Origin of the sequence: Flavobacterium myungsuense, from assembly GCF_042677265.1 — a bacterium.
GTDB lineage: Bacteria > Bacteroidota > Bacteroidia > Flavobacteriales > Flavobacteriaceae > Flavobacterium > Flavobacterium myungsuense.
Map to the genome: position 1 here is coordinate 1 of NZ_JBHTIZ010000012.1, position 41,605 is coordinate 41,605.

30 protein-coding genes and 1 pseudogene are annotated in these 41,605 nt (G+C 32.0%); 16 read left to right on the forward strand and 15 right to left on the reverse strand.

Annotated features, from left to right (window positions below; translation table 11 throughout):
* Together ACFQ0S_RS05090 and ACFQ0S_RS05095 are read right to left on the reverse strand one after the other, a co-directional pair.
* Nucleotides 1-2,868 (reverse strand): annotated as a pseudogene (locus ACFQ0S_RS05090) (hypothetical protein); the annotation flags it as partial.
* Between the two features lie 21 nt (nucleotides 2,869-2,889).
* Nucleotides 2,890-3,492 (reverse strand): hypothetical protein, encoded by a 603-nt coding sequence (locus tag ACFQ0S_RS05095; RefSeq protein ID WP_379758458.1) that lies wholly within the window; start codon nucleotides 3,490-3,492, stop codon nucleotides 2,890-2,892.
* A gap of 639 nt (nucleotides 3,493-4,131) precedes the next feature.
* Here ACFQ0S_RS05095 and ACFQ0S_RS05100 point away from each other — a divergent pair.
* The 9 genes from ACFQ0S_RS05100 (at nucleotide 4,132) to ACFQ0S_RS05140 (ending at nucleotide 15,434) form a co-directional block, all read left to right on the forward strand.
* Nucleotides 4,132-4,611 carry a nucleoside deaminase gene (locus ACFQ0S_RS05100; protein WP_379758455.1) on the forward strand — a complete coding sequence of 160 codons (480 nt, stop codon included), beginning with the start codon at nucleotides 4,132-4,134 and terminating at the stop codon, nucleotides 4,609-4,611.
* A gap of 11 nt (nucleotides 4,612-4,622) precedes the next feature.
* Nucleotides 4,623-6,023, forward strand: a complete 1,401-nt coding sequence (locus tag ACFQ0S_RS05105; protein ID WP_379758452.1) for an FAD binding domain-containing protein — start codon at nucleotides 4,623-4,625, stop codon at nucleotides 6,021-6,023.
* Complete coding sequence (locus ACFQ0S_RS05110; protein WP_379758449.1) at nucleotides 6,020-8,272, forward strand: xanthine dehydrogenase molybdopterin binding subunit; 2,253 nt, start codon at nucleotides 6,020-6,022, stop codon at nucleotides 8,270-8,272. The genes ACFQ0S_RS05105 and ACFQ0S_RS05110 overlap by 4 nt, the downstream gene beginning before the upstream one ends.
* Before the next feature lie 144 nt (nucleotides 8,273-8,416).
* Complete coding sequence (locus ACFQ0S_RS05115; protein WP_379758446.1) at nucleotides 8,417-9,337, forward strand: XdhC family protein; 921 nt, start codon at nucleotides 8,417-8,419, stop codon at nucleotides 9,335-9,337.
* A 100-nt stretch (nucleotides 9,338-9,437) separates the two neighbouring features.
* Nucleotides 9,438-10,763, forward strand: coding sequence for an allantoinase AllB (allB, locus tag ACFQ0S_RS05120; protein WP_379758443.1), 1,326 nt, complete (start codon nucleotides 9,438-9,440; stop codon nucleotides 10,761-10,763).
* Nucleotides 10,745-11,764 carry an allantoicase gene (alc, locus tag ACFQ0S_RS05125; RefSeq protein WP_379758440.1) on the forward strand — a complete coding sequence of 340 codons (1,020 nt, stop codon included), beginning with the start codon at nucleotides 10,745-10,747 and terminating at the stop codon, nucleotides 11,762-11,764. Before allB ends, alc begins: the two co-directional genes overlap by 19 nt.
* 83 nt (nucleotides 11,765-11,847) lie before the next feature.
* The gene (locus ACFQ0S_RS05130; protein ID WP_379819057.1) at nucleotides 11,848-13,182 is read left to right on the forward strand and encodes a urate hydroxylase PuuD; all 1,335 of its coding nucleotides are present in this window, start codon (nucleotides 11,848-11,850) and stop codon (nucleotides 13,180-13,182) included.
* Nucleotides 13,183-13,188: 6 nt separating this feature from the next.
* Entirely contained in the window at nucleotides 13,189-14,037 is an 849-nt protein-coding gene (gene uraD, locus ACFQ0S_RS05135) for a 2-oxo-4-hydroxy-4-carboxy-5-ureidoimidazoline decarboxylase (protein WP_379758434.1), read from the forward strand.
* 62 nt (nucleotides 14,038-14,099) lie between these two features.
* Nucleotides 14,100-15,434 (forward strand): DUF6986 family protein, encoded by a 1,335-nt coding sequence (locus tag ACFQ0S_RS05140; RefSeq protein WP_379758432.1) that lies wholly within the window; start codon nucleotides 14,100-14,102, stop codon nucleotides 15,432-15,434.
* Between the two features lie 67 nt (nucleotides 15,435-15,501).
* Here the strand turns inward: ACFQ0S_RS05140 and ACFQ0S_RS05145 are convergent, their stop codons facing one another.
* From ACFQ0S_RS05145 to ACFQ0S_RS05155, 3 genes are read right to left on the reverse strand one after another with little or no spacing between them, the layout of a single operon-like run.
* The gene (locus ACFQ0S_RS05145) at nucleotides 15,502-16,266 is read right to left on the reverse strand and encodes a superoxide dismutase (protein WP_379758429.1); all 765 of its coding nucleotides are present in this window, start codon (nucleotides 16,264-16,266) and stop codon (nucleotides 15,502-15,504) included.
* A 7-nt stretch (nucleotides 16,267-16,273) separates the two neighbouring features.
* Nucleotides 16,274-16,543: an acyl-CoA-binding protein gene (locus tag ACFQ0S_RS05150; protein WP_379758426.1), complete on the reverse strand. Its 270-nt coding sequence runs from the start codon at nucleotides 16,541-16,543 to the stop codon at nucleotides 16,274-16,276.
* 2 nt (nucleotides 16,544-16,545) lie between these two features.
* A complete protein-coding gene (locus ACFQ0S_RS05155) occupies nucleotides 16,546-17,196 on the reverse strand; it encodes a phosphatidylserine decarboxylase family protein (protein WP_379758423.1) in 651 nt (216 codons plus the stop codon).
* A 404-nt stretch (nucleotides 17,197-17,600) separates the two neighbouring features.
* Between ACFQ0S_RS05155 and ACFQ0S_RS05160 the strand changes: the two genes are divergently transcribed.
* From ACFQ0S_RS05160 to ACFQ0S_RS05170, 3 genes are all read left to right on the forward strand, one after another.
* Nucleotides 17,601-20,552 carry a chemotaxis protein CheB gene (locus ACFQ0S_RS05160; protein ID WP_379758420.1) on the forward strand — a complete coding sequence of 984 codons (2,952 nt, stop codon included), beginning with the start codon at nucleotides 17,601-17,603 and terminating at the stop codon, nucleotides 20,550-20,552.
* A 39-nt stretch (nucleotides 20,553-20,591) separates the two neighbouring features.
* A complete protein-coding gene (locus ACFQ0S_RS05165) occupies nucleotides 20,592-23,063 on the forward strand; it encodes a PAS domain S-box protein (RefSeq protein ID WP_379758417.1) in 2,472 nt (823 codons plus the stop codon).
* 161 nt (nucleotides 23,064-23,224) lie between these two features.
* Nucleotides 23,225-24,964: an ATP-binding protein gene (locus tag ACFQ0S_RS05170; protein ID WP_379758414.1), complete on the forward strand. Its 1,740-nt coding sequence runs from the start codon at nucleotides 23,225-23,227 to the stop codon at nucleotides 24,962-24,964.
* A gap of 143 nt (nucleotides 24,965-25,107) precedes the next feature.
* Here the strand turns inward: ACFQ0S_RS05170 and ACFQ0S_RS05175 are convergent, their stop codons facing one another.
* The 4 genes from ACFQ0S_RS05175 to rsfS form a co-directional block, all read right to left on the reverse strand.
* A complete protein-coding gene (locus ACFQ0S_RS05175) occupies nucleotides 25,108-25,998 on the reverse strand; it encodes a phosphatidate cytidylyltransferase (protein WP_379758411.1) in 891 nt (296 codons plus the stop codon).
* Between the two features lies 1 nt (nucleotide 25,999).
* Entirely contained in the window at nucleotides 26,000-26,602 is a 603-nt protein-coding gene (locus ACFQ0S_RS05180) for a lactate utilization protein B/C (protein WP_379758408.1), read from the reverse strand.
* A gap of 107 nt (nucleotides 26,603-26,709) precedes the next feature.
* Nucleotides 26,710-28,641 carry an ATP-dependent zinc metalloprotease FtsH gene (gene ftsH / locus ACFQ0S_RS05185; RefSeq protein ID WP_379758405.1) on the reverse strand — a complete coding sequence of 644 codons (1,932 nt, stop codon included), beginning with the start codon at nucleotides 28,639-28,641 and terminating at the stop codon, nucleotides 26,710-26,712.
* Nucleotides 28,642-28,655: 14 nt separating this feature from the next.
* On the reverse strand, nucleotides 28,656-29,027 hold the full coding sequence (rsfS, locus tag ACFQ0S_RS05190; RefSeq protein ID WP_151108460.1) for a ribosome silencing factor: 372 nt from the start codon (nucleotides 29,025-29,027) through the stop codon (nucleotides 28,656-28,658).
* 95 nt (nucleotides 29,028-29,122) lie between these two features.
* Here rsfS and ACFQ0S_RS05195 point away from each other — a divergent pair, with 95 nt between their 5' ends.
* A complete protein-coding gene (locus ACFQ0S_RS05195) occupies nucleotides 29,123-29,851 on the forward strand; it encodes a biotin--[acetyl-CoA-carboxylase] ligase (protein WP_379758401.1) in 729 nt (242 codons plus the stop codon).
* 6 nt (nucleotides 29,852-29,857) lie between these two features.
* Here ACFQ0S_RS05195 and ACFQ0S_RS05200 read toward each other — a convergent pair whose 3' ends face one another.
* The 5 genes from ACFQ0S_RS05200 to pyrE all read right to left on the reverse strand — a co-directional run bounded on the left by ACFQ0S_RS05200 (nucleotide 29,858) and on the right by pyrE (nucleotide 36,219).
* Nucleotides 29,858-31,189 (reverse strand): TolC family protein, encoded by a 1,332-nt coding sequence (locus tag ACFQ0S_RS05200; RefSeq protein ID WP_379758398.1) that lies wholly within the window; start codon nucleotides 31,187-31,189, stop codon nucleotides 29,858-29,860.
* Between the two features lie 4 nt (nucleotides 31,190-31,193).
* Nucleotides 31,194-32,312, reverse strand: a complete 1,119-nt coding sequence (locus ACFQ0S_RS05205; RefSeq protein WP_379758395.1) for an HlyD family secretion protein — start codon at nucleotides 32,310-32,312, stop codon at nucleotides 31,194-31,196.
* A gap of 64 nt (nucleotides 32,313-32,376) precedes the next feature.
* Complete coding sequence (locus tag ACFQ0S_RS05210; RefSeq protein WP_379758392.1) at nucleotides 32,377-34,788, reverse strand: ABC transporter transmembrane domain-containing protein; 2,412 nt, start codon at nucleotides 34,786-34,788, stop codon at nucleotides 32,377-32,379.
* Nucleotides 34,789-35,015: 227 nt separating this feature from the next.
* Entirely contained in the window at nucleotides 35,016-35,408 is a 393-nt protein-coding gene (locus tag ACFQ0S_RS05215) for an SRPBCC family protein (RefSeq protein WP_379758390.1), read from the reverse strand.
* Nucleotides 35,409-35,571: 163 nt separating this feature from the next.
* Nucleotides 35,572-36,219, reverse strand: coding sequence for an orotate phosphoribosyltransferase (pyrE, locus tag ACFQ0S_RS05220; RefSeq protein WP_379758387.1), 648 nt, complete (start codon nucleotides 36,217-36,219; stop codon nucleotides 35,572-35,574).
* A 7-nt stretch (nucleotides 36,220-36,226) separates the two neighbouring features.
* Between pyrE and ACFQ0S_RS05225 the strand changes: the two genes are divergently transcribed.
* Nucleotides 36,227-36,826, forward strand: a complete 600-nt coding sequence (locus ACFQ0S_RS05225; protein ID WP_379758384.1) for an NUDIX hydrolase — start codon at nucleotides 36,227-36,229, stop codon at nucleotides 36,824-36,826.
* A 189-nt stretch (nucleotides 36,827-37,015) separates the two neighbouring features.
* On the opposite strand, the gene ACFQ0S_RS05230 is transcribed toward ACFQ0S_RS05225, so the two are convergent.
* Nucleotides 37,016-38,833 carry a glycoside hydrolase family 2 TIM barrel-domain containing protein gene (locus tag ACFQ0S_RS05230; protein WP_379758381.1) on the reverse strand — a complete coding sequence of 606 codons (1,818 nt, stop codon included), beginning with the start codon at nucleotides 38,831-38,833 and terminating at the stop codon, nucleotides 37,016-37,018.
* Between the two features lie 850 nt (nucleotides 38,834-39,683).
* On the opposite strand from ACFQ0S_RS05230, the gene ACFQ0S_RS05235 reads away from it, so the two are divergent.
* Together ACFQ0S_RS05235 and ACFQ0S_RS05240 are read left to right on the forward strand one after the other, a co-directional pair.
* Nucleotides 39,684-40,445, forward strand: a complete 762-nt coding sequence (locus ACFQ0S_RS05235) for an SDR family NAD(P)-dependent oxidoreductase (RefSeq protein WP_379758378.1) — start codon at nucleotides 39,684-39,686, stop codon at nucleotides 40,443-40,445.
* Nucleotides 40,446-40,606: 161 nt separating this feature from the next.
* Nucleotides 40,607-41,224: an SOUL family heme-binding protein gene (locus ACFQ0S_RS05240; RefSeq protein ID WP_379758375.1), complete on the forward strand. Its 618-nt coding sequence runs from the start codon at nucleotides 40,607-40,609 to the stop codon at nucleotides 41,222-41,224.
* The last annotated feature ends 381 nt before the right edge of the window (nucleotides 41,225-41,605 follow it).

Sequence of the window (41,605 nt, forward strand, 5' to 3'; positions counted from 1 at the left end):
TGTTCCTGAAGTTACCCAAGCGCAAGTTGCAGTATTAAAGGCTCTCGTTTCGTAACATGCTAAAGTAGTAGTTGGTTCAACAGGTTTTGTTCCTATAATATCCCAAGAACAAGTAATTGTGTTAAATGTAGCGGTTTCGTAACAAGCTAACGTTGGTTTTGGTACCGATGGACAAATTACAGTTATATATACAATAGCCGTATCACAATTTGACAAACTACCATTTTCACATATTTTGTAAGTAATAGTATAATTTCCGGATGGAGTTCCAGAAGGAACAGTTATTTGTCCATTAGTGGCATTAACAAAAGGAACTAGACCTCCATTAATAGGGTTCGCAGGATTAAGAATCGTTAAAGTAACTTGACTTGTACTTGTTTGATTTCCATTTAAAGTATCAGGCCCATTTCCGTTGTTATTAAATACATTACCTAAATTTAAATTTCCAGTTAAGCCATTTACACCACTAAAAGCATCATCATTAGCTACTATTTTTTTACATTTTGAGATCGTAAAAGGGAAACGACATTCACTATTTCCTGGAGGAATTGCATAATAATTTACTGTCGATCCATCTACTAATGGAAAAGGATTAGTTTCTGTATATTGAATAGATGACATGGTTACTGGATAACTATCATAAAAAAGAGATCCAGCTGGAAAGTTAGAAGCTATAGCTGATGGCGTTACTAGATTAGTTCCATTGCAATACGAAAAGTTTCTTACTAATGGTGCATTTTGACAGTTTGAAGCAACATAACTTGCTCCGTTAATTCCTATTGATAATGCTTGAGCAATTGGTTGTCCAAGGCAAGAACCATTTGCAGTATATCCTTGAATTAATTTAGTTCCAGTAAAAGCGATACGAGTTGTTGCACCTATACCTGAAGCTGTTCCTTCAACAAAAATGGTGGTTCCGCAGCTTACGTTGCTTAAAATTTGACAATCAAGAGTTGCTTTTATTTTGAAACTTAATTTAGCCAATAGCGTGTTAGGATTTGCTGGGTAAGGTAACCTGCCAAAATCCCAAACAATAGAACCTGTTGCTCCTAAAGTAGGATCAAAAGAAATAGTATTTGGTGTTGGAAGGGGAGAAAATAGAATCGTTCCTACCGCACTTCCAGCCACATAAGTTGCATTATAAGGTATAGGTACAATTATTTTGTAATTATCAATTGCTTCAGTCCCTAAGTTTTTTACGTCTACATTTAAAGCTATTTCTTGCCCTGGTAATGAAGTATATGGTTGCGAAGTTACAGGAACATTATTAATTGATTTAGCAGTTAATACTCCTTCCACTTCAGGTATATATGCATCTACTGCCATAGCAATAACAAAAATTGAATAAGTGTCACCATTATTAACTGCAGTTCCGTATTTAAATTTAGTGGCAGTTTGATTATGACCAATAACTAAATTCCCGCTATTAGGTACATTAAACATACTGATGTCAATACCTGTATTGTTTTGTAAATTTGGATTTCTAAAAGCACCACCTGTATTTATAGAAGAGTTAAAGAAATTGGTAGCAGAGTTTCCTGAGTGATTTAAACTTAAAAAACTAGCATCACTCTTTTTTTGAATTTGAAAATAATCACCTGTAAATGAAACGTCACCTTCACTAGCCATTAGTCCTAATTTTACTCCAACATCACCTGTTTGTACCGTGTTAAAACCAGCAACATCTAAATCAAAACCTGAAGCATTTCCAGCTTGCACATAGGCATAACCATCAAAAATTGTAACATCGCGGTATTTCATTTTAGCATTTTCATACACTACAATTATACCCCATCCCCCAGAATAACCAGTTCCACCAGGATTTCCTTCTAATAGAGCAATGTCTGCAGCAAAATATTCACCAATACCATTTTGTTTTACATATGTAGTAATTTCTTTATATGCGGTAAAAATATCATCATTCGTCCCTCCAGTTGGATAATAAATATCACTTGCATTTGCCGTAAACTGAGTATATGCGGATGAGTTAGGTCCTTTTAATGAAATAACTCTTTTATCATAATTTTTAGTCACTGTGGTAAACGCGGGAATTGTTCCTGAAACATTGACTAAAGCAAATGATGTGTTTTGAGTGTTTGCAGTACTCAAATTAGTTGCAGCACTTCTTATTAATTTATTGATTTTTATAGTAACGCTTCCATCAGTAATACTGAAAGGAGTTGTTAAAGTTGCTTCAGTATTAGCACCATTTACAGTAACGGGTACATTTATTTCTGCATCATCATTTACTTTTACAGTAACTCTGTTGGCAGCACTACTATTGTAAAAATTAAACACATAAGTTATACCATTACCAGTAAATGTATAAATTGGGTTTCTGTTTGAGTTACTTGGATTGTTTCTAGTTACAGACAAAGCATAATTTGTATTGGTAATATTATCATCATGCTCTAAAGTCAAATTAGTATTGATAGATTGTGTACCATTTGGAATTTGTTTAGTAGCAGTAAAAGTATTATTTGGAGATGATTTTCCTGTCCAATACAAACCTGCATAAACAATATTAGAACAACTTGGTACAGCACCATTCTCTGTAGATAAAGCTAACGTAGAAGACGATGAATTCCAAGTATTTGGATCATTATCAACATCTACATATTGCATGATTTGACCGTTGTTGTTTTGTGAGTTACTATACACAGGAATTGTTAAGTTGGTATTACCTAACATGGTAAAATCACCTTTTACATTGTATATAGTTTTACCCGTAGAAAATTGGGAAGTCCTTTGTTTAAATGGAACTGCAACTTGAGCATTTGTAGTAATTGTTGTTGCAAATAAGATACCAATTATTACAATTAGACACTGAAGTTTATTGTTTATCGATTTGAAGTATATATTTTTCATAATAATTTAATTTATCAATAATTATTGACTTTTGTCACCATTTTCGATAGTGTAGAATACTGTATATTTTTCATCATAGTTACGAATCATTTTAGATAGTATAGATTCGGTAATAATTACACTAGAATATATATGAACATATTTTAATTTTTTAAAACTTGAAAATACAGACAAATCAATAGTAGAATTTAACTCGTTCAGATTGTTGATTTTGATAGTTACAATTTCAATATTGTTTTTTAATAAATTTGAATTGTTTAATCTATTTAGGTTTTGAAACTCTACAAAGAAACTTTTTGGATTTTCACCTATGGTTTTCACCTCACTAGAGTTGAAATAAATAGAAGGTTGATTATCATAAAGTAATTTCTCCAAATTTGTTTTTTCAGGTTTACTTTTTCTAGCGGAGGAATTTTTATTTTTTAAAGCAGAAATATAAGTCTTAACCTCCATGATTTTTGGAGCATCTTCATCAATTTTTCTAGTTTGACCTGAAATAGTAACATTAAAAAATAGAGCTATTAACAATAGAATTAGTCGCTTCATAACTGAAATAAAGGGTTTTTCAAACAACTTATAAGTGTTCAAATGATTAATAAATTGGTTTGGGACATTTGTTTTCATAATATTAATATTTTAATTCTTATGTTTAATAATATTTTTCAAAAATTTACAATTTTCCTTAAGTTATTATTTAGCCAAATTACTCACAAAAATGATTTATAAATAATTTTGTCTACGAATTGCAATAAAATCAGTTCAAATGTTATATTCTATCCTTTTTACCTATTTTTTTAGCATTATAATATATTAATTTAAATATTTTTTAGTTAAATAAATTATTTGCTATTTTATAAGATACATGGCTTAAAGTTAAATTTAACACTTTTTGACATTTCAAATCTACTTTTAAAATTAATAACTGCCAAAAAAATAATCGATTAAGTACAAAAATAACAGATAAAGTGCTAAAAACATAACTTTTTATATGTAAAATATTACAAAAAAATAAGTTAATTATATATTATAACAACACAAGGTTTGAGAATTAGATTTAGTTTAAACATTTTATTTTGCCTAAATTAATATATTTAGCATTAAAATAGCTTTGAATTTATCAAAATGGATTACATTATATTACATGCTAAAGTAAAATTATAGAAGATTAAAGAATAAATAGAATTCATAACGAAATCATTCGTTTGTTAATTAAAAAATATATAATTTCAATATTTTCATTTATATTTACAAAAAAATATAAAAATGCGCTCAAATAAACAAAATGAATTTATGCAGGAAGCCATTCGGCTTTCTATTGATAATGTTGCATCTGGCAAAGGTGGTCCTTTTGGAGCAGTAATTGTTAAGGATGGTAAAATAATAGCTCGTGGAGCAAATGGAGTAACTTCAACTAATGACCCAACTGCGCATGCCGAGGTGGTTGCTATTAGAAATGCTTGTGCGGCATTAGGAACATTTCAATTGGATGGATGTGAAATCTACACGAGTTGCGAGCCTTGCCCGATGTGTCTTGGTGCTATTTATTGGGCAAGACCTGATAAAATGTACTTTGCAAATACTAAAAAAGATGCTGCTGATATTAATTTTGATGACCAATTTATTTATGAAGAATTAGAGCTACCTTATCTAAATAGAAAACTACAAACTGAACAGATAATGCGTGATGAGGCGCTTGAAGCCTTTAAACTGTGGTCAACAAGTATCGCAAAAATTGAATATTGATACCTTAATATATGATTGAATTCATTTTAAACAATCGGCTTATTCAAACCGATAATCCCGCAAGTACGACATTACTTGATTTTATTCGCTATGATGAAAATTTACGAGGTACTAAAATTGGTTGTCGTGAAGGCGACTGTGGTGCATGTACTATATTAATAGGTAGTATGCAAAATGGTAAGTTGAATTACATGAGTGCGACATCATGCTTAACACCATTGCCAAATGTGCATGGGAAACATGTGGTAACTGTAGAAGGCCTCAATTTAACCGATAGATTAAACCAAGCACAACAAGCAATGGTAGATTGCTCAGGAACACAGTGCGGTTTTTGTACTCCTGGTTTTATAAACTCCATGTGCGGTTATGCTTTAACTACTATAGAACCTAACTTAGAAAGTGCTATAAGTGCTATAGATGGAAATATTTGTCGTTGTACTGGATACAAATCTATAGAAAGAGCCTCTGCAATATTGACTGAAAAATTAATAGAAAAAGACAAAGAATATCCTTTAAATTGGTTAATAAATAACAATTTTATTCCTAGTTATTTTTCAAAAATTGAAGAACGATTAGCAGATTTAAAATCAGATTATACTTCAAATGACGGTGTCCCTATAGGAGGTGGTACTGATTTGTATGTTCAAAAACATGATGAATTGCATGACATGAATTTGAATTACCTTTTTGATAAAAAACATTTAAATGGAATCGACTTTGAAGGTAAAAGATGCGTGATAAAATCCGAAGTGACTGTTTCCGATTTAATAACCAATTCCACTTTATTAGAAGCCATTCCTAATTGGTATAATTATCTAAAACTGGTTTCCTCAACACCAATTAGAAACATAGGAACTATAGCTGGTAATTTAGCAAATGCATCGCCTATTGGTGATTTTACCATTATATTATTGGCAATGAAAGCGACAATAACTTTAACCAATAAAGCAAATGAAAACAGAAAGTTGCCTCTTAAAGATTTTTATTTAGGGTACAAAACACTTGATAAATCCAATGATGACATTATTTCTGAAATTTCATTTGAATTACCTTCAACTAATAGTCAATTTAATTTTGAAAAAGTTTGCAAGCGCCAATATCTCGATATTGCTAGTGTAAACACAGCTTGTACAATTGAAACAAATGGTGAGGATATTATCGACGCTGATTTTTCTATAGGAGGTGTTGGTCCAATACCTAGATATTTAGAAAAAACAAGTGCTTTTTTGATCCACAAAAAAATGGAACCAAGTAGTATTTTACAAGCTGAACAAATTTTACAAACCGAGTTAGCGCCTATTAGCGATGCAAGAGGAACAAGTGATTACAAACGATTGTTAGCAAGACAGTTGTTTTTTTCTCATTTTATAACACTTTTCCCAGAAACCATTAAAATGGAGGATTTGATATGATTAATATAGATGCTCACAATCACGTAAAAGGAAAGTCCATTTATTTGGATGATATTCAAGAATTAAAAGGAACATTATATGCCTTGCCGTTTGATGCTACGGTGGCTCATGCCAAAATAGTAAGTATCAATTTAGAATCTGCAATGAAGGCTCATGGAATAGAAACCATTCTTACTGCTAAGGATATTCCTGGAGAAAATCAAATAGGTGGAATTATTCCAGACGAACCTCTTTTTGCGGATGGTGAAGTTCATTTTAGAGGTCAAGTTATAGCTTTAATTATAGGAAAATCTGAACATCATTGCCGACAAGCTGCAAAGCTCATCAAAGTTGTTTATGAGGAATTACCCATTATTACTGATGCAAGAGAAGCACAAGCTCAAAACAAACTAATTATGCCGCCAAGGTCATTTACACTTGGAAATACTTCCGAGGTTTGGTCTACATGCGATTATGTTTTTGAAGGAAAAACGGAGGTAAACGGACAAGAGCATCTTTATATAGAAACTCAAGGCGCTTATGCTAGGCCTAAGGAAGACGGAAGTATTATTATTTCTTCCTCAACACAAGGACCAACTGCTGTTCAAAGAATGGTGGCTAGAGTACTTGGGATTCCTATGCATAAAATAGAAATTGATACCGTTCGTTTGGGTGGAGGATTTGGAGGAAAAGAAGATCAAGCTACACCTTGGGCAGTAATGGTTGCATTAGCTTCTCAACTGTTGCATAAACCAGTAAAAATGGCTATGCATCGTATGGATGACATGCGAATGACAGGAAAAAGACATCCTTATTCCGCCGATTTTAAAATTGGTCTAACCAAAGATTTAAAAATCATAGCTTACGAAGTAACTCATTATCAAAATGCTGGGGCTGCTGCCGATTTATCTCCAGCAGTAATGGAGCGTACTTTATTTCATTCAACAAATGCATACTATATTCCAAATGTTTTAGCAAAAGCCTACAGCTGTAAAACTAATTTACCTCCAAACACAGCCTTTCGTGGTTTTGGTGGACCACAAGGTAAATTCGTTATCGAAGCTGCAATTGTAAAAGCTGCTGAATCAATCGGAATTAGTCCTGCAGTGATTCAAAAAGCAAATTTAGTTGTAGATGGTAATGAATTATCTTATGGTCAAATTTTACAACAAACCGAAGCACATCATACTTGGGATGAGTGTATGAATAGCTTTCAATATAATATTCAAAAAGAAAGAGTTGAAACATTTAATGCTACTAATTCAAGATTTAAAAAAGGTCTTGCTGTACAGCCTATTTGTTTCGGAATATCATTTACAAACACCATGATGAATCATGCCCGTGCTTTAGTACACATATATCATGACGGAAGCGTTGTGGTAAGTACAGGCGCTGTTGAAATGGGGCAAGGAGTAAATACTAAATTGCTTCAAATTGCTACCGAAACTTTTGGAATTAAGCCTTCTAGTGTTCGAATAGAGTCTACAAATACTTTGAGAGTAGCAAACACCTCTCCAACTGCCGCTAGTGCTGGTGCCGATTTAAACGGAAAAGCCTTACAAATGGCATGTAATGCACTTTTAGACCGATTAAAAGCGGTCGCAAATCAAGATTTCGAAAATGCAACAATTGCAATAAATGATGAAGTTATTTATGCAAATGATGAAAAAACAGAGGTAACATGGCATCAATTAATTACCAAGGCTTTTACACAAAGAGTTGCATTGAGTGAGAATTCGCATTATGCGACACCAACCATTCATTATGATAAAACAAAAGAGAAAGGACATCCTTTTGCTTATCATGTATACGGGACTGCAATTATAGAGGTTACGTTAGATTGCTTGAAAGGGGTTTATAATTTTGATAGTGTAAATATTGTTCACGATTTTGGAAAGAGTATGAATGCAACTATCGATAATGGACAAATAGAAGGTGGATTAGTTCAAGGAATTGGTTGGATGACACTAGAAGAGATTATTTATAACAATCAAGGACGATTGGTTTCTAATGCTTTATCAACTTATAAAGTTCCAGATATCTACTCGGTTCCAAAGGAAATAAACATAAAACATTTAGATACTGCGGGTCACGAATTAGCGATTAATAAATCGAAAGCTGTTGGAGAGCCACCATTAATGTATGGTTTAGGAGCTTATTTCGCCATTAGAAATGCTGTTAAAGCATTTAATCCTAATGTTGATTTGGCTATAAATGCACCATATACACCTGAAAAGGTTTTGATAGACTTATATAGGACGGAGCGTTAAGACCCGAGGCTAAAAGCCGAATTGTGCGAAGCAAAAATGTCCAGTGGACATTTTTAGCGAACGGGCCAGAAGGAGCAGTGGCATCTCAGTAACGATAATTCCTGTATCCTATTGGTGCCATTATCAAAAAAAAGAACTTGAATTATGGTTTTAGATTTTTATGCCAAACTAAAAGAACAATTGCTTCATGAAGAAAGAGTAATTTTAATGGTAGTAATTGACAATGAAGGTAGTAGTCCGGGAAGAAAAGGGTTCAAAATGTTTGTAACTAAAAGTCAAATGTTCGGAACAATAGGAGGAGGAATAATGGAACATAAATTGGTTGAGTATGCTCAAAGGCTGCTGGAAAAACCTGTTTTTGATCCTTTTGTAAAAAAACAAATTCATGATAAATCAGCCATAAAAGATCAATCAGGAATGATATGCTCTGGGCAACAAACCATTGCTTTTTATGATTGTGGTAAAGCTTTTCTTTCAGTAATTGAGAAAATTTTAAATCAAAACAACAATTTTATTTTTTATACGAATAAAAATATTGAAACTAATGAAGTTGAAAATGCAGAATATTTTTTTAAAGAATCAACTCAATTAGTTCAAAAAGTATACATAATAGGAGGTGGGCATGTTGGTTTGGCTTTAAGTGAAGTGTTGTCTAAGCTTGATTTCGAAATTCATATTTTAGATCATAGAGATAATTTGAATACAATGAATGCGAATAGATTCGCTCATTTTCGAGAAATCATCGATTTTGAACAGATAGAGAAACACATTCCTAACGGAGACTCTATATATGTAGTGATTATGTCATTTGGTTACCGAACAGACGATATTATTTTAAGGCGATTAATCAATAAGAATTTCAAATACATAGGAATGTTGGGTAGTAAAGAAAAGATAGCTACATTGTTTGCAAATATGATGGCTGATAATTTTGATAAAGATAGACTTGCAAAAGTATGTGCTCCAATTGGTGTTGCTATTAAAAGTGAAACGGCTTATGAAATTGCCATTAGTGTAGCAGCTCAGATAATAAGTGTTAAAAATCGCAATTTGATGATCAATTAGATGTTGGTTTTTAACAATGTCGCAAACAATTATTCGGTTTTTAGTATAATTAAAGATACATTTGTGTTAGTATAAATAAGATTAAAATTGGTAATAAAAAGTGCAAGCAAGAAAAATATATAGCAATCGAGTTTGGATAGAAAACAAACTGCAACCAGCTACTGTAAGTTTAATAAACAATAGTATTACTGCTATTGATTTAAAAAAATTAAATGATACTGAGGACTTTGGTAATGCTGTAATTATGCCCGGAGTTATAGATGTTCATGTGCATATTAACGAGCCAGGACGAACAGAATGGGAAGGTTTTGAAACCGCCACTCAAGCAGCAGCTGCAGGAGGAACCACTACAATAATTGATATGCCTTTGAATGCAAGTCCTGTAACTACAACTTTACAAGCGTTTCAACAAAAATTAGATGCTTCAGTAGGAAAAATGAATGTTAATGTTGGTTTTTATGCTGGACTAATCCCAGGAAATATTCCACATTTAGAATCGCTATTGCAATCAGGAATATTAGGAATAAAATGCTTTTTAACACATTCTGGAATTGATGAATTTCCAAATGTTACTGAAAAAGATTTAGACGAAGCGATGCCAATAATTGCTAAATACAATATCCCATTATTAGCACACTGCGAATTATATGATAAAGAAGTTGATTCTGATTTTGAAAATCATCCAACTAGCTACCAACACTATTTAGCCAGCAGACCAAAAAAATGGGAAAATGATGCAATAGATTTAATGATTAGAATGTCTCGCAAACACAATTGCCCAGTTCATATTGTTCATGTTGCATCTGCAGAAGCATTATCTAATATTGAAGCGGCCAAAAAAGAAGGTTTACCCATTACAGCTGAAACATGTACACAATATATTTACTTTAATGCTGAAGAAATTCCCGATGCCAATTGCAAATACAAATGTGCACCACCTATAAGAGAAAAAGCAAATAATGACCAATTGAAAGAAGCTTTTGTTACTGGTGTTTTAGATTTTATAACCACAGATCATTCTCCAGCACCACCAACAATTAAAGAAATCGAAACTGGCAATTTAAAAAAGGCTTGGGGTGGCATAGCAGGAATTCAGTTTTTATTGAGTGGTTCATGGACAGCAATGAAAGATACAATGACATTAGAACAATTCATTCCGCTTGTTACTTCAAAACCGGCAAGTTTTATCAAAGCCAATACAAAAGGAACAATTGCTCTTGGAAAAGATGCTGATTTTGTAATTTGGAATCCTGAAGACACTTCACTTATTAGCGAATCAGATGTTTTATTTAGATATAAAATAAGTCCTTACATTTCACAAATACTAAATGGTGTTGTTTTAGAAACAATAGTAAACGGTGAAACTGTTTATAAAAATAAATCAATTACGAATAAAAATAAAGGAATATGGCTTTTGCAAAAGTAACAGAAATAATTAAAGAATCACCAGCATTTACTCAACTTACCGACTTAGCTGCCGAGCGATTAGGCGGTAAAGTGTTGTTTGCTACTGATGATTTTTTTGCTGAAAAAGAAAACTTAATTGCACCAACTCGCGGTGTTTTTATTACAGACAAATATACCGATAGAGGAAAATGGATGGATGGTTGGGAAAGCCGACGTAAAAGAACTCCTGGACACGATTGGGCAATTATTCAGTTGGCAACCTCTGGAAAAATTACAGGTTTTGATATTGATACTAATTTCTTTTTAGGCAATCATCCACCACACGCATCTATTGAAGCGATAAACATTACCAATGCTGACGGGATTACCAATTGGGAAAATTTAGAATGGAAGGAAATTTTACCAAAATCACATTTAGATGCGGGTTCTCAGAATTTCTACGAATGTAATAGTACTGAAATTTACACGCATTTACGTTTACATATATACCCAGATGGAGGTGTGGCTCGTTTAAGAGTATATGGAGAAGTATTTAAAAACTGGGATGCCGTTGCTGCCAATCAGGAGATTGATTTAGCGGCCGCAATAAATGGAGGTCAAGCCATTGCTTGCAACGATATGTTTTTTAGTGCAATGGGAAATTTAATCTTGCCAAATCGCGGAGCAAATATGGGTGATGGTTGGGAAACCAAAAGAAACCGAACTCCAAATAATAGAGATTGGGTTATTGTAAAACTGGCACATAAAGGAACTGTAGATAAAATTGTTGTAGACACTTGTCATTTCAAAGGGAATTACCCTGACAGTTGTTCTATTGAAGCTTGTGTTTCAGAAACTGATGATGTTGAAAATACTGCAAAATGGGAAATACTATTGCCACAACAAAAACTAAGTGCTGATACTATTCACGAGTTTGTATCTCAAATCAATCCATCAAACGCCATTACACACATACGATTAAACATTTTTCCCGATGGAGGAATTAGCCGATTACGAATCTTTGGTAAAATAAGTAAATAGTGATTATAAGTACATTTATACTAGTTGTTTTATATGTAGTTTATTTTGGTGTATTAATTACGCTGGGATATGTTTCCTATAAAATGCCTAAATTTAAAATTGGTAATTCTGAAGAAAATTCAGAGGAGACTTCAGAAATAAAAGTAACGAGTCAAAACTATATCTATACAGGTATTCTTTTAGCTATAATTGGAATTCTTGTAAATACCTATATAATAGTACAAGGGACACCTCTAGAAAGCCACATGATGGAATGGCTCAACATTGTCATTCGATTAATGCATATTACTTTTGGTATCGCTTGGATTGGAGCCTCTTTTTATTTTGTATTTCTTGAAAATGCATTAAATAGAACCGAAGACGTTAGAGATGAATTGGCTGGAAATCTTTGGGCAGTTCACGGTGGTGGATTTTATTATTTAGAAAAATACAAAATAGCTCCTAAATCTATTCCTAAACATTTGCATTGGTTTAAGTACGAAGCTTATTTTACATGGCTTTCAGGTTTTTGTTTGTTGTTTGTTGTTTATTATTTTAATGCATCTGCTTTAGTTATCGATAAAAATGTATTAGATATTTCTGCTACTCAAGCCATTTCAATTGGTATTGGATCATTCGTAGTATCTTGGATAATTTATGATTTCATGTGCAAATCCAGATTAACAAAAAATCAATTGGCTTTTTCAGTAATTGGTTTTTTAATTTTAATAGGTTTTGCTTGGTTTTATTGTCAAGTTTTTAGTTCGAGGGCAGCCTATATTCATTTTGGTGCTATGATTGGCAGTTTAATGGTTGCTAATGTTTTCTTTGTCATTATTCCAGCTCAGAAAGCGATGGTTCATGCTGCAAAAATGGGATTGCCTTTAGATCCTACTCTTGGTAAAAACGCATTAGCCCGTTCCTTACACAATAATTATTTTACTTTACCTGTATTATTTGTTATGGTAAGTAATCACTTTCCATCTACATTTGGATATGAATATCCTTGGCTCATCTTGGCAATTATTTCATTAGGCGCAGCAGGAGTAAAGCACTATTTAAATCTCAAAGAGAAAAAGCAACTCAACGTTTGGATATTGCCTGTTTCCATTTTGATTCTTCTGGCAGCAACTTTTATTTCAGCTCCAAGTACTAATCCTTACGAATGCAAAAAAGAAGTAAGTATCGTAGAAGTGCAAGAGATTATCCAAAAGCGATGTGTGCAATGCCATTCTTCTTCACCAACAGATGAAGTCTACAAAGTTGCTCCAAATGGCGTAATGTATGACACTCCAGAAGATATAGTGAAAAAGAAAGATTTAATCATGCAACGTGTGGTTATTACCAAAACGATGCCTCAGAACAATAAAACAAATATTACTGATGAAGAAAGAAATATTCTTCGTTGCTGGATTGAACAAGGCGCAAGCCTCAAATAAATAGTTATGACATTATCTCAATTTAATACTTTAGAGACTTCAATTGCAGCCAAACATCTGATGGATTGTTGTGGTTCGAACAAATGGGTTTCTAACATGATGACTCATTTTCCTTTTACTTCTGAAAAAGTCTTAGTAGATCTATCAGCAAAAATTTGGTATGACGAATGCGGAGAAACAGATTGGAGAGAATCATTTACACACCATCCAAAAATTGGTGATGTAAAAAGTTTAACCGAAAAATTTGCAGGTAAAGAACAAGCTGGAGTTGCAGTTGCAACGATTGAAACTATCGAAGCTTTGGCGGAAGCCAATACCGATTATGAAAATAAATTTGGATTTATCTTTATAGTTTGTGCTACAGGAAAATCGGCAAACGAAATGTTGCAAATTCTTTTAGATAGGCTAAATAATACTCTTCAAGAAGAGTTACACATTGCCATGGGCGAACAGCAAAAGATTTCCATTATTCGTTTCAAAAAATTATTAACCGATGGTGATTTTAGTTTTTTGAAAGTAAGCCAAATAACCACTCATGTTTTAGATACTGCTCTTGGTTTGCCAGGTAAAAACATTTCAATTAGGCTACAATCAAAAATAAATAATAGTTGGCAAACCATTTCGCAAGGAATTACAAATGCCGATGGTAGAATTCCAGATTTATTACCCCAAGAAAGAACTTTAAAACCAGATACTTATAAAATGGTTTTTGATACGGGTTCGTATTATGCCAATCAAAATCTAAAAACCTTTTATCCAGAAGTCGAGATACAATTCAGCACTTTTGATGAAACCCATTACCATGTTCCATTGCTAATTAATCCTTTTGGTTTCAATACCTATCGAGGTAGCTAAATTTTCAATTTCAATTACAATATCAATTACAATAAATATATAACTTATAATTCATAACTAAAATGACAATTCCTTCAATAAAAAAAGAACAATTGTTCCAAAGTTTAAGTCAAGCCAATACCACTTTTAACGAAATATATCCAGGGGATAGAAGCGACCGTCAACCTGTGCATACCTTATATGGTGGTGCCAATCTTTTTAAATCAGATGCGCCAATTCTTTTAGGAAATAGAGCATTAGAAATATTAGAAGCCTATGCGCCTAATCATGAAGTATTTGGAAAAGCTTTCGGTTTAACTGGTGGTAATGATTTTAGCAAACGCATTTATGATAAAGTAGTTGCTAAATTAAAATCAGAAGCCATTGAAGATTTCCGAATAGACTTTGAAGACGGTTACGGTAATCGAAGCAATGAAGAAGAAGATGCAACGGCAGTGACTACTGCCCATGAAGTTGCTAAAGGAATGAAAGAAAAAACACTTTCTCCATTTATAGGAATTAGGATTAAACCGTTTACCGAAGAGATGAAAGAAAGAGGTTTACGAACTTTAGATATTTTTATTAGTACTTTAGTAAAAGAAACAGGTGGCAAATTGCCTGATAATTTTGTGGTCATGTTGCCTAAAGTAACTATTCCTGAACAACCAGAAACGTTAGCTAATTTTTTTACCATTTTAGAAGATGAATTAGGCATAGCAAAAGGAGTTCTAAAAATGGAAATGATGGTAGAAACTACACAAGCCATTATGGACATAAACGGAATCAATCCATTATATCGTTTTATAAAAGCGGCTCAAGGGCGTTGCATTGCTATGCATTTTGGTACATACGATTATACGGCGAGTTGCAGTATTACGGCTAAATATCAAGAAATGGATCATCCTGTTTGCGATTTTGCCCATCATGTTACAAAAGTAGCTTTAGCACATACTGGAATTTGGTTAAGCGACGGGGCTACGAATACCATGCCTATTGGTCCACATCGCGGTGACTTAACACCTGAACAAGAGGAAGAAAACCGTCAAGTGGTGCATAGAGCTTGGAAAAAAGGATACGATCACATTCGTCATTCATTGTGGAACGGCTATTATCAAGGTTGGGATTTGAATCCTGCGCAGTTTCCTATGCGTTATGCTGCGGTGTATGCATTCTTTTTAGAAAGTTATGATGATGCTGTGGATCGTTTGAAAACTTTCGTAGAAAAAGCAGCTCGTGCAACTTTAATTGGAGATGTTTTTGACGATGCCGCTACCGGACAAGGATTATTGAATTATTTTCTGAGAGCTTTAAATAGTGGAGCAATTACTGAGGAAGAAGTTTTGGCTACTGGCTTGACTTTAGAAGAAATTAGAGGGCGTTCGTTTAAGAAAATATTAGAAAATAGAATAGCGAAATAAATTAAAGTTTATTCTTTTCTTAATGTCATAAAAAAACGCTACAGAATTTGTAGCGTTTTTTTATAAATCATTTTATAGCTTCTTCATATCGTTCACCAATTTTTTTCCAATTAATGACATTAAAAAAAGCATCGATATATTTTTTTCGTTTGTATTGATATCCTAAATAATAGGCATGTTCCCAAACATCTAATGCTAAAATTGGTGTTCCCTTAATTTCGGCATTTGGCATTAATGGATTGTCTTGATTTTGTGAGCTTGTGATTTGTAATTTCCCTGCTTTATCAGTAATCAACCACGCCCATCCTGATCCAAATTGTTTAGTTGCAACATCTTTAAACTGTGATTTAAAGACTTCAAAAGACCCAAAATCTCTAGTAATTGCTGATGCCAAAGTGTCTTTAGGTTGTGATGCTGCTTTTGGCGCCATACTTTCCCAAAAAACGGAATGGTTGTAATAACCACCAGCATTGTTTCTTAAATCATCATTGCTAGTGTCTAATCTTTTTAGAATTTCTTCAATAGTCAAATTTTCTGATTCTGTTCCAGCAATAGCTTTATTCAGATTATTGGTATACGTTAAATAGTGTTTCGAATAATGCATTTCCATCGTTAAAGCATCAATATTTGGTGCTAAAGCTTCATAAGAATATGGCAACTTAATCATTTCAAATGTGCCTTCATCTGCTTTTACATCATCAGGCATACCAACTGTTATTTTCTCCTCGGCAGATGGAAGAGGAACTTCAACTACTTCAGTTAATTTTTTATTGTTACAGGAAATAATCATAAGAGTACATACACTTATGAAAAAAAGTATTTTTTTATTCATGTTAGCTTTATTTTTTTACTAATGAATTAATTATTTCAATATAGGATTCCTTTGCTTCGTCAGCGCTAATATGACTAATTTGCATCCATGCATTAGTTTTGAAGGCGTCTCTAATATGAAAGGATGAGGTTTGGTTTAGTTCTAAATTTCCATAGGTAGCTTGTTTGTAAAAAGCATAAAGCCGCAATTGAACATCCTGTGGTAAAGACGCTTGAGTCATTTCATCAGCAATCGCAACCGCCTCTTCGAATCTAGTATTTAAATCTTTTAAGGTCATTATTATTTAATGGCAATAATAGTTTTTCCTCCTACTGCTTTTTCATTTAATTGCACATTAATTTTAGTTCCCAAAGGTAAAAATAAATCTACTCTCGAGCCAAATTTTATAAAACCAGCATCTGTTCCTTGAATCACTTGCATGCCTTCTTCGGCGTAATTAACGATACGTCTAGCCAATGCACCAGCAATTTGTCGATATAAAATTTCACCAAAAATTCTATTTTCTATAACAACGGTTGTTCTTTCGTTTTCAGTACTCGCCTTTGGATGCCAAGCTACTAAATATTTACCTGGGTGGTATTTACTAAATTTTACTTTTCCGTTAACAGCATATCGAGTGACATGAACATTTATTGGAGACATAAAGATGGAAACTTGTATGCGTTTATCTTTAAAATATTCGCTCTCAAAAACCTCTTCAATTACCACAACTTTTCCGTCTACTGGAGCAATAATATGATTATCGTTAATTGCAACGTCTCTTTTAGGATTTCTAAAAAACTGTAAAATCAGTATTAAAAATAACAATACAAGAACTTCAACCGCTTTTTTTAGCCAAAATAGTACAATGAAATGGTCTGCTAATAACAAAAGAGCAACAGTTGATGTAGTTGCAATTAATATGATTTTTCCGCCTTCTTTATGAAACATAATGAAAATATATGTGTTTATTTAGTTGTTAACCAGTTGATTGAATGTCTAAATGGCTTTTAGTATGTCTATTAGCATGAATATTTTGTTATTCTTTAACAAAAAATCCTCTTAAGTTATTAGAGGATTTATTTTCAATAATAATTTCTATATCATTAAATAGATTTACAAAAGTAATAAAAATTACGGATTATCGATACCCTTTTATCATAATCTAACCTAAATGAACTTTTCGTTTGTTGGTTTTTGCTAGTCCATAATAAGTTTTATAGTCTATAAATAAAGTATGAATTGCTATGCAAGTTTTAATTTTTTATTTACCTTTATAGGAGGAAAATTTTGCAATAATGAAAAATAAATAATTATTAAAAAATAATTTTTATACATAATTTGGTGTTAAAGATATGGCTAATAAAGAACGTAAAAGCTTTCCAATTGTTGGTATTGGTTCTTCTGCAGGTGGATTAGAAGCATTGGAGCTTTTTTTTAAAAATATGCCTAAAGACAATGGTATGGCTTTCATAGTCATTCAACATCTTGATCCAACTCGAGTTGGTCTTTTGCCAGAAATATTACAACGAATCACTAGCATGAATACCAGTGAAGCTATTGATGGAATTTTGTTAGAACCCAATTGTGTTTATGTTATTCCACCAAACAAAAGCATTACACTATTTCATGGTACATTACGTTTGTTTGACCCTATAGAATCTAGAGGTTTTCGTTTGCCTATTGATATCTTCTTTCGCTCTTTAGCAGACGATCTTCAAGACAAAAGCATTGGAATAATACTTTCAGGTATGGGCTCAGACGGCAGTATAGGGGCAAAAGCCATTAAGGAGAACAACGGTTTTGTATTAGTCCAAGATCCAAGTACTGCAAAATTTGAAGGGATGCCCCAAAGTGTTATAAATGCTGTTAAAGTAGATATTATAGCTCCTGTTGAGGATTTGCCATCAAAACTAATTTCAATAACAAAGTTTATTCCAAAAATAGATAAAAAATTAGAAATTGATAGTGTAGAAGCAAGCAATATCGACAAAATAATAGTGCTATTACGTCTAAAATCTGGAAATGATTTTTCTTATTATAAAAAAAATACTATATATAGACGTATTGAAAGAAGAAAATTTGTTCACCAAATAGATACTTTAGAAAACTACGTTCGCTTTTGTCAAGAAAATCCGAAAGAAGTAGAAATCCTTTTTAAAGAATTACTAATAGGGGTTACTCATTTTTTTCGTGATCCCGCAGTATGGGAAATGCTAAAAGAAAAAGTGCTGCCTGATTTGTTAAATGAATTGCCTGACGGAACAATACTACGGGCATGGGTCCCTAGTTGCTCAACAGGAGAAGAAGCCTATTCATTAGCCATCATTTTTAGTGAAATTATTAAAAATAGGTTTGAAAATAAAAAATTCAACCTACAAATTTTTGCAACTGATATTGATAGTGAAGCCATTGAAAAAGCACGAAAAGGTTTTTTCTCAAGTACTAATGTTGAAAGTATATCCAAAGAACGTCTCCAATCCTTTTTTACAGAAGTTGGGGGCAATTACCGCATTAACTCTTCTCTTCGAAAAATGGTTGTTTTTGCTGTTCAAAATATAACTAAAGATCCACCTTTTACAAAACTAAATATGGTGAGTTGTCGCAATTTGTTGATTTATTTAGAACCCGAAATGCAAAAAAAAATTATCTCATTATTTAGCTATAGTCTTAATACTAATGGTATTTTAGTACTTGGCAATGCAGAAACTCTAGGTAATTTTAACGATGTATTTGAAAATATAGACCCTAAATTAAAATTATACAAACGCACTAAACTACAATTTGCATCTAAACTTTCTAATTTTCCAAGTTACTTTTCAAATACAAATATAAATACTACAGAAGTTACTATGACAAAAACTAAAGTTACTGAAAACATACAAACACTTACTGACCAAATTATATTACAGCACTATTCACCCGCAAGTGTATTGGTAAATGATTCAGGAGATATCATATACATTACCGGACGAACAGGAAAATACTTGGAACCTCTTGCTGGTAAAGCAAACTGGAATATTCTTGCTATGGCGCGTGAAGGCTTACAACAAGAACTGTTAATTGCTTTTCGGAAAACCAATGATAATTTTAAACCCATAACCATAAAGGATATAAAATTAGAAAATGATGGGCTTCCTTTTTTTGCAAATATTACTGTACAGCGCATAGAAAGTCCAGAGGCTTTAAAAAACATGATTCTGGTTATTTTTAATGATGTAACCAATCTACATCAACAGGAGATTAAAAATGCAAAAATAAATAAAGTTGATTCTATTGGAGATTTAAAAGAATTGAAAATGGAGTTGAGTAAAAGTTTTGAAGAACTTAAAAACACAAAAGAACAAATGATAATCTCTCAAGAAGAACTTAAATCTGCCAATGAAGAATTGCAATCTACAAATGAGGAATTACAATCTACTAATGAAGAGCTCACTACTTCAAAGGAGGAGATGCAAAGTATGAACGAAGAGTTACAAACTGTAAATACAGAATTGCAAAGAAAAATAAGTGAGTTTACACAAGCAAATACGGATATGAAAAACTTGCTCAATAGTACCGGAATTGCTACTCTTTTTCTTGACAAAGAATTAAATATCAGAAGATTTACCGATGAAGTAAATACAATTTTTAAAATACGCAGTACCGATTTAGGCAGACCAATTAATGAAATAGTAACCGATTTGATATATCCAGAAATGGAAAATCATGCCGCACAAGTAATAAAAAGCTTGATAACGGTAGAAACCATAATTAGTACTAAGGATGCAAGATGGTTCAATATCCGAATTATGCCCTATAGAACTATTGATGATCGCATTGATGGAGTTATAATAACCTTTTTTAATATCACTGTTAATAAAAAATTAGAAATTGAACTTAAAGAAGCCAACAAATTAATTCAGTCAAAACAAAAAGAGATTAAGGAATCTGAAATTGAGTATCGCAATTTTTTTGAATCAGCAAAAGAGGGAATTATTATTTTGAATTTTAGCACTGGTAGCATAATAGATGTAAATTTATTCCTAATCCGATTATTAGGCTATTCTAAAGAACAATTTCTAGAAAAAAAAATATGGGAAATAGGATTGTTTCAAGATATCATTAAAAATAAGACTAAATTTTTAGAACTAAAACGAAAACAATACATACGCTATGAAAACTTACCGCTTGAAACTGTTACTGGAAAAAAAATAAATGTTGAGTTTATCAGTAATGTTTATTCAGGAAATAATCAAAAGATTATTCAATGTTTTATTCGGGAAGTTTCCAGAGAAAAAAAAGAAGAGCAAAATAAAAACCAATAATTTAATTTGCAATAGTAAATTATTTCATACCATTTTGTCATGGAAGGCAACAAACCTAAATCTGAATTTGGAAGTTTAAGAAAAAAAGCGGAAGCGCTTATAAACGAAAAAGCGAATTCTGAAGACCAGTATTCCTATTCGTCTGCAATTCAATTTATTCACGAATTGGAGGTTCATCAAATTGAAATACAATTGCAAAATGAAGAACTTATATTAGCCAATAAAAATGCTAAAGAATCTTTCGAACAATTTATTAAACTATATGATTTTGCTCCTATAGGCTATTTAACACTTTCTGAAGATGGCAGTATTTTAGAATTAAACTATAAAACAGCCAGTTTATTAGGTAAGGAACGCTCTTCTTTACTAAACAAATTACTTGGGTTTTTTATTTCAGAAAAATCTAAGGGTATTCTAAATACCTTTATTAAAAAAGTGTTTGATAGCGATACCAATCAATACTGCGAATTAGTTGTTGATTCTGATACTTATTCTCCCAAGTATTTATCACTTAATGGAATTAAAACTAAGGAAGGAAATCAATGTTCTGTATCTGTATCTGATATTACAGTGAGTAAGATGGCGGCAGAATCATTAGAAAAAAGTGATGTTTTGCTTAAAAAATCACAAATCATAGCCAAAATTGGAACCTATATTCTTGATTTTTCTTCCGGAAAGTGGTCAGGTTCGGAAGTTTTGGATACCATTTTTGGAATTACTATTGATTTTGATAGATCAATATCAGGCTGGGTTTCAATTATTCATCCAGATTGGCAAGAAATGATGATAAAATATTTCACTGAAGAAGTAATTGGCGGGAAAACCAAATTTGACAAAAAATATAAAATCATTAGACAGAATGATCATGAGGAACGATGGGTTCACGAACAAGGTGAGCTGTTATTCGATGAAAATAATGAACTTAAAAAAATGATTGGTACTGTTCAAGACATTACTATGAACCTTCTTGCAGAAGAAAAACTAAATCAACTTTCTCAGGCAGTTGAACAAAGTCCGTTAGCCATAATTATTACTGATATTCAAGGTGTTATTGAATATGCTAACCCTAAATTTGTAGAGATGAGCGGCTATAATTTAGAAGAAACAATAGGTCGCAATCCACGAATATCAAAATCAGGACACACTTCGCCTACTCAGTATAAAAAGATGTGGCAAACGATAACCTCTGGTAATGTATGGCATGGTGATTTTCATAACTTAAAAAAAGACGGTACTCCTTATTGGGTATCAGCAGCTATTTCACCTATTCAAAATCCAGAGGGTGTAACAACGCACTTCCTAGCCATTGAAGAAGATATCACGTTAAGAAAAAAAACCGAACAGGACTTAATAGAAGCCAAAGAGCATGCTGAAGAAAGTGATCGATTAAAATCAGCTTTTCTGGCTAATATGAGCCACGAAATCAGAACTCCTTTAAATGGAATTTTAGGATTTACTAATTTGCTAAAAGACCCTACATTATCGTTTATAGAGCAACAGGAATATCTTGAAATAATAGAAAAAAGCGGTAGTCGATTACTTAATATTATTAATGATATAATAGATATTTCTAAAATTGAATCGGGACAAATGGAAGTTTCACTCACAGAAACTAACATTAATAAACAATTAGAATTTATTTATGCTTTTTTTGAACCTGAAATCAAAAATAAAAATATCGAATTTATTTTACAAAATAACCAATCTCAAAATGAACTTATTATTACTACTGACAGTGAAAAAATCTATGCTATTCTCATCAACTTGGTTAAAAATGCTATAAAGTTTACGAATAAAGGGAAAATTGAATTTGGCTATACTTTAAGAAAAGATAAACAACCAGCAGAATTAGAGTTTTTTGTTAAAGATTCAGGAATTGGAATTCCAAAAAATAAGATCGAAACCATATTTAAACGTTTTATACAAGTCGATATCTCTGACAAAAGAGCATATCAAGGATCAGGACTAGGGCTATCTATTTCTAAAGCTTATGTAGATATGTTAGGTGGTAAAATATGGGTGAAAAGTACTTTAAATGAAGGGTCAACTTTCTATTTTACAATTCCATATCATTCAGAGCATCAAATTAAAGATTTTGAAACTACTGACAAAGGAGAAATAAAGAATGAACATCAAATTAAAAATTTAAAAATTCTAATTGTTGAAGATGATGAAATATCAAAATTATTACTTTCAAAAGTTGTTTCTCCTTATGCTAAAGAAATTTTAAAGGTTAGTAGCGGACTTGATGCCATTGCGATATCTCATGCTAATCCTGATGTTGATTTAATTCTTATGGATATTAATATGTCAGAAATGGATGGATATGAAGCAACCAGACAAATTCGCGAATTCAATAAAAAAGTAATTATAATTGCGCAGACTGCCAATGTATTAACTAGTGATAGAAAAAAAGCATTATTAGCTGGTTGTAATGATTATATATCAAAACCTATAAATAAGTCTCATTTGAACGATTTAATTCAAAAATACTTTAAAAAACGTGTTTAAATTTATAGAAAGTCAATTAAAATTTATGAATATAAATTAATTTTTCATAAATTTACTATAACAAATCTTAAAAATAAGCAAGAGCACATTTTTTAAAGTAGAATAATACCACACACGATCTAAAGATAATAAAAAATTAATGTTATTAAATTAGTGCGTCTATGGACAATATTAAAAAAAATTCAGATGCGATTAATCTTATTCGTCAAAAAGCCGAAGAAGTAATTCAGAGTAAAACATCAAAATTTAATTCAAAACTTTCTGAATCAGAAATACTAAAACTAATTCATGAATTAGAAGTTCACCAGATTGAACTTGAAATGCAAAATGAGGAGCTAATAATCGCAAAAGAAAAAGCAGAAAAAGCCTCAGAAAAATATGCTGAATTATATGTATTTGCACCTTTTGGATATTATACTATATCTAATACGGGGCAAATTTTAGAGCTAAATCTTGCTGCCTCCCAAATTTTAGATAGAGAACGCTCATTTTTATTAAACCGTCAATTTGGGATATTTGTTTCTGAAGATACCCGACCAATATTTAACGAGTTTCTTGAAAATATTTTCAATAGTTATAATAGATTCACATGCGATATAGCCATATCCACAAACCTAAATTCACCAAAACACCTTCACCTTTCTGGTATTATTACAGAAAATAGAAAACAATGTCTCTTAACTGTTGTTGATATTTCTCAGCGTAAGCAGATGGAAGTGGAGCTGAGTAATGCAAAAGTACAAGCTGAGGACGCAAATAAAGCCAAATCAGATTTTCTTGCAAATATGAGTCATGAAATTAGAACTCCATTGAATGGAATTATTGGTTTCACCCATCTTTTGATGAATACAAAGTTGGATGAAAATCAGTTTGAATATATGGACGCCATCAATGAGTCTGCTACTATTTTGCAGGGTATCATTAACGATGTATTAGATTTATCTAAAATCGAATCTCGGAATTTAGAATTGCATATTGAAAAAATTGATTTAATAGCACTCGCTCATAATGTTATTCACTTATTCAAACCTCAAGCTTTTCAAAAAAGGATAGATTTAATTTTAAATATTGATAAAAATATTCCTCATTATATTTTTGCTGATGCCATACGTTTAAAACAAATTTTAGTAAATTTAATTGGTAATGCTCTAAAATTTACTTCTACAGGAAAAATTGAGTTTAATATTGATCAAATAAATACTTCTGGAGAAAATGATATCACCATACAATTTTCTGTAAAAGATACTGGAATTGGAATAGTACAGCAAAATCAAGAAAAAATATTTCATCCTTTTGTACAAGAAGACAATTCAACCAGTCGAAAATTTGGAGGTACAGGTTTAGGATTAGCTATTACCAATCAACTTTTAGCATTAATGAATAGTAATTTGCAATTAATAAGCGAATTTGGTAAAGGAAGTAATTTCTTTTTTAATCTTGATGTAAAAAAATTAGATATTAAAAGTAATTCCCAAAAGACAATTGATAATTTTTCAGAAAATAAAATAAGTGTCGTAAAAACAGACAAAGTTTATAGCATTTTGGTAGTTGAAGACAATAAAATTAATATGCTTTTGTCAAAAATACTTCTTAAAAAAATGCTTCCTAATTGTACTATTTTTCAAGCTAGCGACGGAAACCAAGCAGTAGATATAGTAAAAAAAGAACCACTAGATTTAATTCTAATGGATGTACAAATGCCAATAAAAAATGGTTATGAATCAACTATTGAAATTAGAAAAATAAAAAAAATAAATAATCTTCCAATAATAGCATTAACTGCCGGAATTTTACTTGGGGAAAAGGAAAAATGTATTGAAACTGGAATGGATGATTTTATATCAAAACCAATTATTGAAAGTGAATTTGAGCAAAAAGTATTTCAATGGATAACGAAATAGTAAATAGGTTCATCGGATAGTATCGTTTTAACTCTCTATTTTTGAACAATAAATAATAATGCTTTACATTTATAATTAATCCATTTATTTTCAGCATTTTGTTTTTTGAGAAACTAAAAACTGTAATTGAGTACTATATTTTTTTATGAAAAATAATATAAAATTTTATAAAATAAAAATACAAATGGCGCTACAAATATAACACTATCTAGTCGATCTAGTATCCCTCCATGTCCGGGCATTATTATTCCGCTGTCTTTTACGCCAGCAATTCTTTTAAATTTGGATTCGATTAAATCTCCTACTGTACCTATAATCCCCACAATAAGAGCAATTATTGTCCAAATCAATATCGATTTATCGCTAAATTGTGCACTTGCTTTTATATAATATTTTGATATCAAATAACCAGCAATTATTGCAAAAATGATTCCGCCAAAGAACCCTTCAATTGTTTTCTTAGGGGATATTCTTTCAAATAATTTTGTTCTTCCAATAGATTTTCCAACAATATAGGCAAAAGTATCGTTAGTCCAAATCAAGATAAAAAGTCCAATTATGATTTTAGGGTTATAATTGATAACTCCAAATGAAATTTTAGTGATAAATACAAAAGGCAATATAATGTACCCCAATAAATAAAGGTATTTTGAAGAAGTGCTAATTTTTTGAATGTTATCATAAAATAGAAAAAGGATACATTTAATAGACACTACTAATGCAGCAACCAATAAAATCAAGTCTAATTGTTCAGTATTGACAGAAATATTTATATCAGCTTGAAAAAATTCGTTTAATATTTTTGTTGTAAATTGATTGTAATTGCTTATTAATGTTATTGCTATGTAGAATATTAGGCCGAGAAGGATTGGGAAAACTTTATGTATTTGTATTAAATTACAAAATTCGTATAAAGTTACAATTAGGAAGACTCCAAATAGAATAAAAAAACTTTCTTTTGAATATAAAATCGAAGAAAGTAATAAAATTATATAAATAGCTCCCGATATAGCCCGTTTTAGAGTTTCATTCATCTTATAAATCCTCTAAAAGCAATAGATAAAGATTTTTAGCGGCACTTCCGTATTGTAAAAAGTCTTCTTCTTTTGCTTTTTCAAAATATTTTATAGTGGTAATATTTGTAGGATAATCTTTAATGTATTTCTTTTTGATGACTCTAAGTCCATCACTTTTACTTTCGATAATTTGACTTGTTGTAGCAATAACCACAATATTTATTGGTAAATCGTTGGGTTTGTTTTGCTTGATTTGATTCGACGAAAATAGTATTGAACCTTCATCAGCAATTAGATTTTCGCAACTTGCCAGAAGAAATTTTGGATTTACTGGTTTTATATAGGAAAGTTTATTTTCATCAAGCATACTAAAAAGCTTCGGTTCATAGCAAACTACGTCACTTTCAAACCAATCGTTTTCTTCTAAAATATGCTCAAAATGATCTTTTAGTTCCGTGAGATTTTCACAATATAGAAACTTACCTCCATTTTTTTTAAAATTGAATGTAAATTTTTCATCAACAGGAGCTGATAAATTAGCTTGTAAATTATTAAATTCACTTTGTTTTTCCTCAAAAGAGGAATCATCACCAGAACCAAAAAATTTTCTGAAAAGACTCATATAGTTTGTTCAATCAATTAAATTGTTTTTTACAAAACATACAAATGTAAAAAAATCTTAATTCAAAAGCATTTTTTGAATTAAGATTTTTAAAATTATTTTTTTGTTTACAAAGAAGTTTCAGCTTGCAAGTTACTATCAAAATTACGTTTTCCGAAAATTTCTTCTAAATCGTCTTTGAAAATCACTTCTTTTTCAATTAAAATTTCTGCCAATTTATTCAATTTATCTTTGTTTTCCTCCAGAATTTGAATCGCTCTTTGGTATTGGCTTTCTATTAAGTTTGATATTTCTTTATCAATAACCATAGCAGTTTCTTCAGAATAGGGTTTAGAAAAACTATACTCGCTTTGTCCCGAAGAGTCATAATAGGTTACATTCCCAATTTTGTCATTCAAGCCATAAACGGTTACCATGGCACGAGCTTGCTTGGTTACTTTTTCTAAATCACTTAAAGCACCAGTTGAAATACGATTAAATACAACTTTTTCAGCAGCTCTACCACCCATTGTAGCGCACATCTCATCGAGCATTTGGTCTGGACGAACAATTAATCGTTCTTCTGGCAAGTACCATGCTGCACCTAAACTTTGACCACGCGGTACTATTGTTACTTTTATTAATGGAGCTGCGTGTTCTAACATCCAACTTACAGTTGCATGTCCAGCCTCATGTATAGCAATTGCTTTCTTTTCGTCAGGTGTAACAATTTTATTTTTCTTTTCTAATCCTCCTACAATTCTATCAACAGCATCTAAGAAATCTTGTTTGTCTACCGCCGTTTTGTTGTTTCTAGCGGCAATTAAAGCTGCTTCGTTACAAACATTAGCAATATCAGCACCTGAAAAACCTGGAGTTTGCTTGGCTAAAAAGTCGGTGTCTAATCCTTCTACCTTTTTCAATGGAGCAAGATGCACAAGGAAAATTTCGGCGCGCTCACGAATGTCTGGTAAGTCTACAAAAATTTGTCTATCAAAACGTCCAGCACGCATTAAAGCTTTGTCTAACACATCGGCTCTGTTGGTGGCTGCTAAAACAATTACATTCGAATTGGTTCCAAAACCATCCATTTCTGTCAACAGTTGATTCAACGTATTTTCACGCTCGTCATTTCCTCCTGACATGTTGCTTTTTCCACGAGCTCTTCCTACTGCATCAATCTCATCAATAAAAATTATGGCTGGTGACTTTTCTTTGGCTTGTTTGAATAAATCTCTAACACGTGAAGCTCCAACACCTACAAACATCTCAACGAAATCAGATCCTGACAAAGAGAAAAACGGAACTTGCGCTTCTCCTGCAACTGCTTTTGCCAATAACGTTTTTCCAGTACCAGGAGGACCAACTAAAAGTGCTCCTTTCGGAATCTTACCTCCTAAATTGGTATATTTTTCTGGATTTTTTAGGAACTCTACAATTTCTTGTATTTCTTCTTTTGCGCCTTCAAGTCCAGCAACATCTTTAAAAGTGGTTTTAATATCAGTTTTCTCATCAAATAATTTTGCTTTCGATTTTCCGATATTGAAAATTTGTCCTCCACCCGGACCTCCGCCACCACTCATTCTTCGCATAATAAACAACCAGATTCCTACAATAATAAGTATTGGTAATAAACTAATGATGATGTCAGACCAGTTATTTTTTGGTAAAAAATTAAAGTCTTTAAGTTTGCCTTGAGCAACAGCATTTTCTAATTTTTTCTGAAAAATTTCATCGTTACCAATATCAAAAATATAATGAGGTCCTTTTACATTAGGACGATTCAATAAATCTTTTGCTACTGCTTTATGTGAAGTTTCTTTTAAAGCTTCAGGAGTCAAATAGACTTCAGCTTCTTGTTTATTGTATACAATAACTTTTTGTACTTCGCCTTTTTCTAAAAAGGTATTGAATTTTGAAGAAGTAGTTTTAGCTGCCTCTTGAAAACTGGAACCTCCCGAAAAAATACTAATGGATAGAAATATAAGTAATATTACCAAATAGATTGCCCATGAGGGTACTTTAAATTTACTTGGATTTGGTTTATTGTCGTTAGCCATTGCTTTGCGTTTCTTTAATATTTATTTTGAATTGTTGTAATTTTTGCGTCACCCCAAAGACTTTCAATGTTATAGTATTCGCGAATGTGTTTCTGAAAAACATGAACCACAATGTTCACATAGTCCATAAGAACCCATTCTGCATTATCAGTTCCTTCTACGTGCCAAGGTTTGTCTTTGATTGCTTTTGAGACTGTTTTTTGAACGGAGTTAACGATGGCGTTAACTTGAGTATTTGAATTTCCGTTACAGATGATGAAATAATCGCAAGCAGCGTTGTCTATTTCTCTTAAATCTAATATGTCAATATCGTTTCCTTTTACTTCTTCAATTCCTTTGATGATGTTAGCCAACAAAACATCATTGTTTATTGCTTTTTTTGTCATTTATTTTTTTTCTATATGTTCGCAAAGTTACCACTTTTTGTGATTATTTTTGAACCTTAACATAACATTAAATTCTGTCTCACAAATTATTTCTAATGAAAGTAATCAAACTCGATGCCATAGATTCTACAAATGAGTATTTAAAAGACTTAATAGGCAAGCAATTAGTAGATAATTTTACAATTGTTACAGCTGAAAATCAGACAAAAGGAAAGGGACAAATGGGTTCGGTTTGGAATTCCGAAATTGGTAAAAACTTAATAATGAGTATTTTAATTAAAGATTTTATTTTTGATATTTCTAAAATTTTTAATTTAAATATAGCATTTTCATTAGCTGTAATAAATGCTTTAGAAGAAAGAAAAATTCCTAAAGTAAGTATAAAGTGGCCCAACGACATTATGTCAGATACCAAAAAAATTGGCGGAATATTAATAGAAAATAGTATAAAAAGTGATGGAACTATTTCTTCAGTAGTGGGTTTAGGGCTCAATGTGAATCAAACTTATTTTCAAGATTTGCCAAAAGCGTCTTCTCTTGCAATCATTTGTCATGCTTTTTTTAATAAAGAGGAGTTGCTTTTTTCTATTGTTGAAAACATGAAACTAAATTTACTAACATGGAATCAACAATCCGATTTGATGTGGCAAAAGTATACGAATTACTTATTCAAAAAAGGAATTCCAATGCCATTTCAGAATAAAGAAAATCAAAATTTCATGGGCATTATTCAAGGTGTTTCTTCTATAGGAAAGCTAAAAATTCTTTTAGAAAATGATACAGTTTCAGAATTTGACATTAAAGAAATTCAGCTCTTGTATTAAGGTAATTTACAAAGAGAAGTTTTCTCCTAAATAAAACTTAATTAATGCATTATTAAACATTAATTCATATTTAGATTGAATTAAATCGGCTTGTGAATTGTTATAAAAAATTTTGGTAAGATTCAATTCGGATATGTTTATTTTTCCTAATTCAAATTTTAGCAATTCAGCATCATAACTTTTTTGTGAAAATTCATAAGCTACTGTGGAGGCATCATTCTTTTTGATAGAGGTCTTCGTATCGTTTATGGCTTTTAATACTTCTTTTGAAAGGTTATTTTGCACAATTTGAGTGTCAAATTTAGATTGTTTTAAATTAAGTTTTGTGGTTTTAATTTTAGAAAAATTATCCATTTGACTAAATATAGGAATCGTCAAATGGAATCGTACACCTCGAATAAAGTTATTGTCTAACTGGTCCTCATTTGCTATTGGTCCTAAATCTCTGTCTATATAATTATCAGTATAATTGGAGCCCGCAAGTAGTCGCATGGTTAAAACAGGATAGAGAGGTGCCCTTGCTAACGAAAGAGCCGTTCTTGCCTTTTTTTCCTTTAAAAGACTCATCGAGTATAAAGGATTCATTTCGACTGCTTTTTTGGCTAATGAGAATTGATTTTCTTCTAATAATACATTTTTACTTATTTCTGTTATGGGTTTTAATAATTGAATTTCTTTTTCTAAAGGAAAATTCATTAATTGTTTTAAACTAACAAGATTATCAGTTAACCGGTTTTCGCTAGTTAGTAGGGTAAGCTCTTCTCTTGCTTTTTGTGTTTTAATTTTAAATACTTCGCTTTCAGCTATAACACCAGAATCAAATTTTAAAATGGCTAATTCCAGTTGTTTTTCACTCGATTTTATTTGCTCTTTATTAGCAGTAATTATTTCTTGTAAATAAAGAATGGTAATGAATTTTTGAGCTAAATCAATTGTAATTTCGTTTTTTACTTTTTGAATGTTTACTTTACGAATATTGACCTCTTGCTTTGTTGATCGAATAGTATTTATAACAGTAAATCCAGAAAATAAATTAAACATTGCATTGGCTGTTCCGTTATAAAATTTTAATTCTTGGTTTACAAAAGTGTTCGTATTTTGGTCAATATCACGACCCCATGAATTTCTGTTTTCTGCAATTCCGTATACAGAGGGTAAAATTTTACCATAACTGGCTATGTTTTGATTAACAGCTATTCGTTCATCATTTAATGCACTTTTTATTAATAGATTCTCTTTTAATGCAATCTCTAAACAATCATTAAAGGATAGTATGTCTTGACCAAATACTACATTTGAAAATGTAAAAACGAGTAGTAAAGAAATATATTTTTTCATTAATTTAGTTAACACTATTATCGATGTTATTGAATAATTTTTTAATAATGTATTGATAAAGTTGCATTCTTTCTATAATGACTTCACCTTTTAGTTTATAACCTGCTTTTAAATTGATGTTGGGGTTGTATTTTTTAATAGTTGCCAAGCAATAAAATGTTCTATCTACGTCTGATGGCGATACATAAGTAATTTTGCCTTTTATAGCGCCAAATCTATAATAATTATAAGCATCTAATTTCAAATTAATTTCTTGACCATTTTTTATGTAAGTCAAATCTTTTTCATCTAAAATTACTTTTGCATAAAAGGATTCTTTTTTGGGAGCTATAATGGTAAGTAATTCTCCTTTATTTACAATTTCTATATTTTGTCTTGCATTAAAAAGATTCGATACTGTTCCGTTTATTGGAGAAACAATTACTAGTTTTTGCAGTTCATCTGAAATGTAATTTAGGTTGTATTTACCATCTTTAATTTGCGCTTTCAATTCAATAATGTCCCGTTGGTAATTCTGAATTTCATTATCAACATCTATGATGCTTCTTTTTAAATCATTTTTAGATCGGCTGTAGTTATTATATAAGTTTTCAAAATCATAATTCTTGTTAGAATAACTAGAATTGATATCTACTTGCCCTTTTTTAATATCTAAATTTCTGTTTTTAGCATCCGTCATTTCATACCTCGAAATAGCTCCTTTTGCGTATAATAAAGAATCGGTTTTAAACTTATCGGTTAAAATTGAGGTTTGTTGAGACGATAAATTAATCTTGTTGTTTAAAGACGTAATCTCTAGAGCAGTTTTTTTACGATCGGTTTTATAAATATTAGACTGAATGTATAACAATTGTTGTAAAGATTTCTTACGTTCAACTGTATTTTGAATCAATCGGTTTATAACTCCAATTTTGTTTTCCATCGAAGCTACGTCGGTATTTAATACATTAAATTCTGAACTTGTTTTTTTGTTTTCAAGTACAAATAAGGTATCGCCTTTGCTTACTTCTTGACCTTCTTTAGTTAAAACTTTAATTATTTTAACTTCATTTGGTGCGTTAATTTTTAATTGTGGAGTGTCTGAAAAAATTTGTCCTTCCTTAAAGTTTACAGTGTCATTCATTCTTAGGGCAAAAATTAAGACAATCACAATAATCAAGAACCCCACTAAAATTCTGTTTAGAATCTTAATAAAGTTGATTGATTTCGTGTTGTAATAAGTAGAGTTCTCCATTAGTAATTTTGTATTTTGTTGTAAAATTGATATTGTTTATAGGCTCGTGAGAAATGATGATGTAGGTTTTAGTATAATCATGTTCTATTAATGCTTCTACTTTATCTCTTGACTCGATGTCCATGCCTGATAAAACTTCATCTAAGATTATTATCTCTGTTTCAGCAAATAATGCTCTTAACAGTAGTATTTTTTTTCGTTGTCCTGTTGAAAGATTTTTACCGTTTTCGTTAATGATAAAATCTAAACCATCATCTTTAGAAGCTATAAAATCATAAAAATTGATTTCTTTTGCTTTTTCTAAAACATCCGAATCGGAGATGTCTTTTCCTAAAGTAATATTGCTATAAATAGTATCATTAAATAGAATATCCTCATTGGTTACTAAAAGGATTTTGTCACGCATTTTTTCCTCGTTGTAAAATTTCTTGTCCATTTCGTTTATTAAAACAGCACCTGAAATCGGATTGTAAAGCGTGGTTAGTATTTTACTAAAGGTCGATTTTCCAGATCCATTTTGTCCTTCAATTTTTATTTTTTCGCCTTTACTTATTTTTAAATTAATGTTTTTCAGAACAAGCTCGTTAGGAATATATCCGTAACTAATATCTTGAAATTCAATGGTGTCAATCGTAAAATCTTTAATTCCTTTTGCAGATTTCATTTGAGTGCGCTCATCAAAATCTAGGTATCGTTTTAAGATTACTTCATTTTCCTGAAGCGTCATATTGTCATCTAAAATCCCTTTTAAAGAAGAAAATATTTTAGAAGATAAGGCTATAAATGTTACAATTTGTCCTAGTGTTATGATTTGAGTTTCTATCGCTGATTTTGTCAAAAACACTAAAATAAATAAACTAGAAATGATAATAATCACCGCAACGACTATCTTATTGATTAAATCGACATAGCCATTACGAAGTTGAATTTTTAAATAATCATTTATGCTAGAATAAATTTTATTAGAATGAAAACGTTCTATTTTAAAACTTTTAATGACTTGAATTCCTTCCACTTTTTCCATCATTTTAGAGATGAAATCTGCCTTACGTATGTAGCGTAGTCGCTCGTTTTGTTTTAAATAAGGGGTAATAAATTTAAACCAAAAGAAGAATAAAATCATTACAGCAATTACTATAAGCGTTAATGTTTTATTGATAAAAAACAAAATGCACAAAGAGTAAACCGATACAATCAAATCAACTAAAATTCCAGTAAAGAATTTCATGAAAAAACTTTTCAATTTCATAGAATCACTCACACGCTCCATTAAATCTCCTTTTTTATAAGAATGGATATACGAAAGAGAAGAGTTATTGATTTTTTGATCGAATGAAAAAAGAAAATAACGGTCTAAGGCATTTCCTAAATGAATGCTGACAAAGTTTTTATAAACAGTCGTAAAAATGTCGAAAATTTTATAAATCCCTAAACCTATAGCAAATAATACAAGTGTATTTAAATTATAAGTTGGTAAAACATTATCAATTAATATCTGATTTGTAAATATGGCAATTTGAGCAGTAGTGGCTGAAAAAAGGGCAGCAAAAATATAAATGAACCATAATTTTTTATACTCGCCTAATTGTTTAAACAACTGCCAGTATAAACTACCTTTTTCTTCTTCGGGATAAGTAGTAGCTTCTTCTGATTTCGTGTTTTTTATAGTAAGAATTAGAGGAGAATTGTTTCTAATTTTTCCTTTATCCAACTCAAGTGTTTTAAAATTGCTAGGAACACTAGAAATTTCTTGATTTTTTAATAAATCATAGAGGAAATTTTTCTCGGCTTCAGTATCTTTAAAACCGAAACTTTCTTTTAAATATTTAAAATAAGTCAGTTTGTTAAACAAAGCGGCATGCCCATTTTCTGTCAAGGAATCTTCAAAATTTATTTTATATTCCTGAAGTTCCTTAGAACAAATAGCAATTATTTTGTCTTCAGTTTCGGCTAAATCCCAATGATTTTTAGTAAAATGGGCTTTAGTTTTCAATTCCTGTAACGTCAATACATACTGGTTTCCTTTACCTGGATCAAAAATCTTGAATTTTTTACCTATTAACTCATTTACAACAATATAGTGTAAACCGTTTTTGTGTTTAATAGGTAAAATAAAAGGAAACAGCTCTTGTATCTGACTTTCATTACCGTCAATGAAATTAAAATCAAGTAACTTAAAATCGGCTACAAATCCGTTAGTGTTGAAGAAATCTTTTAAATCAGAAATGCGAGAGCCTTTTTGATCTAAAGGGATGCTCTCTTCGATAAACTTTCGAGAAATATTTTTCTCGAAAATGTTGTAAACAGTCTTGATTGCACTTATTCCGCAGTCATTACTTTTTAATTGTGGGTCAGTTTTTGGCATAGATTTGGGGTTTTATCTTATCCTAAAATTACGATTAACTTATTGTTAAACAATCGTTAATTCAATAATTCTATACAACATTACTAAGAATATTTATCGTACACTAAAATTTTCTGTAACTAACCTGAAAACTCGATAAAATGCTATAAATTAAGTATGAGTGGAAATAAAAAAGCCTTTCATGAAATTTATAAAAGGCTTTTATTTAATAAATTAAGTTTATTTTTTTACAGTTTAGGCATGTTTTCGGCTAGCGTTTCTATGAATTTACTAATAGGTCCTTTTATCATCATGGCCATCATGGGGTTAAATTCGCCTTCAAAAAACAATTGCACTTCAGATTTATTTTCAGAAATACTATCAATATTGGCTTTCAATGTAAAAGGCAATTTATCACTTGCTGCTCCAAGAACAATAGTGTTAGGAGCTATTTTTTCTTTCATTTTCAATTTTATTTCTGGCATTCCTTTTAATCCAAAAATAAAAGCATCTTCACCTATAACTTCAAACTTAGCTATAGATTCGGGCATTAATTTTTCGAAATTTCTAACATCAGATAACGAATCGAATATATATTGTGCCGATTGTTCTAGGCTCACTTTAGGACTTTCTAAGTTCATATTTTTATAATTATTTCAATAGTAACATTCAGTGTAGAATAGTGAACTATTTTTTATTTATTAAGGTTTAATTCTTACTACAAATTTAAAAAAATATAAATAAAAATTTGCGAATTTGCGGTCAACACGTCTAGTTTATGCATTTAGGTAGTATATTTAATTACTACACTTCAACGCCCCAAGCAGCAGGGTCTGCATTCCATTCTTTTAAAACAGCTTCCTCTTTTTCGGTAATGTATTTTTTATTTACCGCTAAGTTAAGTAAATTTTGGTAACTACTTAAAGTATACAAGTCTACATGAGCTTTTTTAAAATTTTCTTCTGCAACAGCAAAACCATAAGTAAATATAGCCACCATTCCTTTCACGTTGGCACCAGCTTCTCTTAAGGCTTCAACAGCAAGCAAACTACTATTTCCTGTACTAATTAAATCTTCAACAACCACTACGCTTTGACCTTTATGCAGGAACCCTTCTACCTGATTTTTTCTACCATGTTTTTTAGGCTCTGGTCTAACATACACAAACGGAAGTCCCATATACTCGGCTACCAGCATACCTATGCCTATTGCCCCAGTGGCAACACCTGCAATAACGTCAGGCTTCCCAAATTGCTTTTCGATATTTTTAGAAAACTCTTCTCTAATAAAATTTCGTATAGCAGGAAACGAGAGTGTTAGCCTGTTGTCACAATAAATAGGTGACTTCCAACCCGAAGCCCAAGTAAAAGGATTTTTCGGATTCAATTTAATTGCATTTATTTGCAAAAGCAACTCGGCTGTTTTTTCGGCTGTTTCTTTATTAAAAATCATATTACAAATGTATAAAGTTTTTGTCAACGATAAACCTTTTTTCTTAACGAATCAAATCGTTAAAGAAACCGATTTTCAATTGTTTTTACTTGAAAGCACTGATATAGAGCAGCTTGTTATAAAAATGTTTAACAACAAAATTAAAAAATGTTATTTATATTATCCAGACGAAAAAGTAATATTAAAGAAATTGAAAGAAAAAATCCCTGTTCAGCGAGCGGGTGGGGGGTTTGTTTACAATAAAAAAGGAGAAGTTTTATTTATTTTCAGAAACGGAAAATGGGATTTGCCTAAAGGGGGTAAAGAAAAAGGCGAGAAAATGTCTCATACTGCTCTGCGTGAAGTGGAGGAGGAGACAGGAGTCAATGCATTAAAGGTGACCAAAAAATTACAAAAAACCTATCATATTTTTAAGCGAAACGGCAGGTATAAACTCAAAATTACCCGGTGGTTTGAGATGACCACTGATTTTGAGGGCATTCCTTTAGGTCAAGCCGAAGAAGGAATAGAAAAAGTCGCTTGGCTTAACCCCGAACAAGTTAAGGAAGCGTTGAATAATTCGTATGAAAATATAAAGTTATTGTTTAAGGAAGAAAAGTTTCTTTAAAAAATAAATCAAAACCGTTAAGGCAGTTAAGTAAATTAAGCATAGAGGTAAGTAGCTCATTTTAAGACAAATTTTAACTTAACGGAACTTAAAAATATTCAGGTTCACAAGCAACTAAACCTAATAAATCGCAACTATTTTCAGGAGCTAAATTTAGCGGATAATATTTTTTCTTCCAGTAATGTGAAACTACTCAAAAACAACATTGTCTATATAAATATCATGTGGCGTACTGATACTATTAGAAAACAAAACCAAACCAGAACGAATACAGCTGAGATCTAGTTTCTTAACATTAATAGTGTATTTTTTCCATTTGGTACTTAATTTAACTTCCATAGAATTTTTGGTAGAGTCTGGATAAGGTTTGTCTTTACCAATCAATCCAAAGCCAATATTAGCAATCATATTGGTACTCGCTTTTGCCCAAAAACTAAATGTTTGGGCTCCAATTATTTCATACCCTCCAGCAATATCACCCCAATCATTTTTGGGATCTACAAAGCCAATGCCATACCAATTACGGTCGTCGGTATAACTAATTTTTATCGAGGAAGTTCCGGATTGCACCTCCTCTTTATTATGGACATCTACCGAAAGCGCTTTGTAATTCCCCATAAATCCGGTGGGATGATACGGAGCATCTTCTCCATCTTGATACACATAAAAAGGAAGTGTAGTCCTTGCTCCGATATTTTTTTTATTTTTTGCCAATACATCTAAAACGAGAATGGAGTTGGAAGCAATTCCAACATTGTTATAGGAATCGGTAACATTTACATACACTTTTATAGCGCCATGCTCTTTAGGCAATTGAATCTCAAAACCATTCGCTACAGTACCTCTAAAGTGAAGTGGGTTAATTTGACTTCTTCTTTTGCGACTGCCCGTTCGTTGATTGTAATAAAAGCTAAAAGATAGGCTGTCGTTCTCCACATCAAATGCTTTCAAAGTTACAGGAACCCAGGTTTCACTTTTCGTTTCTGCATTGGGTAATTCAAAAGTTTCAATTACAGGAACATTATTAATAGGTTTTTGCCCCGTAAAGGCTTCTCTAATCGCCCAATATTGCGGACGGAACTTCCCTTCATGATGGGTCATAAACCAAGGCGAACCAAAATCATTGCCATTGTAATAATGAAAAACATACACCCCCAAACAACCGGGTTTATTTTGAATCCAGTTGGGATAGCCTTGTGCTATAGCATCGTATTTTTCGGTATCAGACGGTTCAATTACTAATCCATTTTTTTTCGCTTTAATATCCCATTCACCAGTAACACCAAACTCGGTAACGATATACGGTTTATCAATACCTCTTTTTTCTATTTCACCCGCAATATAATTGGCACCCGCACCATAACTATTGATACCATAAATATCTATAGAAGGCACCCATTTTTGCCACCAATCTAGTCCGAAAGTCCAACCCTCAACTGAAGTTACAGGATGATTCGCATCTATTTTTTTAATGTTGCTACAAATCCTTTCTAATAGTTTAGAATACGCTTCTTTTTCAGCTTCAGTAGCAATATTTAAATAGACTTCATTTCCAACAGCCCAAGTAAGTACTGCAGGGTGTTTATGGAATTTTTCAACCGTTTCAAGAGCATGCTTGTACATGTCTTCCATCCCTATGGTATCCTTTAGATAATTAAAACTATCATCATCTTCCATACCCGGCCGACCATGCCGCATCCAGATGCCCATCATTACTTTTACACCATAGCTTTGAGCGGCATCAAGTAGTTGCTGGGTGTTGTCATTGGTGCCCCAAATCCGAATCGTATTTACCCCTAAAAAGAGAAGGTCATTAAAGTATTTGTCATAGTTTTTTACGTCATTGTCGCAGCCAAAAGTCACCCCTTTAATCTGAAACGGATTGTTATCTACTAATAATTCCCAGCGATTGCCTGTTTTATTTAAAGTAGTTTGTGCTTTTGTGCTCCAACTATAGCAACAAGCAATAAGAAGGAGAACAGGTAAGAAGTTTTGTTTTATTTTCATAGGTTCGGATTGCTATTTGGGTATAACATCATCTCATCACAACTCGATGTGCGCCACTAAAGTAGCATTATTTTCGGATTTGCCAAAACTTATGCAACCATTGTTAAAAGTAAGTTTGTTTTTAAGTCGAAGCCAAAGTCATTGCAAGGAAGAATGACGAAGCTACAGGCTCCCTAACTTGTCATGCTGAACTCGCTCCCTTTTGTCATGCTGAACTCGTTTCAGCATCTCACCAATTTATTATAATTCCGAACTCGCTCCGGAATCTTCACTCCAATCTCATACTTTTTTTAGATGCTGAAATAAATTCAGCATGACAAACTACATCCTATTGTCATTCCGAACTCGCTCCCTTTTGTCATGCTGAACTCGTTTCAGCATCTCACCAATTTATTATAATTCCGAACTCGCTCCGGAATCTTCACTCCACACACATACTTATTTTAGATGCTGAAATAAATTCAGCATGACAAACCAAATCATATTGTCATTCCGAACTCACCCCCATCTTTGTCATGCTGAACTCGTTTCAGCATCTACTTTCCACAGATTATCCCCCAGCTACCGAGCGACTAGAGCAAAGCGACTAGCGTAGCAATCCCTTCGCATGGTATGAAAACCAGCTCCATGAAGTGTTCTCTAAATTGCTCTGCATAGTCTACAGTCGTTGTCCTTGCATAAGACATATTTTAATGTTTTAATTCAGTTTAACCACCCCACAACAAACAACTCCACTCAACGATAAACCAATAGCAGCAACCCGTGAATGATACAACTCTTTTCTAGTATTATACAAGGTTTTAACAATTATTAGGTCTCACCTTTGTGCCATAGTTAAAAACTACCAACAATGAAAAAATTAGAAAACAAAATTGCCATCATCACAGGTGGTTCAGGAAGTATCGGGAAAACTGTGGCAAAATTATTTTTAGAAGAAGGGGCTACAGTCATGTTGGTGGGTACATCGGAGGAAAAACTGCAAAAAACAGTGCAAGAACTCAAAAGCGAGCACGTACAGTATTGTGTTGCCAATGTTTCAAAGTTAAAGGATGTAGCACATTACATCTCAGAAACCGTAAAGCATTTTGGTAAAATTGATGTGTTTTTTAACAATGCCGGCATCGAAGGAGTGGTAAAACCCATAGTTGATTATCCGGAAAAGGTATTCGATGAGGTTATTGCAGTAAATGTGAAAGGAATGTGGCTGGGTAATCAACATGCGCTGCCCCAAATGAATGACGGTGGTAGCATCATCATGACCTCCTCTGTTGCAGGCATAATAGGTTTTGCAGGTTTGGGGGCCTATGTAACCAGCAAGCACGCTGTTGTGGGAATTATGAAAACATCCGCTATTGAAGCTGCACCAAGAAAAATAAGGGTCAACTCGGTGCATCCTGCACCAGTCAACAATCAAATGATGCGTTCCATAGAAGATGGCGCTTCTGCCGGTCATGGAGATAAAATAAAGAAACAATTTGAAGCCACGATCCCACTAGGGCGATATGCTGAACCCATCGAAATTGCAAAACTAGTTTTATTTCTAGCAAGTGATGACAGCCAATATATTACGGGCACCACCCAAATAATTGATGGAGGAATGTGCGCGCAATAAAAAAAGGATAAAAGTAAATCACAGATTAAATTGAGTGTAGAAAAATTTACAAAAAACGAATGCCAATTGGAGAATGAAGCGACTTTTTACTATCTTTAAAAGATTTAAAATGAAAATATTCATGAATGAAGCAACTCTTTTCCATTTTTAAAACAGTTAAAATGAAAATATTCATCATAGCAACCAGCCTAATCATCGGACCCCTATTGCTAGTTCAACTATACACCACCATGTCAATCTCTAAAACACAAACACAGGCCTACAAAGTAATTCAGGTTGAAAAAGATTTCGAAATACGATTCTATCCGGCTATGACAATGGCTACCATTACCTCCTCAGCAAAAACCTACAAAGAGCTTGGAAGCTCAGGTTTTAAAAAATTAGCGGGTTATATTTTTGGTGGCAACAGCACCAAACAAAAAATAGCCATGACTTCACCCGTGTATATGAATATAAATGATTCGGTTTCCACTATGAGCTTTGTGATGCCTGCTCAATATCATAAAGACAACTTACCCAAACCCAACAATTCAGAGGTAAAAATTGAAACTACTGCCAACGAATATGTAGCTGCAATAACATTTGGAGGTTTTGCTTCAACGAAAGACATCAATGAAAACAAACAGAAATTAGAAAGTGCTTTAAAAGCGAAATCCATTTCTTATTACGGTAACTTTCGCTACCTAGGATACAATCCGCCCTACCAATTATTTGGCAGAAAGAACGAGATTATCATAAGTGTAAATCAGGATTTTAAACAAATCAACACCAGTAAATAAAAGTGTATTCACCGCTACCAAGCAACTAGAGCCAAGCGACTGGCGTAGCAATCCTTTCGCATGGTATGTAAATCCAATAAAAAAGTATATTTAAAAAAGGGAATGAGGGTGCTGTAGTTCCCTCACCCCACATAAATCACCTCTTGAGTCACCTCTAGGTATATACGGCACCATTTACTTCCTTTTATAAAGCACACCAATATGGTATCCCTCTAATCCTAAAAAGACTTTTTATCCTTTGCTTTAGAAGTACATTTTCTTATATAAGTAGCAATAATAGTCAATTATATAATAAAAATGTCTTGTCCTAAAATAGCTATACACAAAAACAGTGTATATGGAACACCAACAACAAGAGATTTATGCTTCACGTGAGCACAA

What these genes read in the sequence shown, in the direction of transcription:
- ACFQ0S_RS05115 (WP_379758446.1), top strand. Translation starts at nt 8,417, where the DNA reads ATGGTTTTAGATTTTTATGCCAAACTAAAAGAACAATTGCTTCATGAA.
- pyrE (WP_379758387.1), bottom strand. Translation starts at nt 36,219, where the DNA reads ATGATTTTTAATAAAGAAACAGCCGAAAAAACAGCCGAGTTGCTTTTG.
- alc (WP_379758440.1), top strand. Translation starts at nt 10,745, where the DNA reads ATGGCTTTTGCAAAAGTAACAGAAATAATTAAAGAATCACCAGCATTT.
- ACFQ0S_RS05230 (WP_379758381.1), bottom strand. Translation starts at nt 38,833, where the DNA reads ATGAAAATAAAACAAAACTTCTTACCTGTTCTCCTTCTTATTGCTTGT.
- ftsH (WP_379758405.1), bottom strand. Translation starts at nt 28,641, where the DNA reads ATGGCTAACGACAATAAACCAAATCCAAGTAAATTTAAAGTACCCTCA.
- ACFQ0S_RS05175 (WP_379758411.1), bottom strand. Translation starts at nt 25,998, where the DNA reads ATGAATGAAACTCTAAAACGGGCTATATCGGGAGCTATTTATATAATT.
- ACFQ0S_RS05200 (WP_379758398.1), bottom strand. Translation starts at nt 31,189, where the DNA reads ATGAAAAAATATATTTCTTTACTACTCGTTTTTACATTTTCAAATGTA.
- ACFQ0S_RS05235 (WP_379758378.1), top strand. Translation starts at nt 39,684, where the DNA reads ATGAAAAAATTAGAAAACAAAATTGCCATCATCACAGGTGGTTCAGGA.
- ACFQ0S_RS05100 (WP_379758455.1), top strand. Translation starts at nt 4,132, where the DNA reads ATGCGCTCAAATAAACAAAATGAATTTATGCAGGAAGCCATTCGGCTT.
- ACFQ0S_RS05160 (WP_379758420.1), top strand. Translation starts at nt 17,601, where the DNA reads ATGGCTAATAAAGAACGTAAAAGCTTTCCAATTGTTGGTATTGGTTCT.
- ACFQ0S_RS05155 (WP_379758423.1), bottom strand. Translation starts at nt 17,196, where the DNA reads ATGTTTCATAAAGAAGGCGGAAAAATCATATTAATTGCAACTACATCA.
- ACFQ0S_RS05210 (WP_379758392.1), bottom strand. Translation starts at nt 34,788, where the DNA reads ATGCCAAAAACTGACCCACAATTAAAAAGTAATGACTGCGGAATAAGT.
- ACFQ0S_RS05095 (WP_379758458.1), bottom strand. Translation starts at nt 3,492, where the DNA reads ATGAAAACAAATGTCCCAAACCAATTTATTAATCATTTGAACACTTAT.
- ACFQ0S_RS05225 (WP_379758384.1), top strand. Translation starts at nt 36,227, where the DNA reads ATGTATAAAGTTTTTGTCAACGATAAACCTTTTTTCTTAACGAATCAA.
- ACFQ0S_RS05215 (WP_379758390.1), bottom strand. Translation starts at nt 35,408, where the DNA reads ATGAACTTAGAAAGTCCTAAAGTGAGCCTAGAACAATCGGCACAATAT.
- ACFQ0S_RS05140 (WP_379758432.1), top strand. Translation starts at nt 14,100, where the DNA reads ATGACAATTCCTTCAATAAAAAAAGAACAATTGTTCCAAAGTTTAAGT.
- ACFQ0S_RS05180 (WP_379758408.1), bottom strand. Translation starts at nt 26,602, where the DNA reads ATGAGTCTTTTCAGAAAATTTTTTGGTTCTGGTGATGATTCCTCTTTT.
- ACFQ0S_RS05130 (WP_379819057.1), top strand. Translation starts at nt 11,848, where the DNA reads ATGCCTAAATTTAAAATTGGTAATTCTGAAGAAAATTCAGAGGAGACT.
- ACFQ0S_RS05205 (WP_379758395.1), bottom strand. Translation starts at nt 32,312, where the DNA reads ATGAATGACACTGTAAACTTTAAGGAAGGACAAATTTTTTCAGACACT.
- ACFQ0S_RS05170 (WP_379758414.1), top strand. Translation starts at nt 23,225, where the DNA reads ATGGACAATATTAAAAAAAATTCAGATGCGATTAATCTTATTCGTCAA.
- rsfS (WP_151108460.1), bottom strand. Translation starts at nt 29,027, where the DNA reads ATGACAAAAAAAGCAATAAACAATGATGTTTTGTTGGCTAACATCATC.
- ACFQ0S_RS05105 (WP_379758452.1), top strand. Translation starts at nt 4,623, where the DNA reads ATGATTGAATTCATTTTAAACAATCGGCTTATTCAAACCGATAATCCC.
- ACFQ0S_RS05195 (WP_379758401.1), top strand. Translation starts at nt 29,123, where the DNA reads ATGAAAGTAATCAAACTCGATGCCATAGATTCTACAAATGAGTATTTA.
- uraD (WP_379758434.1), top strand. Translation starts at nt 13,189, where the DNA reads ATGACATTATCTCAATTTAATACTTTAGAGACTTCAATTGCAGCCAAA.
- ACFQ0S_RS05165 (WP_379758417.1), top strand. Translation starts at nt 20,592, where the DNA reads ATGGAAGGCAACAAACCTAAATCTGAATTTGGAAGTTTAAGAAAAAAA.
- ACFQ0S_RS05150 (WP_379758426.1), bottom strand. Translation starts at nt 16,543, where the DNA reads ATGACCTTAAAAGATTTAAATACTAGATTCGAAGAGGCGGTTGCGATT.
- ACFQ0S_RS05145 (WP_379758429.1), bottom strand. Translation starts at nt 16,266, where the DNA reads ATGAATAAAAAAATACTTTTTTTCATAAGTGTATGTACTCTTATGATT.
- ACFQ0S_RS05110 (WP_379758449.1), top strand. Translation starts at nt 6,020, where the DNA reads ATGATTAATATAGATGCTCACAATCACGTAAAAGGAAAGTCCATTTAT.
- ACFQ0S_RS05240 (WP_379758375.1), top strand. Translation starts at nt 40,607, where the DNA reads ATGAAAATATTCATCATAGCAACCAGCCTAATCATCGGACCCCTATTG.